Source organism: Armatimonadota bacterium (genome assembly GCA_036504095.1).
GTDB lineage: Bacteria > Armatimonadota > DTGP01 > JAKQQT01 > JAKQQT01 > DASXUL01.
This window is the reverse complement of record DASXVS010000072.1, coordinates 1-57671: the sequence shown is the minus strand read 5'-3', so window position 1 is coordinate 57671 and position 57671 is coordinate 1. Positions and strand designations below refer to the sequence as shown.

The window sequence follows — 57671 nt, the reverse complement described above, 5'->3', positions numbered from 1 at the left end:
GGACATCGAGAGAAACGAGGTGAAATCCGAAAGTGGCGACCTGCGCGACGAGGCGTGCCAATGGCCCCTCGTCGGCGAGAACAGCCGCCCGGTTCGCGCGGAGGCTGCGCTGGATGAGGCGGAGGTCATCCAGGAGTTCATCGGCTGAAGAATACGCCGGCGGACGGGGCACAAATGCGGGGCCTTCGGCGCGGAAATCCTCCAGCCCATCGAGATGGTCCATCGCGGCATCCAGGCGGACTTGCATGTAGGCCAGTTTGAGGGCGTATGGCTCCAACGCGAACCGACGCTCGGACTCGGGCAGGCTCCCCACCGCTTCCCGGTCGGACGCAATGGAATCCAGCAGCTCCGGTGAGACCGGCGTTTGGCGCAGGCTTTGCGTCAGCTCGCCCTGAAGAGCGGCGCATCGCTGCCTCCACGCCCCCAGGCCCACCCGTTTATGGCTCAGAAGGGTTCGCCAGGTCACGTCGGCGGTGACGTTCGGATTGCCGTCTCTATCACCGCCAACCCACGATCGGTACGTCAGAAACGGCGGGATCTCGAAGGCTCCGCCGGGATAGTATCGGGTCAGGGCAGCTTTGACGTCCTCATGCAGCCACGCCACGACGTCCAGAATCGTGTGTTCGAGGTAATAGAGCACATTCCGAACCTCGTCTTCGACAGTCAGGGGAGTGGACCGGAGTTCGTCTGTCTGCCAGAGTTCCGTGAGCGCGCGGCGCAGGTCGCTCTCCGCCTGTCCGTGAGCCGCCAGCGGTCCGGACCATAGCCTGTCCGCTCCCGCTTCCACCGCGAGCGCCTCGGCGACGGCCTGCAGCTTGTCGAGCACCGACCGCCGGCGCGCCTCGGTTGGATGGGCGGTCAGGGTGGGGCAGATATCGGTCCTGAGGAGAGTAGCCTGCATCTCCTGGGCGGATACACCGGCTTCGGCGAGCACACGGACTGCGTCCGCGATTGACTCGGGGCGAGGGGCCACTCCCGCGTGTGCTTCGCGCTCGCGGTTCACCCGGACGATCTCTTTCTGCTGCGCGGTGTTCAGGAGTTGGAAGAAGACCGTGAACGCGCGAAGCACCCGTTGGACGGTGATCGGGTCCCTGAGCTCCGGGATTCGCGAGAGAAGAGTGCCGGGGTCGCCCGTGTCCTCGCATGCATACAAACCCCTCGCGACTCGCATCACCGATGGGTCTTCGTGTTCGGTCAGGACATCTCCCAGTGCGGCATCTAGCCAGCGGATATCGTGCCCAAGCGGGGCGGAGAGGCCGGCGGCGTCCAGTGCGATATTCAGGAACGGCTGGGAGTTCATACTTCCTGTACCCTTCATCAGCCTGCGCAGTTCGATTGTTCCATTATAGGCCCAATGTATGACTCTATCGTGTTGACCGAGTGACCGGGCTGGCCTATCATGGAACGCAATAGAGCGTTCGCGGCAATCGGGGTTTGGCGTCCAGTGGAGGGCTGTGTCATCCGCGAACCCAAGGGTGACCTATGGATCAATCCGATTCCCAAAAAACCGAAGTCTCCGCTGCCTCCGAAGGGCCGTTCTCCCGTTTCTTCGCCGACAGCCCGTCGCCGATGTTCGTCTACGACCAGGAATCGCTCCGGTTTGTGTCGGTGAACGAAGCGACGGTCCGGCTGTATGGCTACACGCGCGATGAGCTCCTGGGCATGACCATCGCTGATATCCGCCCCCCCGAAGACGTTCCCGCCATGCTCAAGGTCGTCTCATCGACCGATCCCAGAACGATCCGGCAGGGCGAGTGGCGCCATCGCCGCAAGGACGGTAGTGTCCTCGATGTCGAGATTACGTCGCACAGTATCGTCCATGCCGGCCGCCCCGCCCGGTTTGTGGTCGTGCAAGATGTAACCGAACGGACTCGCGCCGAAGAAGGCGTCCGCATCCTGTTTGACCAGATTCGAAAAGAGCGGCAAAGGCTCGACAACCTCCTGGAGCGGGTGCCGGCGATCGTGTGGGAATTCTGGAACGAGCCCGACGAATCTCGGCAGCGGATCAACTATGTCAGCGCCTTCGCGGAAGGCTTGCTGGGCTACCCGCCGGCCGTATGGCTGGATCCGGACGGTTTCTGGGTGACCCTGGTTCACCCTGACGACCGCGAGCGAGCGCAGCGTGAAGCCTGGGATTCGTATAACTCGGGGAATGGGGGTGTCAGCCAGTTCCGCTGCATCGCCAGCGATGGCCGCGTTGTGTGGATCGAGGCGACATCCGTCGTCATCTACGATGAAGATGGCTCCAAAGCGGGCGTCCGCGGAGTCAATATCGACATCACTGCGCGCAAGTTGGCGGAGCAGGCGCTTCGAGAGAGCGAAGAGCGTTATAGCCTCGTGGAGCGCGCGACCAATGATATTATCTGGGACTGGGATTTGCTCACGGGGAAGCTGCATCACAGCAACGCCGTTACAACCGTCCTCGGGTATCCTCCCGGCAGCGCGAGTCTCGATGGCCGGTGGTGGTTCGAAGGGACGCATCCGGACGACCGTGAGCAGATTGTAGAGCAGGTCTGGCAGACCGTAAACGGCGGCGGGTCGTACTGGTCCGGCGAATACCGATTTCGGAGGGGGGACGGTACGTGGGCGAGCATCCTCGACCGCAGCTATATCATGCGGGACTCGCAGGGCCGCGCCATCCGGATGATCGGCTCGATGGTGGACATGTCCGAGCGCACGAGGGCCGAACAGGCGTTGCGATTCCTTGTCGAAGCCAGCGAAACGCTCGCGACGTCGCTGGACTACTCGACGACACTGGATAACCTGACCCGCATCGCTGTCCCGTTCCTTGCGGACTGCTGCACTATTCACACGGTGGATGACGCGGACGCCATCCACATCACCTCGTTTGCCCATATCGATCCGGATAAAGAGCGGGCGCTGAAGGAACTGGCGCGAAGTGCCGTGACCCCTCCTCACGTTCCGCACCCCGTCCGGGCGGTGCTCGAATCCGGCGTCCCACTCATTCGCCCGCAGATTACGGATGCGGATGTCGCCGCCGCTGAAGCCAACGACAGTCTTCGAGACGCCTGGCACATCGTCAACCCGCTGTCGGCGATTTCCGTGCCGCTGCGAGCCCGCGGCCGGGTCTTTGGCGTCATCTCCTTCATGGCGTCGGAGTCGGAGCGCATCTTCACGGAATCGGATCGAGAACTGGCCACCGAGCTCGCGAGACGGGCGTCCGTTGCGGTTGACAACGCACGGCTGTACCAGAAAGTTCAGCTCGCGGACACAGCGAAGAATGAGTTTCTCGCGATGCTGGGCCACGAGCTTCGGAACCCCTTGGCGGCCATCTCGAACGCGGGAGAATTGATCCGCTTGCATGGCAACGCGGATCCGTCGCTTCAGCGGACGCTGGAGGTCGTCGAGCGGCAGACGCACCATATGGCCCGACTCGTTGACGACCTCCTTGATGTTTCCCGTATCACTCAGGGCAAGATCGAACTGCGACGCGAAAACATCGATATTCGCCCGATCGTGAGCCAGGCGGTCCAGACCGCCCAGCCTCTGATCAATGCGCGCCGCCACGTGATCGACGTGCGCATGCCGGAACTGCCGTTGTATGTCTGGGCGGACCCGGTGCGGATGGCGCAGGTTTTGTCCAATCTCCTTTCCAATGCGGCCAAGTACACGGAACCCGGAGGGCGAATCGCGGTGACGGTAGACGGGGAAGGGCCGGAGTGCATCGTGCGCGTTCAGGACACAGGCGTGGGTATTTCGGCGGACATGCTGGAGAACGTCTTCGACCTGTTCGCGCAGGGGGACAGGGCGCTGGATCGGGACCAGCGCGGTCTCGGCATCGGACTGACCGTCGCGAAGAACCTCGTACAGTTGCACGGTGGCTCGGTTACGGCGCGGAGCGAAGGTATCGGCAAAGGTGCGGAGTTTGTCATCCGGCTTCCCGTGCAGGGCTCGCCTCCGGCGGATCAACCGCAGCCCGCCAAACCAGGGCGCTCCACGGGGTCAGCCAGGCGCCGCATCCTGCTCGTAGAGGACAACCTTGACGTTGCCCGCACACTCGCGGAGATCCTGGAGCTGTGGGGTTATGAGGTCCAGTTGGCACACGACGGGCAGGCAGCGTTGGCCCTCGCTCGGACATCGGACGCGGACGTCGTGCTGATGGACATCGGGCTGCAGGGAATAGATGGTTACGAGGTCGCGAGGAGCCTCCGCGAGAACCATCTGCTGCCAAAAGCCACACTGGTGGCGCTAACGGGATACGGCCAGGAGGACGACCAGCGAAGATCGCGCGAAGCCGGCTTCCGGCACCACCTCGTCAAACCGGTGGACTTCAATGCCCTGGAGAAACTGCTCGCCGCGATCGGGGTGAGGGATTGAGGGCGGAGGGCTGAGTGCTGAGAGGCGAGGGCTGAGGGAAGGCGTGCTTCCCCCAGCCCTCATAGCGAGGCTTATCTCAGCGGAACGTATCCGACTTTGGAGACGATCTTCTGGCCTTCGGAACTCTGCGCGAACTTCAGAAAATCGGCTACTTCGCCCGATGCGCTGCCGCGCGTCACCATGAACAGGTAGCGGAACAGCGGATAGGAGCCGTCGGATACGGTGCCGGTGCTGGGCAGGATCGCCTTGGCGCCTTCCTTTACGGCAACCGCCTTCACCTTGCCGGACCATTTCTCGTAGTAGGCGAGGCCGATGTATCCGATCGCTCCGGCATCGCGGGAGACGACCTGGGCGATCGCGTTGTTGCTCGGCATAGCCAGCATATCGCTCCGGTACGGCTGGCCGGGGAACAGGGTGTCCTTGAAGAAGCCATAGGTGCCCGAAGAGGAGTCGCGGCCGACAACGACGATTCGCAGATTGGGTCCGCCGACTTCCTTCCAGTTGCTGATGCGGCCGGAGTAAATCCCGCCGATCTGCTTCATGGTCAGCTCGTTGACGCCGGTGCTCTTATTGGTGATGACGCAGATGCCATCCTTGGCGACCCGGGTCGCCTTCGGGATGAATCCTTTGGCCTTCGCCTGGTCATACTCCTTCGGTTGGATCGGCCGCGAGGCGTCCGCGATGTCGGTGTTGCCGTTGACCAGCGCGGTGATTCCGACCCCGGACCCGCCGCCTGTAACCGAAACATCGGCGTTCTTGTGACTGGCCTGGTATTGTTCAGCCAGCGCCTGGGCCAGCGGCAGAATCGTGTCGGATCCCTTCAACGTGACGCCGGCGACCGCGGGTATTGTCAGGGCGGCAAACCCTGCCGCGACCATCATCATCTTGTTGACTTTCATCATCTTTCCCTTCTGTTGCCCGCTCGACTCAGAACTTCAACATGAACTGAGTGGTAAGCAGGTTCTGTTTGGGCCTGGGCGTCCCGTTCTTGGGATCAGGCAGGCGCGGCATTTCGTAAGCCACCGTGAACTTGGTGTTGGGGTTGATCGTGCGCTGAACCAGGAAGCCCAGCGTCGGAATGGCCACGAAGTTGGACAACGGGGTGCCCGCGATCGGTTCGTTCGTATTAGGGTCGTAGCTGTCGTAGCGAACGGCGACGGCCGTTTTCATCCCGATGTTGCGGGTTATCTGCCCGTACCAGTAGCGGAAGTTGGTTGAATCGAAGTTGGAGGACGTGGAGTTGTTCCAGGAGTTATACTGCTTGCCGACGACGTATTCGCCCTTGATGGCGGTTTCGGGAATACCGTAGAAGCGCAGTTCGGCGCCATAGCGCGTCCGGTCGTGGTCGCTGTACACTTTGCCCGCCGTGGTGGATGTTCCATTGGGATCGTTGGACTTACCGGCGTAAGCGGATACGCCAAGTTCCAGCGTGCCTGTTGGCGGAGCGTAAAGGAGGCGCGCGGAAAGGTCCTTGTGGGAGTTCTGGTCAACATAGGTGGTCGGACCGGTATCGCCGATCCCGCCGCCGTTGAAGACGCCGAGCCAGTACTGGAGGGCCCGATTGCCCAGTGAGCCGTTCACCTGAAGGCCGCGGTCGCGTTCGCCGCTGAAAATGATGCCTTCGCCGCGGCTGCGCTCGGGGAATTCGCGATCCGTGTCGCTCTGGCCAATCTCATATCCGAACGGAATGTTGAACTGGCCGGCCGTCAGGGTGAGGGGCTGGTCCAGGCTGGTGGCGCGCTTCAGGGGGAAAGACATGTAGGCGTCGCGCATAGTCACCGCGTTGCCTCGGTCAGCGGCAAGTTGCAGCACATACTGGTTATTGTCGCGTGCGGTGTAGGTTGCTTTCAGGCGGGCGCGGCGCATCACGAAACCATCGTAGTTGCCCTGAACTCCGCCGGGCTGAATACCGCTCTTGCTGTCGGAGCGGGTCTGCCCCCAGAACTGGGTGAACCCGGTGATCGCCAGTTTCTTCAGGCCGGCCACGTCGGTGGCGGTTGCCTGAACGGGGCCTTCAGGATCGTTGATGGCTTCCTCAAGCGCTGTGAGCTTGCCGTCCTGATCGTCGAGCCGCGTCTTGATGCCGGCCAGGTCCGTGCCCAACACCGTCAACTCTGTCTTGTATTCCTCAACGAGTCTGCGGACTTCGGCAAGGTCCTCCGGTGATGCCGACGGGGGGGGCGGGGCGGGCGTTGTCGGTGTTACGGCGGGGGTTGTGGGTTCGGGCTTGTTTTCCAGCCGGTCCACAACGCGCTTGACGATGGCTGCCATTTCGTAGCGGGTGAGTGTCCGCGGGCCCAGGAATTTGCCGTCCGGGTATCCCAGAACAAGCCCCTTGGATGCAAGATCCTGAACCGCCTTGTAGGCCCAGTGATCGGGCGCAACGTCGCTCGTTTGCGCCAGCGCCGGCCGGAACAGAGCTGCCCCTAGCGTCAGCGCCGCAATAGTAGCGTACTTCCTCAAGTTCGTCTCCTTTTGAGGGGTGGGGGAGCCGGTAGAAAATGGTGTGGCCCCTGCCCTTAACCCTATGGGGCCCACCTTTTGGGAGTCTTGCGGACGTCTTAAGGTGTATTCAGATAGCATTAACGCATGGTTAAAGCGCCTGCATGCCGTTGCCATTCGGGCGTTTCCCGCCGCACGATAAGGTGCGAAGGAGAGTTAAGAAGATATGAAGTCACGCACATTGATAGCCCTTGCAGGGCTGACGTTTGGATTGGCGGGCTGCGGCAAGCCCGTGGGCTCGGGGCCATCGAATTCAGCGGCGCCCGCGGCCCTGGTAGCAGGTTCAGGAGCTACCGTAACGGTTACAATTAAGGAATGGAATATCACGGTGGAGCCCGCCGCGGTCCAAGCCGGCACCGTTACCCTGAAGATGCGCAACACCGGGAAACAACCGCACGGGATTTATCTTGAGGGGCCATCCGTAGATCGCAAAACGCCGCGGCTCGAGCCCGGCGCATCGACAGACCTGACACTGTCGGTTCCGTCCGGCGACTTCAGCCTGACGGATTTCGTGAAGGATAACGAATTCACCCACGGTATGAAGGCCAACCTGCACTGCAAGTAAGTGTATTGAATCGGATTCACCCTATGCGCCTCTTCCACTCGATACGCTGGATGGTATTCGCGAGCGTGCTTGCTCTGACATTGGCAGCCGCCGGCGCGGCGCTCATTGCGGATCTCGCTATGGGGTTGTACGGCGCCATTGCCGTCGTGGCCGTTGTAGGGATCGCCGGCGCATGGTGGGTCTCGGCGCGGGTGGGCGCTCCGCTGGAAGCGTTGCTGGAGTGGTCTCGCAGGCCTTCCGCCCGCGGGCCGCGCGTCGCTTCTCGTGACGAATGGAAGGACCTGGCCGAGACCTTCTCCGGGCTCCTTTCGTCCGCGAACGAGAGAGCCGAGCGCGCGGAATCCGAGCGAGCGCATCTGCAGGCCGTCATGGACACGATGGCCGACGGAGTGCTGGTGGTGGATCGCGCTGCCCGGGTTCAAATGGTGAACAGGGCCGCCCGGGGACTCTTCGAGGAATGCGGTCCCGACTCTAGTGGGAGAACCGTCATCGAATGCACGATGAGTGCGCCACTCGACGCCGCTATCCACCGTGCGCTGGATTCCGGCGCAACACACTACACCGACATTGAGCTCCTGTTCCCGAACCCTCGCCAGATTCGTGCCGTCGTGAGTGCCGCCGGTGAAGGGCCGTCACAGGCAGCCGTGGCGGTTCTTCACGACATCACGGATCGCGTTCACCTGGAACGGGTGCGCAAAGACTTCGTCGCCAACGTGAGCCATGAGCTCAGGACCCCGGTTTCCGGGATTCAGACGATGGCGGAGAATCTCCTCGACGGCGCGCTGGACGATCCAACGGTTGCCCGGCATTTCCTGAAACACATCCTCGACTCCACGAGGCGGCTCGTGGCGTTGCTGGGCGATCTGCTGGTGTTGGCACGCGCCGAATCCGGCCAGCCGCTGTCCTTCGAGGCTGTTGACGTCAGCTCGATCGCCTCCGAAGTGGCGAACGAACTGGAGCACCTTCGCGAGGCGAAGGACATCCGGATATTGGTGACGGTCCCGCACATGCTCCGCGCGTTCGCTACCCCAGAAGCCGTGCGGCAAATCATCACCAACCTCGTGGAAAACGCCGTAAAATACTCGCCGTCCGGGGGAGCGGTTGAAGTGTCCGGCAGAGAAAGCGGCGGTTTTGTAGAGGTTCGCGTTACGGATCACGGGATCGGGATCCCGCCCGAGCACCAAACGCGGATATTCGAGCGATTTTACCGGGTGGACCGCGCGCGCTCCAGAGAACTGGGCGGCACGGGCCTGGGCCTCAGCATTGTCAAACATCTCGCGGAAACCGCCGGCGGAGGCGTAGAAGTGGACAGTACTCCGGGTCGCGGATCCGTATTCACCGTGCGCCTCCCCGTGGCGCCCCAATGAGCCGAATTATGTCTGAAACCATTCTCATCATCGAAGACGAGCAAGCGATCGCGGATGGCGTCGCGTGGGCGTTGCGCCAGGAAGGTTTCCTGGTGGAAACCGCCGCAGACGGTGAAGCGGGGCTGGCGGTCGTCCGCTCCCGCCCACCCAGCCTGATCATTTTGGACCTCATGCTGCCCGGCGTGTCCGGCTGGGAGGTCTGCCGGGCGGTCCGAAAGAGTTCGACGCTGCCCATACTCATCCTCACCGCTCGCGCCGAAGAGTTCGATCGCGTGCTCGGTCTCGAACTCGGTGCGGACGACTATGTGTCCAAGCCCTTTTCAACCCGCGAAGTCGTAGCTCGGGTGCGCGCGATTCTGCGCAGAACCGGACAGCCCGCCACCGCGGACGAGATTCTAACCGCGGAGGGGCTATCGATGGATATCGCGCGCCACGAACTCACGGTCAGCGGTGTCCAGACGCTCCTGAGCCCCAAGGAATGGGACCTGTTGGAGATTCTGCTTCGGAACCGCGGCCGCGTGCTAACCCGCGAGATTCTGCTGGACCGCGTGTGGGGCGGGGATACCTTCCTGGATCGCGGTACCCTCGACGTGCACATCCGCTGGCTCCGCCAGAAGGTGGAGCTGGACCCCGGCGCCCCGAAGCGCATTCTGACGGTACGCGGGGTGGGGTATAAGGCCGCAGACTAACGCAAGCGCTCCTTAAGGCAACGTTAATACCGCCTTAAGCGCAAGTGCAAAGTCGCTGAGCAACATGTCAGTAGATCATAAGGAGATCAACCCATGAAACGACAGTACCTGATCGCCGGGCTGGCTTCGACAGCCGTTATGCTGGCTGCCGGTTGCGGTAATAAGACGCCGTCCTCCGGCCCTGCGCCCGCCGCCGGCGGCATCACGGTGGCCGGTTCCAACACGATGGTCAATCTGGGGCAGGCGTGGGCCGAAGAGTTCGGCAAGAAGGCTGGCAGCCCCTCGGTTTCCGTGCAGGGCGGCGGTTCCGGCACCGGTATCACGGCGCTCCTTGGGGGCACAACGGACATCGCCGAATCGTCACGCGCTATGAAGCCGGCCGAGATTGAGGCCGCCAAGGCCAAAGGGTTTACCCCGAAGGAAATCGTGGTGGCCCAGGACGGCTTGAGCGTGATCGTCAACGAGAAGAGCCCCATCGCCAAACTCACCTTTGCCCAACTCGGCGATATCTTCTCCGGAAAAGTCTCCGACTGGAGTGCCGTCGGCGGACCATCCGGCAAGATCACGATAGTGAGCCGCGACAAGAGTTCCGGCAGCTACGATTTCTTCCTGAATCACGTATTGCGCAACGGCGACGAGAAAAACACCGCTATCCAATACGCGCCGTCCGCTCAGCAGCAGCAGTCGTCGCAGGCGATCGTTCAGGAGGTGAAGACGAATCCTGGCGCCATTGGATATGTGGGGCTGGGGTACGCGAAGTCGGCGGGTATCAAGGTGGTATCCGTGGCCAGGACGGCCGCCGGCCCGTATGTCACTCCCTCGATCAAGTCCGTGCTGGACAAGACCTACCCGGTTTCGCGCCCGCTCTTCTTCTACACCAAAGGCGAACCGACCGGTGAGGAGAAGCAGTTCATTGACTTCGTGCTGAGCCCGGAAGGGCAAAGCGTGGTCACCAAGCTGGAGTTCGTCCCCGTGAAATAGCCGGTCTATGTGGGGGGGGCTTCCCCCCCCACGCAACCGCTTCGAATGCTAATGGCTTTTCCACTACATCGCAGGTTGTCCGAACGCGCCGCCGAGGCGGTCATCCGCATGGCCGGCGTCACTGCGATCATCCTGGTCATCCTGATTTTCGTGTTCCTTTTGCGGGATGCCCTCCCGCTGTTGAGGACCACGAGTCTCGGCGCGCTGCTCAGCGGGTCTGAATGGTATCCCACCGACGGAAAGTTCGGCTTTCTGCCGCTTATCATTGGGTCCGCGCTGGTCACGGTCGGCGCCGTTGCTTTCGCGATACCCATCGGAGTGGCGGCTGCGGTGTACGTCGCCATCATCGCGCCGGCGCGGCTCCGCGAATTTCTGAAGCCGTCCATTGAGATGGTCGCGGCGGTGCCGTCGGTTGTTGTGGGATTCATCGGCCTTGTCACGCTTGGCCCGTTCCTGCAAAAGTTTTTCCACCTGGAGAGCGGGTCCGTCGCCCTCACCGGTAGCATCATGCTGGCCTTCATGGCCCTTCCGACGATCGTGAGTATCGCGGAAGACGCGCTTACGTCGGTTCCAAAGGACTACGCGAGCGGGAGCCTGGCTCTGGGCGCCACCCGCTGGCAGACGGTCTGGCGCGTGCTCTTGCCGGCGGCACGCCCTGGAATCGTGGCCGCCACGATGCTGGGCGTGGGGCGGGCCATCGGTGAAACGATGACGGTACTGATGGTCACGGGAAACGCATTTGCGCAGACAAAGATGATAGACGGCAAGATGGTTAACGTTCTCCCGTACACGCTGCTTCAGCCTGTGCGAACCATGACGGCGACCATCGCGGCCGAGATGGGGGAAACCGTCCAGTACAGCCATCACTACAGTGCTCTGTTTATGCTCGGATTGTGCCTTTTCGTCATCACTTTTGCGATCAACCTGGTCGCCGATGTGGCGCTGCACAGGATGCCGAAACATGGTTGATACGCAAGAAACCATCACCTCGCCGCGGTCTATCCGGCGCGGCAAGCCGCGCATCGGGGAGAGCATCGCCGTGGCGCTGACCGCCGTGGCAACCCTGTGTATCGTTGCGCCGGTAACAGCCATTGTCTGGATACTGATAGCGCGCGGCGGCCGGGCGCTGACCTGGGAGTTCCTCACGGCCATGCCGCGCGACCATATGACCGCCGGCGGCATTTTCCCCGCCATTATGGGCACCGTGTACCTGGTGGCCGGCACGGTTATCATCGCCCTTCCGGTCGGGATCCTGAGTGCGATCTACCTGTCCGAATACGCGAAACAGGGTCCGCTGACACGGATAATTCGCCTTGCCATCGTGAACCTGGCCGGTGTGCCATCCATCGTTTACGGGCTTTTTGGATACGGAGTATTTGTTCTGCTCCTCAAGTTCCAGGTGTCGATCCTTTCAGGAGCCTGCACCCTGGCCCTCCTGACATTGCCCCTGATCATCACCGCCACGGAGGAATCGTTGCGAACCGTTCCGGCCAGTTTCCGGGAGGCCAGCGTGGGCCTGGGGGCAACCCGTTTTCAGACCGTGTGGCGCATAGTGCTCCCCGGCGCGCTCCCCGGCATCCTGACCGGAGCCATCCTCGGGGTGGGCCGGGCCGCCGGAGAAACCGCGCCTATCCTGTTTACTGCGGCGGTGTTTTACCAGAAAGGTTTGCCGCACAGCCTGTCGTCGCCGATCATGGCTCTTCCCTATCATCTGTACATCATCGCGACTCAGGTGCCGGATGCCCCGCAGTCTATCCAGTGGGGTACTGCCCTGGTACTTCTGCTGCTCGTTCTGTTCACCAATCTTGGCGCCATCATTATCAGGTCGCGCCTGCGAGCGAAGAGGAACTGGTAACCACCCAATGGCAAGCGCTATGGAAGAGAGACCCCATACACTGATGAACCTCGAATCACCCGTCAGCGAGGCGACCGCCGGCATGCCGCGCCTCGTTGCCAGCCTGAATGAGAAGATCGACAAATCGGACAACCCCGTCCGGATGACCACTCGCGACATGGGCGTCTTTTACGGCTCTACCCAGGCGCTGAAGGCCGTGGATATCGATGTTCGCGCCCGCGAGATACTGGCGCTCATCGGCCCGTCCGGCTGTGGCAAAAGCACATTTTTGCGAACGTTGAACCGGATGAACGACCTCGTGGACGGCTGCCGCGTTACGGGTCGTGTGACGCTTGACGACGAGGAAATCTACGGGGCCGAGATTGACCCCGTGCTTCTTCGGACGCGCGTGGGCATGGTGTTCCAACGGCCTAATCCTTTCCCGATGAGCATTTACGACAACGTAGCTTACGGACCACGGCTTCGCAGCAAGCCCAACCGTTCGGATCTGGACGACATCGTGGAAAACAGCCTCCGGAGCGCGGCGCTCTGGGACGAGGCCAAGGACAAATTGAAGAGCAGCGCGATGTCGCTGTCGGGGGGGCAGCAGCAACGGCTGTGCATCGCTCGCGTACTGGCCGTCGAACCCGAAGTCCTCCTGATGGACGAACCCGCCTCGGCCCTGGACCCCATCAGTACGCTGAAGATCGAAGACCTGATGCGTGAACTCGTACAGACGCTGGCGATCGTCATCGTAACCCACAACATGCAGCAGGCGGCCCGTGTGAGCGATCGGACCGGCTTCTTCCTGATGGGGGAACTGATTGAGGTCGGGCGCAGCGACATCATCTTCACGAATCCTGAAGACAAGCGGACAGAAGACTATATCACCGGCAGATTTGGCTAGAATACGGCTACAGGGGTTGCCACGCGGCTTCGACGGCTGAGCGCCGGCGGGACCGCATGAACGAAGATGGCGCCGCCATGATTGTCGAAGAGGAGCCCATGATGCCGGAAGAAGAGAAGGCGAATCCAAGAGTGCAATTCGAGAAAAAACTCAACGACGTTCAGCAAAACGTCCTTCGGATGGGCAGCGTGGTCGAGGAAATGCTCCACAAGTCCATTGCGGCATATCGCCAGCGTGACCCGGAACTTGTCCGCGAGGTAATGGCCCAGGACGATGCCGTCGATGACTATAATCTGAGCATCGAAACCGACTGCCTTCATCTTCTGGCCCTCCAGAACCCGATGGCGAGGGACCTTCGGGTCATCGCCGCCGCCCTGAAAATCATCACCGATATCGAACGCATCGGTGACTATTGCGTCGATATCGCAAAGACGGCATCCCGCAATTTTGACCTTCCGCCCCTGCCGCCCACTCCGGAGCTTCAGGAAATGGCGCTGATGGTCAGCCAGATGCTCCGCGAGACGTTGCAGGCCTTTGTGAACGGCGATCTGGACATGGTTCAGCGCATGATCGAGCAGGATGACCAGGTCGACCACCTGAATAAGGCCATCCACAACGCCATGGTCGAATCAGCGCGCGCCACGCCGGCAATGGCGGCCCAGGCAATCGCCCTCCTCATGATCGCGCGGTGTCTTGAGCGGATCGCCGACCACATCACCAACGTTGGTGAACGGGTCTACTACGTGGAAACCGGCGACCACAAGGAACTCCACCAGTAACGCTGCGACGGCCGCGGCGCCACGCCGCGGCCACCCGATTGCACTGCCCCCGGCCCCACGAAACCGCGGGAACTCGCGTCTTTGGTTCGATGTTAAACCATTAGAGGTTAAAGTACAATGGGAACTCACTATATCGGGACAGAGGATGAGCGGAGGGCTTTGGACACTTTCGTCAAGCTGCTTCGCTGCGCCGACACGGTCTCCGCGAGGGCGAATGCGCACCTCGCACGTCACTCCCTCACCGTCACGCAGTTCGGCGTTCTGGAGGCTGTCTTCCATCTTGGGCCGATGTGCCAACGCACTCTGAGCGAGAAACTCCTGAAGAGCGGGGGCAACATCACGCTTGTGGTGGACAATCTGGAAAAGCAGGGCATGGTACGGCGCGTTCGCGACGCAAGCGACAGGCGCCTTTCAACGGTGCATCTGACCGATACCGGGCGAGAACTGATCACCCGGCTGTTCCCTGAGCACGTTAAGGTTGTGCGCGAGGCGCTATCCAGCCTGTCCCCCGGAGAACAGGAGGCTTTGGGCTTGCTGTGCCGGCGCCTCGGGCGCGGGGACAGCGGTCCGCGACTCACAGAAAGCAAGAGGACTACTAATGGCGAAACCGGCGAAAACTGACAACCCGATACATGAGATTCTGGTGCAGCGTTGGAGCCCGCGCGCGTTTACAGCGCAGCCGGTCTCCGAGGAGGACCTGCGCAGCATCCTCGAGGCCGCGCGTTGGGCCGCGTCCTCGTTTAACGAGCAACCGTGGCGCTACATCGTCGCGACCCGGGATCGGCCCGAGCAATTTGCTCGCGTGCTTGAGTGCCTTGTCCCGGCGAATCAGGCGTGGGCCCGGAACGCGCAGGTCCTGATGCTGGGCGTCGTGAAAGAGACCTTCACCCATAACGACGCGCCAAACCGCTCGGCGGCACACGACCTCGGGGCGGCATCCGCCAACATGACGTTTGAGGCCACGGCCCGCGGGCTGGCAGTTCACCAGATGGGTGGGATTCTGCCGGACAAGGCGCGTGAGGTATTCGGTATTCCGGAAGGCTTTCACGCCGCCACCGCCATCGCCATCGGTTACGAGGGCGACCCGGCTACCCTGCCGGAGGCTTACCGGGCGTCCGAAACGGACCCAAGGACGCGAAGGCCCCTTGACGAGATCGCCTTCGGCGATACCTGGGGAGCGCCGGTGGCAGCGCTCTCGCCAGCCGGCGGCAGCCACGGTTCAAACGATCAGGAAAGATAACGGCGAAATGGTTATGATCAGGCCCGCGAGTGAGCGGGGTGTCACTGACTGGGGATGGCTGGACAGCCGGCACACGTTCTCGTTCGGGGACTATCACGATCCCGCTCACATCCACTATCGAAGCCTTCGCGTCATCAACGACGACCGGATAGCGCCAGGCGGTGGCTTCCCGACACACCCGCATCGCGACATGGAAATCGTCACCGTTGTGCTGGAAGGCGGGCTTGAGCACCGCGACAGCCTGGGCAACGGATCGATCATCCGGCCGGATGAGGTGCAGAGGATGACGGCGGGCACCGGGATAACGCACAGTGAGTTCAACCCTTCGGAAGCGGACCGTGTTCATTTACTGCAGATATGGCTCATGCCGGAAAGGCACGGGCTCACGCCGTCCTATGAGCAAACGCAATTCCCGGATTCGGCGCGGCAAGGCCGAATGTGCCTGGTCGCCTCTCGCGACGGGCGCGAAGGCTCCGTGACCATCCACCAGGACGCCGATCTCTATGTAACCAGGCTGGAACCGGGCGCCGCCGTCCACCACCACCTGGCGGAAGGCAGGTTCTCGTGGGTTCATATTGCCACGGGAGCAGTCAACCTGAACGGGCTCGCCCTTTCCGCGGGCGACGGCGCCGCGGTACGCGACGAGGGTTTGCTCACTATCACCGGAGAGTCCAAGGCCGAAGTGCTCGTCTTTGACCTCGCGTAGCGGGACTCACGGTCCGTCTGCTGCATGCTGCGGGTTTGCGCCACATGGCCGTCGGGGATGGAGATATCTCCGGCGGTCTTTGTGCCAATTATCCGGCGCGCCGCCTCCGGTCGGTTCCGCACTCATAAATTCGGCCCATTGTGACGTGTCCAATCATTCGTGATTGACTCAATCTATTAACCTAACGTTAACGCGTACGAAAACATACGGCAACCCTCAGTGGGGTAAACTTTATATGTAGAACAAAGGTCACTGGAAAGGAGAAAAAAACCGTGGCTATGGAAATGACAGCCGATCAAATGTTTGCCGGCGGACATTGCGCTCCTCGGGGAACATATCTCAATACAAGCACCGGTGTCGTACACCGTCTGTCCCGTCCGACGACGCTTCCGCAGGGCGGTCCATTCCGTCTCGTAGCGCCAACCGCCAATCTGGGGCTCGCGGAGCCTGTCGCACTCGCGGTGGCAGCGGGGCCGCGCAGCGAATATCGCTGGCCGCATGATGTCGAAGAACCTGTTCGGGAACCCGACCTGAAATGGTTTGAACTGCTGGCGGCTTACAGAGTCGCAAGACTGAACTCGTGGTGGTAACCAGACACCCTGACAATTGCATAGACGAGGGAATCAATCGGCGGACGGCCAGTGGCCGGACCGCCGATTGTGTCGTTCGTGCCCGCGGAAGGGCATCCGTGTTATACTTTGGAATGCGGCTCGGGCGAAACGAGAGGCCTGCCGACGAAGGATCGTAACGAATCGATGAGATATTCACGTTTGGCGGTATACCTGGCCCTGGCTTCCATCTGTTGCGGCGTCGCCCGCGCAGCCTCTGACCCCGCTCCCGCGGCGCCTCAGAACACCGCCCCGATGGACTTGAAGACGGGCAAAGTAGATACCTCGCCTATCACGCTTACGGCGAACGGGTCGGAGTCATTCTTTCCGCAAACGCCGCCGCAAACGGTGGAAGGCGTGCTGGTGTCGATCGACAAGGCTGGGCAGACGGCCGTTGTTCGGACGGTGCGTGACGGCGATGTGAAAATCGGCCTCCCGGAGGGCATCGTCCTCTCGCGGGATGGCCGGACGGATGGCAGTACGCTCGACGACATCAAACCGGGTGACCGCATATACGCAACGGTGGTCACCGAAAACGGAGTTCGGGCCATCCGCCTGGTTTCCGAAGGGCCGCCGAATCCGATGCTAAACTACGTCGGAATTCCGGTTCTGTGCCTCGCAGCGCTCGTGATCTGGCGTATCCGGTGCAAACCGCTCCCGGGCGCCGCGGCGGTTGTACGCGGCGCGAAGGCCGCTTGACGCAGGCCCACAGCAACAGGGCCGCTGGAGGGAACAGCAATGGAAGACAGCGTTAGTCCGGAGATGAATGCCGAAGAAGGCGAACGGCTGGACGTTGAGTTCCAGTACGTCATTGGCCACGTGACCCAGCGCGATGTTGTTGCCGATGGCGAAATGGTTGTCCCGGCCGGCACCGAGGTGACTGCTGCGGACGCCGCGGCCGCGCTGGCCGCCGGCGTCCTGGAAGACTTGGCGTTCGCTGTCGGAATGGGCGACCGATCAAGCACGGAAGCTCACGGCCGGCCCGAATAAGGGGGAGTACCTGCGGCTTCCCGGCGACCCGGGCGGGGTGCTAACGGGCGCGGTTGGCGCTTCGAGCCCAGATGCCATTCCACACGGCCGTCTGCGCCGCAGAGCGCCCCGGCATCAAGGTCAGTTCGATGCTGGACGTTGCCTGTACCACGACCGTGACCGTTCGCTCTTCGGTGTCCCGTCGGATAACGATGGGGATGCAGTCGCCGATCTTCCTCGGTTTCCCGGCGAGGAGCGGGCGTTGCCCGACGACGACGCGCTCGCCGTCAATCTTCAGCAGAAGATCGCCGGGGGCAATCTGCGCTGCCTCCGCCGCCGATCCCTTCTCCACCGTGCCCACCCGCGCTTCCTTTGAGCCGCGCTCGATGTTGACGCCCAGCATCACGTTCGGCGCCTCAACGGTCTCCGCCCCAACACCGGCCAATGGCAGAATGGAGTTCACAGGTAGATCGTCCACCCCGCTGGCGTAGGCCTTGTAGGCGCTCGCGACATCGACGCCCGTGGCCGTCCGGATGGCCTCCAGGAGCGCGTCAGGCGGGTATGCCGTGCCTGCGACGGCGTATTGTCGCGTCAATAGCCGCATGGCATCATCCAGGCTGCGTTTGCCGCCGGTTGCCGCGCGGATCTGGACGTCGAGAAGCCAGCCGGCCAGAAGGCCCTTCGTGTAGTAGTTGGTGCCGCCCGAGCCGTTGGAACTTGGGTCGGACGATTGCCAGACGTGCAGGCTGCTGTCGGCCAGGCTGGTCGTTGTACGGCCGGAGGAGGCATGGTAGTCCAGCCACAGCACGGAGAAGCGCCGGAGGGCTTCTTCCGGCGTCCAGAGGCCGGCCCGCGCGCCGATGACATAGGCGTAATAATCGGTGACTCCTTCCGCCACCCAGAGGGATGGAGTAGGGGATTCCTTCTCATAGTCAAAAGGGCCCAGCCCCGTCGGTCGCAACGCCTTCACGTTCCATGCATGTAGAAACTCGTGCGCCACGATGTGCGCGCCGTGCTGCAGGAAATCGCCGTCACGGGTGTCGCCGGAGAACACGATCACGCAGCTCGACCGGTGCTCCAGCCCTGCGCCGGCATAGGCGCGCTTTGGCGGGAAATGGAAGTGAAACTGGTAGTTGTCGAAGGGCGCCCAACCGCCGAAAAGGTCGATGGCGGCCTCTGCCACGGATTTGCAGACCCGGATGAGCGTTTGCTCGGAGACGCGGCATTTCCCGGTGGTTATGATCTCGAATCCGTGCCCTCGCGCGGTGAATGAGACCGAAGTGTACCTTCCCGCCTGTACCGGACTGTCATTCAAAACGTCGTAATCGGGAGCGGTGAAGACTCCATTTTCATCCCTCGGAAGCGGAGCCGCGGCCTTCCATTTGCCGGGGAGGTTCAGGGAGAGGGTGCACGGGGCGTCTTTGTGACCCTCCACGTACATGCAGGCCACCCCTGGGTGTAGAAATGCGGAGTTGCCATCCACGTGAACCCCCATCTGTCCCATCGTCGTCGCCGTCTCGCCGCTGTCAAAGCCATACTCTCGCACTTTGACGTCATAGGAAACTGTCAGCGGTTCGCCTCTGCCATGAGCGCCGTTCCAGGTGGAATCCGTGGGATGGGAGGTCGTGACGGTGCGACCGTTGGTACTGAAGGCGACATTGGACACACCCTTCCACTGGTCGATACGGCGATAGTAGCCGGGAACCCAGACGGGCATCGCGATGGTCACGGTTGGATCAGGGTCGTTGAGGATTTCGGTGGAAACATGCACGGAGTCACGGTTTGGACGTATGGAGATCGTATAGGAGACCTGGACGCCCGCGCGAACGCCGCCGCATATCAGGGCGAGCAGGGCGCAGACTGCGACCGTCCGGCCGGCGCGGCGCAACCCGACCACGACGAACGGCATCATCTCAGTGCACCTCGATCTCGCTCAACATGGCCCACTCCTGCGTTTGGGTGGCGCGAACTCTGACATACCGGGCGGAGACAGGTTGCGGCGCGGAGATCCGGCACGCCAGATCAACGCACACCTTCCGATCGGCGCTCTCCAATTGCGACGGCGCCACTCCGCCGAGATACTGCCATGTAACACCGTCGTTCGACGTGTCCACAAAGACCCTGTGTGGCGCATGGATCCCGTTTTCGCCCCCTTGCAGTACCCACACCGTCACTTCGCGTACCGGACGCCTCCAGCCGAGATCCACCGTAATGGTACGCGGTTCGCCGTCCCGCCAGCCGGTCAGTTGGCTGGGGTTGAAATGGCGCGCGATAACCCCGTCGGTCAAACGGACGCCGTCGTCGGCGTATCCGCCATCCGGGTCCTCTCCGCCGCCTCCGGCGAACGGTCGCAGGCTATAGCGGGCTGTTGGCGCTACGTTGCGACCATTCGCATAGATCCTCACCTCGGAGAGCATCAGCCACTGGTCCGAGGTCATGACGAGCGTGACGTGCCGGGAACGGAGGGGCTTCGATGGTAGAAACGAGATGTGGCCGTCCATGTCGTCGGCGGCGCGGCGGCGGTCGACCCGAATAGCGCCGCCGGACACAACCGTGAATCCCTTTGGAAGGCCGCCACGCCCTTCCGCCGTGCGCGGCGGGGCACCGGTGTCGGCGAAGAGAGCAACCGCCGACGACGGCCACGACACTGCCCCGACGCCGCCGCCCTGGGTGAATGCCTGTATCTCCGAGACCGGCATCGGGCGGCCCAGATCGAAGGATACGGAGACGCTGTTCCCGTTGGCCATCCAGCCAACGGTTCGCCCAGCCTGAAAGCCGCCCAGTGTGATTCCGTCCGTGAGCATATGGCCGGAATCCGCATATTTCCCCGGCCGGGCCGGGGTGATGGTATAGGGCTGACCGAGCGCGATGTGCGCTCTCCTCTCCGCAACGTCATTTGGGTCGATGGCGAGAGAAGCCACTCTCAGCGGACCCGAGCCGCCGGCGGGGCGGAACTGCGCGCGCACGGCCGTTGCTTCCCCGCCAACGGGAACCCACAACCACTTAGAGCCTCTTTCAACGGGAGGCTGTACGCCGCGAATGGCCCAGCCGCCGGGCGACCACTTCCGCGCGCCGGCTTTTAGAACGGAAACCTCGACGACCCCTCCCCATCCCGGTCCGCCTCCCCGATTCAGGCACATTTCAACGGCGGCTACGGGTCGAGACGCTCCAAATCTTGCTTCAGCGGTTGGGATGCCTGCCGCCGATTTCCATCGCCAGGTAATCGGCGCGTCGGGGTCGGGGACGGGGTCGTTTGTAACGTACCGGGCGAGCATGTCATACGATCTGCGGGCTTCCGGATCGATGGATCGCGATGTCTGCTCAACGAGATCGGTCTCGAGATAGTAAGCCGTCGCGGCCGCCTGATAACCATATCGGGAGGCTGCGCCGTCCGCGAGGTATTGCGCAAACGCGCGTCTGCCGGCGGCACTCCGGGTGAGAGACGATGCTTCCATCTCCACGCCAAGACCGCTCGCCCTGGCTGCCTGCGCTGTTTCCGCGATCCGGTTGCGGCCGATCCGACCGCCGCTCTGCCACGTACCGAACGCGTAGTTGGGCTGGTAGATCGCCACATCCACTCCGGCGGGCTTCCACCGCTCGATCCCGGTTTCGCCATGGTAAGGGATCCACAACAAACGAAATCCGGCGCGATGCACCTGGTCGGCGACGGCCTTTACTAAGGCGACATCGGATTCCGGGATGTCCTCGCGCATCCAGTAGAAGCCCCAAAGTTGAAGATGGCGATACCGCGCGTTCGCGAAGCGGCGGGCGGCTTCGGAGAGATACCATCGCACGGCAGCGTCCCGGCCGGCGGCCGTGGACAGGTCGGTCGCCTTTCCTTCAACGGTACCGAATTCGGAGACCCCTCGATTGATATACGGGATGGACAACATGATTCGCCGCTTCACGGGCGGCGCGCCGAGGGAGTGGGTCGCGTTTTCAACCGCGTCGTCAAGCGCCTTGAGGTCGCGCCCCGCTCCGAACCAGCGGTCCAGTTGGTACTCCCAGTCGACCTTCTCGGTCAGACCGTATTCCGTGCCGCGCTCCCGGCCGGAGTTCTGGATGAGAAAGAGGAACGCGTCGAAGAGCCAGGCGGGCTTCTTGTCGTAGGCGACATAGGGGGCGAAATCGGCTGCCGTGCGGGTGTCCTTGTCATAGATGAGCGCACAGTGGTGAAAGCCCGCCTGCGCCGGCGCAGGGTATTCAGCGCGTGCGGCCAGTATCGCAGAGTAGAAGCCGACGAGCAAACACAGGGTTGGGGTGAGACAGCGCATGGTTCGCTCCTCATGCGGACCCGAGAGTGTGGGAGGATGGCCGAATCGGGCAGGACGGAAAGGGTTCTTCCAACAGATGAAGAACCCCCTCAAGCAATGAACACGACGCAATGAACTGTGGGCTCAAATAGAGCCGACCATTGTTCCGTACTAAGCGAATGCCGCCCCGGCCTTTTCAGGAGATTAGCGCCATCTCTTCGTCGGAGATGTCGAAGTTCGACCATACCGCCTGCACGTCGTCGTTGTCCTCGAGCAGGTCGATCAGCCGCAGCGTAAGCTCGGCATCATGGCCCTTCAACTCGACTGTGGTCTGCGGGAGCATCGCAACTTCGGCGTTGTCGACTTTCAGGCCCGCCTTTTCGAGGGCTTCGCGGACCGGCATGAGGTCGCCGGGTGAGGTCAGCACGTCGTATGTCTCGTCCTCGATCTTCACGTCATCCGCGCCGGCGTCCAGCGCTGCTTCCATCACGGCGTCTTCGGACAGGCCATCTTTGAGGATGGAAATCACGCCGGACGAGGTGAACGACCAGGATACGCTGCCGGTTTCCGCGATGCGACCGCCGTTCTTGGTGAAGATCGAGCGCAGTTCGGGGAACGTGCGGTTCTTGTTGTCTGTGAGGCATTCCACAATGACGCCGACACCACCCGGGCCGTAGCCTTCGTAGGTGCACTCTTCGAAAGACTGGCCCTCCAACTCGCCGGCGCCCTTCAAAACTGCGCGCTTGATGGTATCGGCGGGCATTGAGGATTCCCTGGCCTTCTGGATGGCGAACCGCAGCCGCACGTTCACGTCCGGGTTACTGCCGCCTTTGGCCGCGACGATGAGTTCACGCCCGAGTTTCGTGAATACCTTACCGCGCTCGGCGTCCTGCTTGCCCTTGCGCAGTTTGATATTGTGCCATTTGCTGTGTCCCGACATTTACGAACTCCCTCTGATGAATTGGAAAACAATGCGCCCCAATGATTATAACACGCTGCGGACCCAGTCATAGCGACAGTCTGCCAGAGCCCGTATCCGTTGGCATCGGATGCGTGCGGACTCAGCATGGATGTGCGTCAGCGTGGGCCGGACGCGAAAACGCCTGGCCGCGGTGAAGCTTGGCCAGGCGTTACGTAGCGGGATTACTCGCGCTTACCGCGGCGGATCCAGCCCGAACGCTATCCTGGCGACCAGGACCAGATCCCGGATATCGAGTTTTCCGTCACCGTTCATATCGCCCTTGCCCTGCACAGGCGGGGCGGGGGTGACAATGAGATCCGCAAACGCGGCGACGGTTCCCGTGGTCGCGGTGATACGGGCGATGCCGGAAACAGGGGCGATTGTGATCACCGGGAATGTGGTTGAATTGGACCCGGCCGTTACCACGACCGAATCCGGCACAATCACCAGGTCGGCCCGGTCGGTGGAGAGACGCACCGAAACGCCATCGCTGGTGGTCACGCGGTTCAGGAGCACCGTCGCGATCGATGAAGCGCCGGTGATGACGGAGGCGGGCGAGAGGCTTACCTGTTTGACCGTCGGGGCGGTCGCCGGCACAACCGCAATGCCGCTTGGGGTGTTGGAGAAGATAAGCTCGGCGTTTCCGTCTCCATCCACATCGCCGGAAACGATCCCGATATGATTCGCGCCCGGGGCGGTGGTGATGGCGGCGGCGAACCCGCCCGTGCAGTCATTCAGGAAGACGCTGACATCCAGTGTGCCTGTGTTAGCGGTCGCCAGGTCCGGGCGGCCATCGTTGTTGAAATCACCGGAAGCCATCGCGATCGGGCTTGTACCACCTGCGAAAGAGACGGCGTTGCGGAACGTTCCGTCGCCATTTCCCTTGAGCAGATTGACGCCGCTGCTCAGGCTCATATTGTCGCAGACGGCGATATCCATGACACCGTCGCCGTCGAAATCGCCCGCGCTGATGGCGTAGGGCACATAGCCGGCGCGCGAATTTTGCGCGCCTTGGAACGTTCCGTCACCGTTGCCGAGCAGCACGCTGATGCTCCGCGAATTGGAGTTGGCGGTGGCAATGTCCAAGTGTCCACTGGCCGTGAACCGGGCGAGGGTTATGGAGTCCGGCTTGCTGCCGACGGGGAGGCTGGTGGTCGCGTGAAATACGCCCTTGCCGTCTCCCTGGAGCACGCTGACGGTGGACGTTCCCAGATTGGATACAACAACGTCCAGGATGCCGTGCCCGCGAAGGTCGCCAACTGCCACCGCGGAAGGGGCAGGTGTACCGGTCTCCCCCGGAGGGAGAACGGAGTAATCCGTAGCGGGGCGCAGAGTGCCGTCACCGTTGCCGAGAAGGACGCTGATAGTGCCTGGGGTGCTGTTGCAGACGATGACGTCCGGCTTCAGATCACCATTCACGTCGGCAATGGCCACCGATGTAGGACCGGCGCCAACGGTATAATTCACAGGCGCGTTGAACGAAACGGTTCCGTTGTGCTTGTTGATCGAGACGGAGATCGAATTGCCGGACGTATTTGCCGTCACCACATCGGGAGCGCCATCGCCGCTCAGGTCTCCGATAGCGATGCACTGACTGTGCGCGGGCAATATGGCGAAGAGAAGCGCTGCGATTGGGCCAATCACTGCTAGACCGGTGCTATGGCTGAGGCCGCGGGCCATAAAGGACACCCCCCATTTCACGCTTGCCAAACGCAGAACTGGTAAACGAAGATGCGCTGCGAAGCGGACAGGTTTGGCAGTCTGGAAACGCGCCGGAGCGCGCTTACCGGATGGCCCGATCCGGTGACGACAACCGCCAGGAGGCGACTCAATTATAACGTCTATTGCGACCAGGCGCAAGGCGCATCCGAAAAGACTTTGAACGAACGACACTTCGTGACACCTGGCGGGCTGCCGCCAGCGGTCTGATTACCAGAGTTCGCCTTTGGCGCCACGCTCCATCAATTCGGAAGTTGCCCGGATGGCGGGCGTTCCCCCGAACAGAACGCTGTACGCGCTCTTAATGATCGGCGCCTCTACGCCCGCGCGTTCCGACAGGCGGATCGCAGCTTCGGTGGTCGGCACCCCTTCCGCCACCTGCCCCATTTCGGCGAGGACCGTCTCCAGTGACTTGCCCTCGGCTAATCCGGCGCCCACCCGGTAGTTTCGGCTGAGGCGCCCCGCACACGTTGCGATCATATCACCCACACCGCTGAGCCCCCAGAATGTATCGCGCCTGGCGCCCAGTTTCTCGCCCAGACGTATAATCTCCGCCAGGCCCCGCGTCATCAGGCTCGCCTTCGTGTTGTCGCCGTATCCAAGGCCGTCCGAAATGCCGGCGGCAATGGCGATGATGTTCTTCAGGGCGCCGCCCAACTCCACGCCTATCACGTCCTCGCTTGTATAAGGACGGAGGTAGCGCGTATGCAATATACACTGCAAAAGGGTCGCGAGTTCACGGTTCTCCGAGGCTATCACCGTGGCAGTGGGGACGTTCCTTGCCAGCTCGGTCGCCAGATTGGGTCCGCTGAGCACCGCGAGGCGCGGCCGCGCAGCTTCGCCCAGCAGCTCGATGCAGATCTCGGAGACGCGCATCCCGGTCGAGGGTTCCAGGCCTTTCGCCGCGCTCAAGACTGCCGGGACGTCCACAAAATGGCCGCCGTGCTCATTGAGCAGCGATCGCACGGCGCTGCTGGGAACTGCGATGACGATCGCTTCGGCTTCAGCGGTGGCATATCTCGCGTCGCCGGTCACGATGACCGAATGGGGCAGTTCGAAGGAAGGAAGGTATCGCGCGTTGACACGATCCCGCTGGATGTTGGCCGCCCGCCGGACATCGTGGTCCCAAAGGCGGACAGCGTGGCCCTTCTCGCCCAACAGGCGCGCTAGCGCCGTTCCCCAACTGCCCGCACCCAACACCGCAATGGTCATCTAGGAATCCCCCCAGGGAATGAGGTCCATCAGCAGACATTCGGTCACCAGAGTCGCGTTCCCGTTTCCCGCCAGATAACGCCGCGCGCTCAGAATGGCCGCCGCCGCCGCCAACGCCTGGGTTGTGGTGTAGGAACGTGACGCCGCCTCAAGGGTGTCCAAATGGTCCGCATTCACGACCAGGCTGCGGTCACAACGAGCCTGGATCGCGCTTATGTCCCGAAACCAGGAACCGGCCCACCGCAAACTGTCCGCAACGTCGGCGCCTTCGTCGCTGGTGCCCATCCGCAGATCCTCCGCGAGGCGGAGCGCGTCCGTGCGCGGCGCCAGCGCAACAGCCTTTAGCCACACTAGAGTGCGCTCACGCTTCGCCAGCGCCTCCGCGTCTTTCAGGAGGCGGAGCGCTTCGCCGGGCCGGCCTTCACTCAAGCGGGCGACGTGGCCGGCTTGTTCGGCGTCGGCGCCCTGGTCTATCAGCCAGGCGGCGATAACGTCGCGAGGCGCCGGTTTGAAACGCGTCACCTGGCAGCGGGAGAGGACGGTCGGCAGGATGTTGGCGGTATCACCCACGAGCAGGACGAGCGTTGCGTAAGCGGGCGGCTCCTCGAACGTCTTCAGGAGGCAGTTCACTGCGTCCTGTGTCATCTCGTCCGCGGGATCCAGAGTAACGACTTTTCGGCGGCCCAATACCGGTATGCGTGAAATCTCGGTTCGGACAGCCTGGGCCTGTTCAATGGTGATATGGCCCTTCTTGCTCTTTTCGGAGGGGCCGATCCAGGAAACGTCCGGGTGGTTTCCGGTTTCGATCAGGTGGCACTGGTGGCAGACGCCGCAAGGACGCTCCCCGTCGCTCTCGCAATTCGCCAACTGTGCGAGAAAGCGCGCCATTTCGCGCTTGCCACTCCCGGAGGGGCCGGCGAAAAGGTATGCGTGGTGCATCGAGCCTCGCGCCGCGACATCACGTAGAGCGGTTATTATGTGTTCCTGGCCAAGCATAATCGGGGTTGGGGTATGGGGATGGGGCTGGAACTCAGCCCTTGCCCCGCAGCCATCAATTCACAATTGTTCAAAACGGTCGACGGGCAGCACGAACGCCACCGCGCCACCGACTCTCACGCTCACGGGATTGGCAATAAGGGCGCCCGCCGCGCCTGCGTCCGGCGGCAGGAGGTTCACGAACTGCTCCCTCGTTCTGCTGCAATCGTCCACCACATGAAGGGCGGCGTCCACCTGCTCGTCGTCCACGCCGATCATAAATGTCGTGTTGCCTTCGCGCAGGAATCCGCCGGTGCTTGCGAGTTGTGTGAACCGAAAGCCCTCTTTCACCAGCCGGTCCGATAGTTTGTGCCGGTCACGGTCATGAACGATCGCGAGGATGAGTTTCATTTGCCCTCCGTGGGGACCACAAAGCAATACGTATTGTAGGCGATCTCACTCCATGCCGTCCCCTGGACCGGTCCTCCCGGGTAAATCGCGCGATTCACGGGGGTAAAGGCTACCCGGATCCTGATCGCTTTTCGGCCGCGAGTGAGCGTGCGGCCAATGAGGAATTCGTCGTCCCGAAAGCGCCGGTTGGACGTCTGAAGAACATGCCGGGCCGGATCGGTTTCGCCCGGAGGATTCGAGTACACGCAAGTGTTGGAGCCGGCGGTATACCAGACGCCCGCCTTCGCCCACTTTCCCTTCGCCGGTCCGCTCACATCCGCGACGTATACCTCTGCGCGCTGGTTGGCGAAGGCGTAATCCAGCGTCCTGCGCAGCAGCACTCCCCAGTTGTCCGGTGTCAGCCGCACCGTGAACTCGCTGGTCCCGGCCGTGCTGCGGGCCAGTTTGGTGGTGGCGGGGTACACCTCGACGCCGTCCAGCGTGTCCGGCCCAAGCTCATAGCGCGACGTGACTTGATATGGCTCGGACGCCTGCGGCGACGTGTACAGATGTGCCGCCTCAGCCGCCGGGACGCCGATTCGAAATGCGTCGGTCTTCACGAGGTATGCGCCGGGTGCGCCGTACCAGTAGGTCACGCTCTCGTAATGCTCCGTCGAAGTGTTCGTTCCCCCATGCTCCAACCCGATTCGCGCATTACGGCCGAACGGCATGGCGTCGGCCAGCAAGAAGCGGTATGCGGACTCGATGCGGTCGGCCGGGACCCTCGCTTCTTTCGCCGAGGGAGCGCCGCATGGATGGCCCGCGAAGGGCAGCGTCATTGTGCGGCCGCCCCAGTAATCGCCCCCTCCACCCCATTCTTCTGTCCCGGTGCCCTGCGCCTGGGGCGACTCGCTGTCATCGAAGAAGTAGCGGGGATCGCCCTCGAGGGTGTTCAGGACCGCGTTGTGCGAGAAGATCCAGGACGTGCCGACCAGACTTCCGCACCAATCGTTGCTTCCCTCGATGCCTCTCGTATCGAGAAGCGTGAGGTCCTCGCCGCGGACGGGAGCCGAATGGTCGCGGTAGGTTGCGTGGAAATAGCCGGCTTCCGACCGTTTGCCCGTGAACCGGGCGTACCGGACGTTCCATCGGACATCGGCGACCTCCCTTCCCGCGCCCACAAGGGAAATGCGGGCCGACTGGAAGTATGGCATCGGGAAGTAACAGGCGAGGTGGACCCGTTCCGCGTCGTACCGTATGCTCACGGGAAACGCCTTGACCAGGTATTCGCGGTTATCGCGGTTGTAGAGAACGCCCGCGCCGTGGAAGAGCGCGACCGGCGCGTCCACCGAGGGGGCCGGCCGGTTGTCCCAAATGATCCTGAGCCTTACGCTCGAAAAGGCTGCCGCGTCCGAACGCGGTACGGAGAACTCCAGTCTGCGAATCACGGACGGCGCCCGGGAGAGTTCGGCGAGGCGGACTTCACTGTTGGCGGGAACCGTGGCTGTCCCCGAAATCGATGTCACACCGGTTTTCGGCGCGATGTCCGTGCCGGATCGGCGCAGGAGGTCGAGGACGTCCTGTGCCGGCGGCGTCGCGGCGTCCCAGGAGCGGATCGGCTGCGAAAGGCGGGTACCCGGCACGTAGAGGTGGTAGATGTAATATCCGGTGCCGTAGTGCGTCCGCGAGTACGCCATCTTCAACGATTGTTCAAACGGGATGGGCGCCCAGGACAGGTCCGCGCCTCGTGTATCGGACCAGGTCCACGCCAGCGGGCTCGGAAACAGCTCCGAGGGGACGAATATGGAGCCCTCTACGGGGTGATTGGGATCGGCGGTGCTCGTTTCGGCGATGATGTGGTCCACTCCGTCCACGGTGTAGTGCCACGGGCTGCCGTGCCAGTGGTTGTACCTGGCGAAGCACAGAACTCCGGTCCCCTCGACATCGAGCGTCACATTGCGGTCCTCCGCCTCCTGGTAGAGGAAATGGCTGGCATCGGCTCCCTCGTTCCCGCCCGCGCGATCGTAAGTGGAGCGCATGAAGGCCCGCTCGCCGATACGGTGGTAAGGCCAGCGCTGCCATTGCCGGAATGCGTCCATGCCGATCGGTATTGGGGGTGGCTCCGCGAATGCTGGTGTCATGGTGAGAATCAGGGTGAGGATCGAAATGGTTTTCATTGGGTGTTGAAGCTTCAGGGTCCTGTCACGGCGGTCCAGACGCGCTCCGCCACATCCGCAACTGCGCCGCTCGCATCGACCACGCGAATGCGATCCGGCTCTTCGTTCGCCAGAGCGAGGAAGCCCTCCCGCACTTTGCGGGCGAAACTCAGCCCGCGCTCCTCCATGCGGTTGACATCTCCCTGGCGCTGCAGGCCGATTTCCGGCGGGATATCCAGGACGACCGTTCGCGCGGGCCACAGATCGCCTGTGGCGAACCGGTGGAGTTCCCGGATTGTGGTCAGGTCTACACCGAGGCCGTGGCCCTGGTAGGCCAGGGTGGAATCCGTGTAGCGGTCGCACAGCACGACCTTGCCCTGGGCGAGGGCAGGGCGGATCAACGTGGCGACGTGCTCGGCCCGCGCGGCGAAGAAGAGCAGCATCTCGGTGTTGCGCGCCATATCGCCGCTGTGCAGAAGTAGGCTCCGAATTTGCTCGGAGACCGGCCCGCCGCCTCCAGGCTCACGCGTGACCAGGACGTCGTGCCCCTTGCTGCGAAGCCGCTCCGCCAGAAGACTGATCTGGGTTGTCTTGCCGCTCCCATCCGGCCCCTCGAACGTGATGAATTGGGTAAGAGGCGGTGACTCAGAGAGAGGGCGTGCGGGAGAGGGGACGCCGAGTTGCTCCCCCTCCCTCACTTGCTCACCCGGATGCGGCGGTTGGGCTCGGATCCGATGCTCTCAGATGTGAGTTCGTAGCGCTGAATGAGTTCGTGTTGAAGGCGGCGGACGTAACTGCTCTGAGCGCGAAGCTCCACCGGCTCGCCAAATTCGTGCACCCTCTCGGCCGCGTCTTCGGCCTCCTGCAGAGCGGTTTCCTCGTCGTTCAGCGCCTGATCTTGTGGGAGATTGAACATCTCGCGCAGAACGGTAGACACCTGGGCGTACGTATTGCTGCGAACGACAAAGGTGGGTTTGTTCTGGTTCAACGCTTCCTGGAGTCGGGCTGAGTCTTTGCGCGCGTGAGATTTCAGCGCGATGATGGCGTCCGCCTCCCCCAGGTCCTTGGTGATGTACATCGGCAGGCGCAGCTCGCGGATGGCTTTCTCCAAGCGGTTGCGCGACACGCCGTACGGGAACACCCGGACGGTGGGCGGGACCTCTTTCGGTATCGCCAGCGGTATTTCCGTCTTGCCGTTGATCCGGCGTCCGCCTGGCGCCGGCGCCTCGACGCCGCGAGTTGGGAAACTGGCCCCGTACGCCCCCCGGCCCGTCTCCTCGCGCTGCACGACCTCCACTTCGCCGGATTCCCTGCGGATGCGGATTTCGGGGCGCGGCGCGGAACCGCGCAGCATGCGATCGACGGTGGACATCACGTCGTGGTGGATCGCCAATTTGTCTACTTCCAGAATTTCGATAACCACATCGAAAGTGGGCGGCGCCTTGCGCTCCAGAACCGTTTTCTGTGTCCCGCGCCGCTTGGCTTCTTCGTCGCTCAGCGTCACGGCGCCGATACCGCCCACCAGGTCGCTCAGAGTGGGGTTCATCAGGAGGTTCTCAAGGCTGTTGCCGTGGGCGGTCCCGATCAGTTGAACGCCGCGCTCCGCGATTGTCCTGCTGGCGAACGCCTCCGCCTCGGTTCCGATCTCGTCAATGACAATGACCTCCGGCATGTGGTTTTCCACCGCCTCGATCATCACGGCGTGCTGCTGCGCCGGGGTGGGGACCTGCATGCGGCGCGCACGGCCGATGGCGGGGTGCGGGACGTCTCCGTCGCCGGCGATCTCGTTGGACGTATCCACGATGACGACCCGCTTGTTGAATTCCTCGCTGAGGATTCGGGCCACTTCGCGCAGTTTCGTGGTCTTTCCCACGCCCGGACGGCCGAGCATCAGGACGGATTTACCGGTCTCTACCACGTCGCGGATGATGTCTATCGTGCCATAGACAGCGCGGCCTATGCGGCACGTGAGGCCGATGACCTTGCCGGCGCGGTTGCGGATAGCGGAAATTCGGTGAAGGGTGCGCTCGATGCCCGCGCGGTTATCAGCCCCGAAGGAGCCTACCCTCGCCGTCACGAAATCCAGGTCCTCCTGGTTGATGTGGCGGTCGAGGATCGTGTAAACCTCGGTTGGGAACCGCGCCTCCGGGAAGCGCCCAAGGTCCATCACGATCTCCAGGAGGTCCTGGAGATCGGCGTGCTTCTTCAGGCTGCGGCAGACTTCCGGCGGAAGGACCGCCATCAACTGCTCAATATTATCTGTGATCTTTTGCTGCACGGGTTCGATCAGGTACTTTTGCGCGGTTGCCATCGAGTACGGTACCCCTCCTGTACGGATAACTGAATCGCGGACCTCAGGGTCAGGGACGCTGAGCGTGGCGAAGCGACCCGCCTGGGAGCCGCCGGTCCGTTACTTTCATTATGGCCCGTGCGAGAGGCTGAGGAACATGCTCGTCGGCCACAAAGAGAGACGGGGGCCCGTACGGATCCGCGAATGCTTCCCGCACACCTTACACGCCGTCGGCTGGCAGCTTTTTGTCGCGGAACCACGCATCTGTGACGGTCGTGCCGGTGTTGTAGTAGATCTTGCGGCCGACCATGGAGCTGACGTGGCCATCGAACCACACGATGTTACTCTGGCCCCGCAGTCGCTCGATGATTGTCGCAACCCGTCCGGAGTGAAATCCCGGAGCGTAAGCGTAGCCCCCGTTCGACACGTCGCCGGCGTACGGGTAAGCTTGCGGCGGATAGCAGAATAGCGATCCCCTCCCCGCTGCCGTCGGGACGCCGGACGCGCCGTTGCCCTCCTTGAACTGCCAGACCTCCATGAATTGGATCGTGCTGGATGGATTGGACATTGCGCCTGGACTCCGATGCCGCAAGGTTGGGTACCCCGACGTTGGTGCGGTGCTCGCGTAGAAGAGGTTGTAACCGTACGTTCGCCGCAATGAAGGGTCGACCTTAGGGGCCAGTGGGCAAGTCAGCCTCTCATCGATGCTGAACCCAGACGTTTGGTTTAGAACCCTCATGTATGGATTGACGCGCTGATACCAGGAGCTGATTTCCCAATTGGCAAAGTCCGTAAATGGGACGAGGAGGGCGGGCATGATCATGTAGCCGTTGTCATCCTGGTACATGAGTGCAGCCTGTCCCAACTGCCGCAGGTTCGACTGGCACGTGGCGTTTTGGGCGCGCTGGCGGGCCTTGGCGAAGACGGGGAACAGGATCGCGGCAAGGATGGCGATGATCGCTATGACCACCAGAAGCTCGATGAGTGTGAAACCGCTACGGGGCCTCGCACAAGGCAATCTGAGCATTGATCTACCTCCTTAGGCCGGAATGATCTCCCGGTACCCGACTCCATTGTACCACGCCAAATCCTGCCACTGCCAGCCAGGCTCGGGGCCGGCGGCCGTCCGCGGGAATCCCGAAACCCGGCCCCTAGAGATTGAACGCGCTGTCCGCCAGGTTGGCGTGGAGGTTCACGTTTGAGCGCTGGATATCTTCAACCTTGATCCCGTCCTCAGTTGTTGTTCGCTGAACCGTGAACCAGGTCTTTGGATCGATCTTGTACGTTACGGCGTATGCGTGCGTTCCCTGGCGAAGCTTCGGATCCTCGCCTTTCCATTTGAGCGTGAGGAAGACGTACACATCTCCACCGCTTTTGGCGCGTTCAGTGGTCGCTTCGGCTTTCGGCCAGACGGCTTTGATCGCATCGATTTCGCTGCCCATATCCGCTTCCCAGAAAGGGACCTTGCGCGCGCTGTAGAAGTCGGCTTCCTTCGAATCCATGCCCTTTTTCATCCGGATGCCAAGAATGCGTTCCGCCGCGCGGATCTTACCGCCCTTGTACACCACGTCGGCTCCCTTGTGCGGATCGGTCCGGACTTTCAGCCTGATGAGGTGCGGCTTCTTGAACGAGAAATCGAAGCCCTGGGTCTTCTCGGTCGAACCGGCCTTAGTCCAGGCGTCCTCGCTGCATGTGTAGGAATCGGTTTTCGCCCAGGTCGCCTCCAGATTTGCCAAAGCCTCTTTGGGGGCGATTTTCTGGGCCTGTGCACCGCCGACCAGCGTCACGGCGGCAATCACGGTCAGCCATTTGCGCATGCGATGTTTTCTCCTTGATGAGTGAGGTATGTCCGTATGGTAGCATGTATCGGTGTCAGGTGTCGGGTGTCAGGAGCCCGGATCTCAGGCGCCCGCCACCGGACACCCGAAACCCAACTCCCCCTCTGCTATAGTGTCTTTGGACACACCAACCCCCGGAGGATACGCGCGTATGAAGATCATCAATCAGCACCTGGGCCTGCCCGTGATAAGCCGCGATACGAGCGAGCGCGTGGGCGATGTACTGCGGTTTGTGACCGATCAGGTGACCGGGCGCATCGTTGCAGTGGCCGTCACCACGCAATGGTACCAGGAGCCCAGCGCCGTCGCCTTCGCCGATTGCACCGCATTCGGCCAGAACGTCGTGTTGGTCAAGAGCGGCGACGCCCTGAAGCCTCTGTCACAAATCCCCGAGATAGGTATCCACCTGCAAGCGAGCAGCGATTCGCGCCAGCGGACCGCCATAACCGAGAGCGGACGCCTGCTGGGAAGCGTTACCGACGAGGCGTTCGATGAGCACACCGGTGAGGTCGTGGGATACCGACTGGACATCCTGGCCGATTCCGGAACGGGTCGAACTGTGTATATCGGCCACGAACCGTTCGTGACCGCCAGCGCGACGGTGGCTATCCTGAAGGACGACGTGCTGGCCGGCGCAACCGACGAACTCGTCCCAAGCTCCGCGCCGCTGGCTCCGATACCCGAGCCGTCCGCCCCGTCCTCAGCCCCCAACCCTCAGACCCCGGCCGTTGAGGTTCAGCCCTCGGTTCCCGAGTTTCCGGCCTCGCTGCTGGCCCTCACCGAGGAGGCGCTGGAGCCGGAAGAATCGGACGAGGAACTGGCGGACACCGTGAGCCAGGAAGTGCGCGACAAGATGGAAGGTCACAACCGCGTGATGATGGCGCTCGTTATTGGCAAGACGGCTGGAGCGACGGTCACGGACTCCGAAGGCAGCGTCATTGCCGAAGAGGGGGTCGCGATCACGATGGATATGGCCCAGGCCGCGGCAGACTCCCAGCGCCTCTACGAACTGTGGACCAACGCGCGGGACTGATATCCCACTGCTTGTGCCGGGAAGCGCCCCGAAGGTGGAGCCGGTTATGAAGGCGCCTTATCCAGCCCGCTTTGAGGGAATATGGGGCTGGGTACCCGGTCCCTCCGCATAATCTCCTCGATGCGGGCCACGATGTCCGGATGAGCGCTCGCGACGTCCGTGGTTTCCGCTATATCGGTGTCGAGGTCGTACAGGGCCACCCCCATATTGCCTTTATCCATCTCGCGGCGGACTCCCTTCCATCGCTGCATCAGAACGGCCTGCTGGCCGCCATAACCCGGGAACTCCCAGAAGAGATACCCGTGTTCGGGCTGGTCGCCGATACCCGTGAGCGTGGGGGCGAAGGAGAGGCCGTCCAACCCCGCGGGACGCGCCCCGCCTGCCACGTCCAGCAACGTCGGGAAAACGTCCCAGAAAGCGGCGATGTGATCGCTGGTGCGCCCCGCGGGAATCGCGCCGGGCCGGTATGCGATCAGGGGAACCCGGATGCCTCCCTCGTAGACGGAGCCCTTGAGGCCGCGCAGCGGACCGGCGCTATGGAAGAACTCTGCATCGGCCCCGCCGACCTTGAATGTGGGCCCGTTGTCGCTCGTGAAAAGGATCAGGGTGTTCTGCTCCAGTCCAAGCTCCCGCAGACGGTCCACCAGGCGGCCGACATCGCGGTCGAGCCTCGATATCATCGCCGCGTAGGCGGCCCGCGGCGTGGCTTGAGGCTGGTAGCCACCCTTTCCGTCATAGGGGTGTTCGTCCCACAAACCGCGGTAAGGCGTAATCGAGTCTTCCGGCACCTGCAGCGCGAGGTGCGGGATGGTGGGCGTCCAGCACAGGAAGAAAGGTTTGGTGCGTTTCCTCCCCACCCAGGAAAGGACGTCTTCCGTCATCAGGTCATGGGCGTATTGCCGGCCGGTGACGTTTCCAGGTGTATTGCCCTCCAAGATCACTTTTTTACCGTCCCGCCAAAGATGCGTGGGGTAGTAGTTATGGGCCTCGCGCTGGCACAGGTATCCGTAGAAGTGATCGAACCCCTGGCGTTCGGGGGCGCCTTCGGAGCCGGGCGCTCCCAGGCCCCACTTGCCGACCATCGCCGTGGTGTAGCCCGCGGCCCGGAGCGCGCGTGATATGGTCATGGTCCGCGCCGGCAGAGCCATCTGTCCCTCCGGCGGTACTTCCACGTTGTCTCGAATGACGGCGCGGCTTGGCTGGCAACCGGTGATGAGGCAGCACCGCGACGGAGCACAGACAGGCGCGCCGGCGTAAAACCGGGTGAACCGCAGCCCTCGCGCCGCCATACGGTCGAGGTTCGGCGTTTTGATGCGTGTCTGGCCGTAACACCCGAGTTCGCCATAACCGAGGTCGTCAGCCACGATAAGCACGATGTTGGGGCGCTGCTCCGCCGCACGGGCCGAGTTCATCGTCAATGCAACCGCCACCGCCGTGACCGCATTCCTGTTCATCTCTCTCCCCCCGCCTGTCCGTCTGCCGACTGTTCTTTCTTCGGCCTTCCGGTGTTGAAAGAACAGGCGGGCCGTCCGGCGCACCCCATATGGCGCTTGCATTGCGCCGGCCGAGAGCGCAGCATGGATGAGATGCCTCTGGACATGCTGATAACCGGGCCGGGAAGTCCGCGCGAGTCGCGTCTCCCCTTCAATGTGATGGCGAAGCCGGCCGGCGCGTCGTGCAACCTCGACTGCAGGTACTGCTTCTACGTTCCCAAGGTGGCGCTCTATCCCGGAAGCCGGGCGCGGATGACCGACGACACCCTTACCCTCTATGTGCGCCAGATGATGGAGACGCACCCGGGGCCGGAGGTTCCGTTCGTATGGCAAGGCGGCGAACCGACCTTGCTAGGGCTGCCTTTCTATCAGCGGGCCATCGAGATTCAGCGGGAGCTGGCGCCGCCGGGAAAGAACGCCTCCAATTCACTCCAGACGAATGGCACCCTTCTCGATGACGATTGGTGCGCGTTCCTGAAGCAGAACCGCTTCCTCGTCGGCGTCAGCCTGGACGGGCCGCGTGAATTGCATGACGCCTATCGTGTAGACCGCCTCGGCCACGGCACGTTTGAGTCAGTGATGCGGGGCATACGCCTGCTGCAGAAACACAGCGTGGATTTCAACATCCTGTGCACGGTCCACGCTGCGAATGGCGATTTTCCCTTAGATGTGTACCGTTTCTTCCGGGATGGCGTCGGAGCCGACTGGGTGCAGTTCATCCCGATCGTGGAACGGGACGCAGATGGATCCGTCACCGAGCGATCGGTCGGCCCGGGGCAATTCGGCCGATTTCTGACCGGGGTCTTTGACGAGTGGGTGCGCCGGGATGTGGGGTGTGTCTTCATCCAGGAGTTCGAGGTGGCCCTCGGCGCCTGGGCCGGCCGGCCGCCAGGAATCTGCGTCCATGCGCCAACGTGCGGCGCCAACGTCGCGATGGAGCACAACGGTGACGTTTATGCCTGCGACCACTTCGTGGACCGCGAGCACCTCCTTGGCAATATCCGCGAAACGCGCCTTGATGACCTGGTCGGATTGCCGGTCCAGCAGCGCTTCGGCGTGGCGAAGCAGGCGACTCTGCCCAATGCCTGCAAACGCTGCGGCGTTCTATTCGCCTGTCAGGGGGGATGCCCGAAGGACCGCTTCTCGGTCTCTCCGTGCGGAGATACGGGACTGAATTATCTTTGCACCGGGTACAAGGCGTTCTTCGAGCACGTAGACCACCCCATGGAGCTGATGGCGGATATGCTCCTGAAGGGGACTCCGGCGGAGCGGGTGATGATGCTCCTGGCGGCGGAACCGGGGCCGTACTCAGCGGTTGGCCGCAACGACCCGTGCCCGTGCGGAAGCGGGCGCAAGTTCAAGAGATGCCACGGAGTGTAGAAATGGGATGGTCGGAGGGCGATGGTCTCGTCTCGATCAGATCGTCACTACGTCGGGCAATGATAGAGCGGATGGGTCGGCACAGGCTTCTCCGGTGAGGGGTTGCCAGCGGAACTCCGCGCTTTCCGCGACCGCCCGGAACCACGCTCCGCTGGGATCCACGGCGGGAAACCACCATGCGCTGGGCCGGGGCTGGCTGTGTTCCAGTGCCTGGTAGGTCATCCACGCGTCGTGCACCTGGCGTGCTTTCTCCAGTTCCGCCTCGCCTTCCAGAACCCGGATCCTGGCTGCCCTTTCGCCGACGCCGGGATCGTCCTGCAGTTCGCGACGTCGCACCGCAATCTCGGAACGTAGTGTCTCTGCATCGGCGATTTTCCGGCGGGTGTCGTTGATCCGTGCTTCGTACTCGGCACGGCGGCCCATCGCGGCGGCGAACTCATCCTCATCCCGCGGCGACGCGTCACGCAAAGGCATGACGCAGGCCCTCCAATGCTGACCCTTTTCCTGCTCCATCGCGCTCACATCCGCGCGTACGCGCCGCAGATCGTCCAGCACCCTGGCCCCTTCCGCGTTCACGCGCTGGATAAGGATGCCGTGCTGCGCACGCTGCGCTCGGAGCTCGCGGTATTCGGTTGCCCGATCCGTCCAGACGCCGTCCGCCGCGCCGGCGAGGTGGTCCATCCAGTCAACCGGCTTTTCGAAGCGCCGAATGGCCTTCAGGGATGCCTCCGCGTTTCGCACTGCACCCCGGAACCGGCGCTCGAACTCAGTGGCCGAGATACGATCCTCGCCGAAAATGCGCGCCATATGCGGAGGCAGAGCGAGATGGCCGCCCGCCTTCGAAACGTTGTCCCAGGGTTTCACGCCCAGGCGTAGAATGGGGTACAGCCGCAGCCCAAGCCCCTCGGCGTGCAGGAGCGCATTCCAGCGGCACGATCGCGTAACGTATGGTGAACCGGTCTCATTGAACAGGAAGATGTACTCCCCGGCGAGCATCGTGATGAGCACAACAGCCTTGCCAAGCAGGGCGACGCCGGGCCCGAGGCTATCTTCCAGCACGATGGCTAATTGTCGGCGGGAGGTGATGGGCCGTGCGAGCGATATGTCGATCGGCTCGTCGGTATCCACGTGCAACAGGTCAGCGCTCAGATGCAGCGTGCCGCGCCCATGGCCTGGGATGGCGATGTCGAAAGGCAGCGCGTCGGGACCGAAGCGGTCAAGTGTGGCGATCCCTCCGCCCCGGACGGCCCCGTTGTAATGCCGCTTGGCGATCGGTGCGGTGCGTGGGTCGAGAAACAGGTCCAGAGGCCGGAAACGCGCCCGGTTGGCGGTCCATCGGTTGAACTGAAGCAGCTCGGACGAGCGCGCGTACTCAAGGCCGGCCGGCTCATAGCCAAGCAGTGTCTGGTATATGCCCGGCAAGAGGTCCAGATAGAGGTCGGTCAGGGAAGCGTCCGGGTTGGCGCCAACGAATTCGACAACCCGCGCGCGCAGGCGTGTCGCGAACGGACCCAGCGGACGTTCGGCCACCCGTGAAGTCTCGGCCAGCGCCCAGTCAACCTGCCGGATCAGCGCGTCTCCCGCGTCACGAAGGGGCACGTCTCCGGCGAGGAGCCTGCGCCCTTTCGTCTGCGCCAGGCCGCGCCAGCCCCACGCTTGCGTCAGGTCATCGATGAAGCGTGTGCAATCCCCGGGGTCATAACCCGCATTCGCTGCCTGAATCACGCGGCAGAAGCGGACACCCTCTTCGGCGAGGGTGTGCACCGGGAGCGGGGTTTCAGCGCCCAGAAGAGAGTGCATTTCGCCCACAGCGGCCCACAGGTCGCGGGTGGATCCCTCATTGTGGGGCAGGACGTCGAACGGCTTAAAGCCGGGCGGGGGCTTGGGTAATCGGGAGAAATAATCCGTGTCCATGATGCCAAGCACGAGCCTCGTGCCCGGCGCTTCGGCGTCAAGCAATGCCTTGACCAGCGCCTTAAGTGGATCGTCCCACAGGGCGGTTTGGGCGAGCGTCAGGATGGGCGTGCCCTGATAATGCGCACGGAGGTCCCTGAGAATGGTACAGGCGGATTCAGTCATGGCTGCAACAGTTGATAGAACACTTTCGCGTTGGGAATCGGTTCCCCGTGATTCGCTTGGCTGCCCGGGGCTTCATGCACTCATTATGCAGGCAATTTCAGTATCGAGCGGAGGATTTCCGGCTCACGCTTTTCCATGGCGCTCGAAGTGAACCGGGTCACCAGCCAGTAGACCACCGTGCTGTAGGCGATCGAGGCGGGAAGGGTTGCCGCGAACCATACCGGCGAGATCCACTGCGCCGGAGCCAGGAACGCCGGCACCAATGGAGAGGCGACGAGCACGAAGACGACGAATCCCGCCACAGCGCCGGCGCAACCTATCAAGGCGGATCCTTGGGCGGAAGTGTACGGGTTGCGTCCCTTCTCCGGAAGCGGCATCGGGTTGAACACGCTGAACACATTGCCTTCCGCGAGGCCGATGAGCATCAGGCACTCGGTAACCACAATGGCGGGTAGCGCGAGGCTCCAGTGGCGGGCCAAACCGGCGATGAGTAGAGTGATGGAGGCGCAGAGCGGACTGAAGATCAGCAGCATCGCGATGTTCTTGCCAACCAGGATGGACATCCGCCGAACCGGCATGGTAAACAGCAGGCTCAGCCCGATGCGGTCCTTCGCGAGGACATTGGACGCCATGGACAGGATGAGAAGCACCATGGCGCCCATCGGCGCGACGAAGAGCCACGGTCCAACGTGTCGGAGATCGCCTAACGATACGTTGTTGCGGGTCGATGACAGCATGATGATCGGCATCAGTATCAGCCCTCCCGTCTGGCGGAGCATCTCGACCTTTGCCTGCGGATCGCGCGCAAATATCCGTAATTCGTTGTGGACCATCGCTGCCGTGGACGCCGACAGCCACCTCGGTGACTGCCAGGGTCTGCGCGCGCGGCGTGCCCGCTCCGGCCTCCCCTGGGCAACGCGGTCCAGCACCAGATCACCCGCCGACACCCGTTGTACCAGGGTGCCGGCCAGCGCCACCGTCGCCACGCAGATGGCGGCGAGAAGCGCCGCCCGCCACGCGAACTCGGTGAAGGCGGAGCGGCTGAGGGCTGCGACGGCATCCGCCGCCAGCCCGGACGGCAAATACTGCGTGAAGCGGCTGGGACGTGCCACCAGAAGCGACGGCGCCATGCGGTCCACCTGCCTGATTGTCAGCTGGTAAACCGCCCAGAAGATGGTGCCCGCGAGCGCCGCAAACACTTTCCAGAAATCGGCCACGCGCCGCGATTTGAGCAGCCCCCATAGCAGCGTCGCCAGCGCCTGGCTGAGCGCCACCGTGTGGAGAAGGAACAACAGAACGACGCCGGAAATCAGCGCCCTCGCGCCTGCATTTGTCCCCAGGGCGATGGGGATGGCGCACAGTGGTACCATCAACATGAGTACCGGCGGATCGATCGCGGATCCGAGGATGTTGGCGGTGAAGATGCGGCGCCCGCTCACCGGAAACTGCATCAGTTTCGAAACGTCGTAGCCTTCATTCAGCGATACGCCGAGAAGTGGGCCGAAGATCCACATGGCGTAAACGGCGGTCAATCCGGCGTTCAGCAGTTGGCGGTTGTTTTCCAGCGGCAGCGTCCAGAATGCCACCAGCGCGGCGAAGAACAATCCCAGGCTGAACGCCAGTGAAAATGGGAGGGTTATCAGCAAAGACACCAGAGTGCTCTTGCGCTTGCGGTAAAGAGCGAGCGTGAGGTGTATCTTCAGCCAGATGAGTGTGCGGATCTGGTCCATGGCAGGGTTGAGCTCATTGTAGCGCGGAGGGTGGCTTCAAGGTGTCGGGCGTCGGGGAGCGGGGGCACACACGTGTCACGAGTCGCCTGAAAACCAGTCACCTGACGCTGAACACGTGAACCCGCCTTGACCCTTCGAACGCGCCATCCCTAAACTGACGCATGCGTGACGGGAGGGGGCGGCCAGGCGAGGTCGTCCGCGTCTTGTCGCATTGAGGGCATCCCTTTGGTGCTGACAGTAACGCCGAACGCAGGGTTGGATCGAACCTATCTGGTGGACCAGTTCGCGGTTGATCGAGTTCACCGTCCATATGAGACCCGCGTGATGGCGGGCGGTAAGGGCGTGAACGTATCCCGCGTCCTGCAGACGCTGGGCACGGAATCGGTCGCAACCGGTTTTCTGGGGGGGCACACCGGACTGGAAGTGCGGGAGCGCCTGATCGCCGAGGGGATTCGCGACGCGTTCGTCACCGTGGAAGGCGAGAGTCGATTGTGCCTGAAGATTCTCGACACGAAGGCGCGCACGCAAACCGAGGTCAATGAAGCGGGACCGGTTGTCACTACCGAGGAGCAGGGAGCTTTCCGGGAACGGTTCGGTCTGCTGATGAACGATGTGAGCACTGTCGCTCTTTGCGGCAGCCTGCCGCCCGGAGTTCCGCCGGAGTTTATTAGCGACCTCGTGAAACTTGCCAAAGACCGCGGTGTGCGAACCGTGGTGGATACAAGCGGCGAGGCGTTGCGGCTGGCTCTGGAAGAAGCGCCGGATATCATCAAGCCCAACGCATTCGAGGTCTCGGAGCTGCTGGGTCGCGAGATTGAAACGATCGGCGAGGCTGCCGACGCGGGCCGTGAAATCCTGCGGCTTGGGGTGCATCTGGTAGCGATAACGATGGGGCGCTGCGGCGCGGTGATCGTAGACCAGAGCGGCGCATGGTTCGCAACGCCGCCCGAGGTGGAGTTCCGGAGTGCGGTTGGCAGCGGCGATGCGTTTGTGGCCGCGATGATTCACGTGCTGCAGGACGGCCGCCTGCCGGCCGATGCTTTGAGATATGCAACGGCGGCCGGCGCCGCGAACGCCGCGAGCTACGGATCAGGCGTCGTGGAACGCCATACCGTCGAGAACCTGGTGCCAAGGGTTACCGTCACACCATTGTGAGCGAGTCTGGCTGTGTCGCCGTACAACCGTCGCCAGTGAAGCCGGCTGAACGGTTGCGGGGAGCGAATCATGTTTGGCGGCGGGGAAATCATCGTAATAATGGCGGTTGCGTTTCTGCTGTTCGGCCCCCAAAAGATGCCGGAGATCGGGCGCAGCATCGGCAAAGCGATGCGTGAAATTCAAAAAGTGCGCGAGGAGTTTATGAGCGGCATAGATTCCGCCATGCGGGACGACGACCCGTCACGAAAACCATAGGCGCGCGGCTGTTTCCGGACTCTGGGCCGGATCTGGAGGAAAAGTGATGTCTGGATTGACGACGTTTGCATTCGGTAATTCACCGGCGGACTGGGCTATCATCGCAGTCGTGGCGTTGGTGCTTTTCGGCGCGAAGAAGCTGCCTGAGATGGCAAAAGGCCTCGGTGAAGGGATGAAAGAGTTCAAGAAGGCAGTTCGGGAAGTCAATGAAGATGAACCGACGCCCGCTCCGAAAGCCGAAGCCACGACCGAAGAGAAGAAGCCCACCGCCTAGTGACGCTGCGTGCGCGAACTGGGGATCTGGCCAGGCGCCGGTCTCCGCGCCTGTCCACGTCATTTTTCTGAGCCCCCTATGATAAAGACCCAACTCACATCCCTCCTGCAGTCCGCACTGGAAACGGCCGTTTCAAATGGCAGCCTGACGCTGGAAACCATTCCGGCCATCGAGATCATTGAGACTCCCAACAAGGAGTTCGGGGATTATGCCTGCAACGCCGCGCTCGCGCTGGCCCGCACCGCGCATAAATCTCCGCGGCAGGTGGCTGAAGCCATGAAGGCGAACATACCCGCCAACGACGTGCTCGACCGCGTGGAGATCGCCGGTCCGGGCTTCCTCAATCTCTATCTCAAACCCGATTGGCTGCTTGGGGCCGTACGCCGCGTGATGAAGGAAGGCGAACGGTTCGGGTTCAGCAGCCGTTTCGCCGGCAAGCGAGTGCTGCTGGAGTTCGTGAGCGCGAACCCGACCGGCCCGATCCTCGTGGTGCAGGGGCGCGCCGCGGCGCTGGGCGATGCCCTGGCAAACCTGCTCGCAACGCAGGGATATGAAGTTCAGCGCGAATACTACATCAACGACCACGGCAACCAGGTCAACAATTTCGGCCGAAGCGTCGATGCCCGATACCGCCAGTTGCTCGGCGAATCTGTGTCGGTGCCTGAAGACGGCTACCAGGGCGAGTATCTGATCGATCTCGCCCGCGAGATTCTGGCGGAGCAGGGTGACGGCCTGAAAGATATGACCGAGGAAGAACGGGCGGCGACGCTTGGCCGACTGGGCGTCCAGAAGGTCCTGGCGGCCCAGAAACGTTCGATGGAGGATTTTGGGGTCAAATTCGACCGCTGGTTCCCGGAAAGCACGCTCCATCCAGACGCCGTTCAATCGACCCTGGACGCGCTGAAGGCGGGCGGACATACGTATGAGAAGGACGGCGCGGTCTGGCTGCGGTCCACCGATTTTGAGGACGATAAAGATCGCCCCCTGGTGCGCGCGAACGGCACAACGACATATATCGCGGCCGACGCCGCCTATCACCGCAACAAGCTCGAGCGCGGGTTCGACCTGCTGATCGACATCTGGGGGCCGGACCACCATGGCTACATCGCCCGCACCAGAGCGGCGGTGGCCGCGCAGGGGTACGACCCCGAGCGCCTGAAGGTCATCATCCACCAGATCGTACGGTTGTATTCCGGCGGTGAAATGGTGGTCAGCAGCAAGCGCGCCGGGCGCGTCCTGCCCCTCGAAGAGCTTGTTGAAGAAGTGGGCGCGGACGCCGCAAGGTTCTTCTTTCTGATGCGCGATTTCCAGTCTCCACTGGACTTTGACCTCGATCTTGCGAAGAAGCAGAGCAACGAGAACCCGGTGTACTACGTTCAGTACGCCCACGCGCGGATCTGCAGCATCGAACGCAAGGCCAGGGAGCAGGGCGTGTCCGTGCCGGATCCCGCCACGGCGGACCTCAGCGTGCTCACCCACGAAACCGAGGTCGCGCTGATGCGGCAACTCGCGGATTACCCGGAGAACCTTGAGCGCTTCGCCGATGACTTCGCCCCGCATGGTCTGACGCGTACAGCGATGGAAATGGCGCAGTGTTTCCATCAGTTCTACACGCAGTGCATGGTTCTGGGTGATGACCCGGTGCTGACCGCCGCGCGGCTGACACTTACTTCCGCCACGCGTGTCGTCTTGCGAAACATCCTGAGCCTCCTCGGCATATCCGCGCCGGAGGCGATGTGAAGCCGGGGATCGGGCGTTGGGGGTTGGGGGATAGGGCAGGAACCGCATGAAACGATCCGCCCTCATACTGCTCGCTTTGCTCTGCTTCGCCGTACCCGCGTCGGCGCGGCGCCACCGGCGGGTCGTGCGGCATCGAACGTCGCATCGACGAATTGTCCGGCGCGGCGCTTCCCGCCGGCCGGGCCTCAAACCCATTCCAACACCGGCAATCCAGCCCGTGCGCAACATCGCGCTCTTCGTGGCGTACGGCTATGACGGCGCCGACTGGGCGACGGTGCGGGCAGCGAGGCCGGACGGCTATACCGCGTGGGATCGTATGCCGGTGACGGGCGTAGCTCTCCCGACCGGGACCGGGCCGTGGCTGTCGGATGCCATTGGTACGATGTTGGCGACGGGGATCGAGGGATCGGCGGAGTCCTTGCCGCCGACGCTTGCCGGGCGCGCGAAGCAGGCCGGGAAGAGCGTAGCGTTGGTTGGGGCGGGCGATGTTACGGCGGCGCTGCCCGCCTTCCTCGCCGTTGCCGCTCGCAGTGAATCCGGCACGCAGACGCTTGGCCGCCTCGCAGCGAACCGTTTCGACGCCTTGTTTGCCCGATCAGCTCCGTCGGACCTGAATCCATCAATCGACACGCTGGGATACCGGGTTCTCGTCGATCCGCAGGCGATTCTGATGGCGGAGACCATGCCTGTGCTGGCCACCGCTTCGGCCGGGGCCGTTCCGTTCGACACGCTTGCCTTCCGAGCGATCCACCTCGCCGCAAAGAACGCCAGGGGATTCGTGTTGTTGGTCGGCGCAACGAAGCCGGACATCGGGCCGGTGGAATTCAGCGCCGCGGCGACCGTAGCCCTCAACTATGCCCGGAAGGACAAGCGCACCCTTGTCCTCATCGCGCTGTGCGAGCCCCAGGGCGATTGCCTGCTGTATGCGGATGGAATGTCCGCCCGCAAGTTCGGGGGAACGCTTATGTTGACCGATGTGCCGAAGATTCTTGCCGGCGTGGCCGCCATCAAGGGGATGCCTCGCAATTTCAGCGCGCTGTATTTCCCTCGCCTGGCGCCGCAATCCCCAGCCCCGCATGGACGAGGAATCGTTCCGCTGCCGTGGTGACGCCCTGCTCTCAGCTTTTGAAAGCCAACTGACCCAATGATATCCTGGCCTCCGAGACCCGATGACACCCCCATCAACTGGGGGGATGAGCCCGTTGAGCCGCCGCCCCCGCCGTCCGCAGGGCGTTCCATCAGGCTGGCGTTTTCGTCCGCCTACGATTACGCGGGTTCTGCGATAGCCTCGAGCATTATCGCGTTCGTGGTGTACTACACCGCGGTCGCCATCCTCATCGGCGCGTTTCTTCGACTGGGTACCACTCATCGTCAATCGGGCGTGTTCATCCTCGGCCTCGTCGTTCTGCTTGGGCCGATCGTGCTGGGACCGTTCACAGCCGGTCTGTACACGCTGGCGCACGCGATGTTCAATCGCGACGACCCACACGTGTTCGACATGTGGCGAGGCGCTGTCAAACACATTCGCTCCTCCTGGGCCCTGGCATACGCTCAGACCCTGGTCACCACGGTCCTCGTCGGAGACCTCTATTTCCTTCTCACACGGCCGGGCGTCGCGCTCAAGGTCATCGGCGTGATCGTCGGTTACCTTCTGCTCTTCTGGCTGATGATGCTCGTGTACCAGTGGCCGCTGCTGGTGGAGCAGGGGAAGCCACTCAAAACCACGGTTCTGCGGTCTGCGTTGCTGGCGGCGCACAACCCGTTCTACACGCTCGCCTTCTGCGTGGTGGTTCTGCTGATGCTGGCCTTGCCGCTCTACCTGTTCGTCAGTTACCCGGCCGGCGCCGCATCGCTGATACCGGTTTCGCTGATGTGGAGCATCATCATCGCGTCGCTTCATACCTCCGCCACGCTGGAAATCCTGCGCAAATACCCGGATCCGTCCGAGTAAAATCACTGCGCCGCGGATGCCGGTACACGGGCTTGCCCCCGGGGTGGCCGCGCGCTATTGTCCGGTGGTAAAATGGCGCTAACGTCAGCGGTTTAAGCGAGATGATCGCAAATGGTGCAGGATTTGCGCAATTGCGTCGATACTTTGGGATGGCGCGCCCGCAAGAGGTTGCATGCTTGCTCGGTCGTATGGTATGATATGCTATACCCCTGGGCTCCGAAGACTCCGTCAGCGGGGCGGCCGGTACTGGCGTTGGAATGAACAAGTCTCCCCTGGCTGTTTATGAGACACTGATGAACGACATGCCTTTCGGCATGGCGGTTGTTGACTGTCGCGGCGTGATACTCCACCGAAATTCCCGCCTGTCCGAGGCATTTTCCCTCGACGCCAACGGCGAATCCCCGAACATCCGGAGTTTGCTGCCCGCGCTTCCAAGTGGCGAGTGGGATGCTTTGTCCCTCGGCAGGACGCTTCAATGGGAAGGCCGCATCGACCTGTCCGGAGGGGTGTGCGACGTGCGGATTGCATCGCGACCCCTCCCCGAGACGGAAGCGCATCTCGTCACAGTGATCGACATCACCCACGAGCGTGAACGGGAAAGCCTTCTGGCCGCCGCCCTGGAAGCGCGCCGCGAGGTTTCGCAGCTTCAGGATTACTACCGCACGATTCTGGATAACGCTCCCGATGGGGTCTTCGTCACGGACGCGGACGGTATGGTCCGCTTCTGGAATCGCCGGATGGAGGAGTATTTCGGCGTTCCGGGCGACAACATCGTCGGCAAATGCCTTTTTGACGAAATCCATTGCTGGCAGGCGCACACCGCTGCCTTTCAGCGGGTGCTGGATGCCGGAGACCCCGTGCAGATTGAGCGCGTCAGCCGCAGCAACCACCTCGGCGCCTCTGTCGTGGAGTCGATCAGTTTCCTGCCTTTGAGCTGCAATGGAACGCTGGACGGTGTGTTGGGGCGCGTGAGCAACGCCACTCAGCAGGCGGATCTCGAGCGGCAGCTCATCAAGAGCGAGCGCATGGCCGCCGTGGGTGAACTGGCGGCGGGGGTGGCGCACAACTTCAACAACATCCTGGCCGGAATCGGCGGTGACGCCCAGTTGCTGCGCATGATCGCAGAAGAGGATCACCTGGGCGAGTCCGTGATCAACAGCGCGGACATGATCTATCGCGAGACCATGCGCGGCGGTCGCATCGCACACGATTTGCTCTCGTTCGCCCGCGGGCAGGAACCGTGCCTCAGCGAAGTCGACGTCAGCACCATCGTGGCCGAAGCGGTCCGCTTGTCCAGAACGTATCCCCAGGCCTCGGATGTTGAGTTTCGTCCGCAGGTGCCTTCCGGCCTCCCACGGGTGAGCGCGGACCCCAACCAGCTTCATCAAATATTCTTCAATATCATCCTCAACGCTATCCAGGCGATGCCGCATGGCGGATCGTTGACGGTCGATTCGCGAATCGTATCCCGCGAGGACGGGCGTCCCCGCATGGAGATCCGCTTTGAGGACACGGGCATCGGCATTCCGGAGGAGTTGCTGGGCAAGATCTTCGATCCCTTCTTCACCAACCGTCGAAGCGGCTCCATGGGAACGGGACTTGGCCTTAGCGTCAGCCAGTCGATGGTTCGGGGCATGGACGGCGACATCTTCGTGGAGAGCGAAGTCGGGCGCGGCACAACGATGGTCGTGGTTCTGCCGATCGTTGAGCGCCGCCGCAGACCGAGAATCGGCGAAAAGCCCAAGAAACGCATCCTCATCGCGGACGATGAACCGACTATCCGGCGGACGCTCAGCGCGTTCTTGAGCCGGAGCGGATACCACGTCATCTCGGCGCGCGACGGGGTGGAAACCATGGGCATACTCGACGATTCCGAAGCGGAGTTTGGCCTCCTGATCGTCGACCTCCTGATGCCCCGCGTGGGCGGCGCAGAGGTTGTTCGACGGATGAAGACAGCCCGCCCGAACCTGCCGGTGATCGTGCTCACCGGCGTTGCCGGTGCGGATGACCTGCAACAGGTGGAGGCGCTTGGCGTGCCGACCGTGTTGCGCAAACCGGTGAACTTCGATGAACTCCTCAAGACAGTGGAGACCCTCGCCGGACCCGCGGAAATCCCCGTCCTCGCCGTCTCGAACTGACCTTCCCGGACGTTTGTAACGCCCTTCCGCTTGAGCACCTCCACCCGCCCATGGCGGGCATCACCCGCAGGTTGCGTCTTTCTGTGTACTTCCAAGGCAGGGCAGTCGTGGAAGCATCCTAATACGGGATGAATCACCGCGGCGTGTCGCGTGCGACCATTTCCGTAGTCGGGACTGTTCATGCCTGCGATGGTGCTTCGAAAACTGCCCAGAATTGCACAGATCGCCCTGCTGGCCAATGCAGGCGCGGCAATCGTCGCGACCGCCCTGGCTCCGCGATACTGGGTGCCGATTCCCCTGTGGCAGGTGGTGGCGGCGATCGTCATCTGCTGCGCGCTGGACCTGGTCACATTCCGGGTCGGTGTCGAAAACGCTTTCGCCACTCTCGGTTCTGTAGGCACCATGGCGGTCTTTGTGCTGATGGGCCCCGCCTGGGCGCTGGTGGTGTGCATGGCGCAGGGGCTGACGATCCTCTTCATTCAGGATTTCTACATCAGGCTCTTGCGCCGCCCGAGGCGGCCGGTGCGGCCGATAGCCGTGATCCACGGCGTCACGAATGCCATGACGGCCGGTTTCTGCGCTTCCTGGCTCTATCTCCGGGTTGCGGGACACCTGGGATTCGAGGTGTCGGGCCGGTGCGTGATGGGAGCATTGATCGCGTTGGTCGCCAGCTTTGTGATCAACACCAGTTCCGTTGTGGCGATTACCCACCGCCAGGGCGGCCCGGCGCCGTGGACGACGTGGCGCGAGAACTTCCGTGACACTTTTCCCCACGAGCTGTTCTGTGGCGCTTCGTCACTCCTGTTCGTCTCCGCGGAGCAACAGAAGACAGGATTCTGGCTGGCCGCGATGGTTCTTGTGCCGACAATCCTCCTGCAGCGATCGTACTCCTACTTCCACAATCGGATGCGTATCGATCTTGAGCAGACCAACGCGTTGCTGGAAATGAACGATTCCCTGATCTCCAGCATCGCGACGGCTATTGAAGCGAAGGACCATTGCAGCTGGAAGCACGTTTTCGGTGTTCGCATTTACGCCGAGGCGATGGCGCAGCGGCTTCACCTGTCGCAGAATGATAGAGAAGCCGTGCGTTGCGCCGCGATGGTTCACGATATCGGCAAGATCGGCGTTCCGGAGCATCTGCTTCGCAAGTCCGGGCCCCTCACCCCATCCGAGTTTGAGGAGGTGAAGAAGCACGTGGAGGTCGGGGCGTCGATCCTTCGGCCGGTGCCGTTCCCGTGGCCCGTCGTGGAACTGGTGTACTCGCATCACGAGCGCTGGGACGGGAAGGGCTATCCAAAGGGACTGGCGGGCTCCACGATTCCCATCGGCGCGCGGATCCTCGCCGTGGCGGACGCAATGGACTCGCTCATGGGCGAACGGCCCTATCGCCCCGCGCTTACCGAAACCAGTGCGCGGGACGTTGTGCGCGGCGGAGCGGGCACCCAGTTCGACCCGGTGGTGGTGGCGGCCCTGATGGACGTGATCGAGGAGTGCCGTCCCCAGCGCGCGGCGCTGGATGAGGATGCCGGCGGATCCGGTCTGAAGCCGGACCGTATCGACAACGAAACCATGACGCAGATCTCGCGCGCCAACACGGACTTTGCGACGCTTACGGACCGCTTGCAGCGAACCGAGGAGCTTGCGTATCTGGACCCGCTGACGTCGCTGCTCAACGCGCGGGCGATGTACGCCATCCTGGAGGACCGCGCCCTGCGGGCCGCGCTCTCCCACGAAGCGTTCACGATCATCCTCATGGACCTGGACAACTTCAAGATGGTCAACGACTCCATGGGCCACCTGGAAGGGGACTGCGTGCTGCAAAGGGTCGCACAGACGATGCAGGCCTGCCTCCGGCCCGACGACGTGCTCTGTCGCTACGCTGGGGACGAGTTCGTTCTGGTGATCGAGCAAGTGTCATCGGAAATCCTCGGCGCCTTGCGAAACCGCCTCGTCGCCTCCGTTGAGGTGGTGGGGAACGAACTGGGATTGCCGCTGGGGGCGAGCGTCGGCTGCGCCACCCTGCCGGAAGACGGCCTCAATGCGCGCGATCTGCTGGACATGGCAGACCGCCGCATGTACCGCGACAAGGCGGCCCGCAAAGCGACGGGGTGAGCGGATACGATGAGCGTCCCCTCGGATGCGCTTCCTCCGCGTCGTGGGCCGTCCGTTGATACCGTACAACCTCTTCGATTCAGGGATTCTGCTCCAACCCTGCAGCCTTTCGCGCCAGACGGACGGCATCCCGCATGTTCACACCGTTTCCCGCCTCAACGTCAAGTCGCGCCGAGAGGTCAGGCGTACCCGCGGATAGCCCGCCCCACAACCTGAGTGCGCCGGCGACGTCTCCCATTGTGAAGCTGCTTCCGCCGAATTCATAGGCCCCGATGTCCACGTGCGCGCCCTGGATGCGCGGTTTGCCGACCGCATCCGTGTCACCGGACTGCACATAGGCATCGTTGCCCGCGTCGATAAGGGGTGACGTGGCGGCCAAGTGGAAATCCCCCTTGCGGCTCACCAACTGGGGGTCCACCGAGATATTGCCCTGGAAGCCGGTGGCATCCTTGAGTATCACTGGGTAATTGCCACCACTGTTTCCATATACGCAGTTATTGAAGAGGGTCACCGGATCGGCAGTCTGGCTGTACTCCCCAGGCACCATGCCGTACTTGTTGAAGGCCACCAAATTGTTCGCCACCACACAGTCCCCGAGCATACTGGGGTAGACCAGCCCCTTTAGCGCTGAACCCACAACCGTGTTGTTCACGATGATCGCGCCCGAGCCACTTACATGCAGTTCGGCGCCGACTGCTACGTTGCTGGCAACGTACGCGTTCGATCCGCCGACCTCAATTGCGTAATTTCCGGTCGAGACGTAGTTACCGATCACGATTGGCGAGGCCGGGCCGGCGTAGGGGTCACCATAGCCGCACCAGATAGAACCGCCGGTCACGGTGTTGCCCTGCACGATGGGATTGCCGCCGCCAATGAAGATCGACGGGCTTCCTCCAAACCCGACGAATGTGTTGTAGAGAATGCGCGCATCGGATGCCGGGTAATTGTTACTATCTGTACCGATTCCCGGCGCAGTGCCCTGAAACGTATTATGGCTTACGGTCGGCGAACCACCTGACAGATTGATGTGAAACGCCGAATTGAAGATGAAGCCGTCGATCACGGAAACGGGACTGACGGCAGCAGTGATATTTATCCCGGTGAAACCCGTGCCAGACATCAGGCTTGGGTGCAGTTCAGGATCTCGCTGCGTGCGTTCGGACTCTGTGCCGGCGAAGCCGCCGTAAACGGACGTATCCTGGGAGAGCTCGAAGGCGCTGGTGTAGGTGCCTGCTGCCACCCATATTTCGTCACCCGCGTTAGCCGCCGCCACGGCGTCGGGAACGGCAAGGTAGGCTGTCAGCCAGGACAGCCCATCGTGAGCCGGTCCTTCAGCCCCCTGCGAAACATGCAGAACCGCCGCCGCTGTGGGAGGACAAAGGACCGGTTCGAGAGCAAAGGAAAAGATCCCGACCAACATCAGAGCCTTGACATTCATGGCTGTCTCCTTCGAAGCATCTGTTCACCTTGACCCCCGAGACCAAGCGGCCATCTCATCCGCGTCGCGTCCCCTGAGCGTCTTCTTAGCGACATGGCTGTCACAATAAAGCACGTTGTACTGGCCGGGGCTGGAGTAAACGCTATCGTCTGGCTGGTAAGGTCCATGCCATGGGCGGCCCTCGCAGAGCAACCAGGCCAGCGAAGGGCGTTTGACGGCAGACGCCGGCAATCCCGCAAGTTCCCCTATATAGAACCGGCTTATCCCTGCGCCTGCATAGCCGTAACTGGTACCGCCGACTCCCTGGCGCACATCGGAAAAGGGAAGGGTGCGATGCCCGTATCCGCCTTGGCCGCGCCAGAAGGTTTCACCGATGTCCGACGGACACCTCCAGATCGCATCGTTACTAACGTATGGATTCAGGACTTCGCGAATACACGGACTTGCACCCTCGCGGTGAATGATGTCTGGGAAATATGCCCAAGGGTACCTGTCGTCGAAATCAGCCATGTAGGTCCTCGTCGCAACACCCTGTTGCCGCATATTGGAGATGCATTGTGTTCGGCGGGCGCTCTCCTGTGCGCGGGCAAAGACCGGGAATAGGAGGGCCGCCAGTAGTGCTATTACCGCGACGACCACAAGTAACTCGATGAGCGTGAACGCACGGTATCTGTTCATCACGGTACCTAAATCGGTGCCGTCGGCCAGGAGGTAGTGCCGCTCGGTGGCGGAGCGCCGCGCGGTGATCTCACGCACGGCGGGGACGTAGACTGGCCCCGCTACTGCGGGGGGGGGGGCAAAAAGGGTGGCCGCGATGGCGGCCAGGGGGTACCACACAACATGTCGCTTCATGCGAAACTCCTCTGCCTTCGAATACGAAGTGGTAGAAACCAGACAGAAAGTTGCGCCGGTTCGCCTTTGAGCCGGTGGGGTGGGTTGTCGTGGCGGCAGGAGTGCCGCCCAAGTTCAGAGCCCTTACCGAATCACAGAGGCCGCTTTCACGTTGCGCCGTTGCAGCGCCGGCTTCAGTGATATGGAAATTACACCCCCGTGATGGGAAGGCCGTCAATCGAAATGTTGATAAACAGTGAGGCTTTCATAAGCACCAGTCACCTGTTCGATACCGGCCTAGCGGTTTTCCTCCAAAATACCTGCTTGCAAGCTCGCCCGTTTGCTGGTAGAATAGGGCATAATCATCTACATACCGTTTGGCATACAACTTGCACAAACTGAACTCAGACCTCCTCGATCGCCCATATCGAGCCGTATGAGCCGTAGGGAGCCGTCCGAATTATGCAATCGCAAACACAGGGCCTGCGTACACAGTTAAAGGCTGATCCCCGCATGATCCTGGCCAATTCCATCCTGCACATGTCGTGCATGGAGTTGCAGGCCAGCATCGAGCAGGAAATACTGGAGAATCCTCTCCTGGAGCGCGCGGAAGAAGAATACTGCGAGCGGTGCGGCGAGATCGTCGGCCGTTGCCGGTGCGCGACCTCCATCAAAGATATCCGTGCCCTTGAAGATGCCCCTTCGCCGAATTACGAACCGATCGCGGAATCTTACCAGGGGGAATGGCTCGATCCCCTGACCCTTGTCGAAGAGCGGACCAACCTGGCCGATCACGTGTTGTGGCAGGCCCGCGTCGCCGCGGATCCGGCGCTGCACCCCATCATCGAGTACCTCGTGTGCAGCCTCAAGCCGAGCGGCTATCTGGGCGTGCCCATCGAAGAGGCCGCCGTGTCGTTGGGCGTCCCGCTGGCCCGCATCGAGGAAGCGCTCAAGGTGATACAGGGGCTCGATCCGGCCGGGGTTGGTGCGCGCGACCTTCAGGAATGCCTCCTGTTGCAGGTCACTGCCGCCGAAGCGGACGGCAGTGTCCCGGCGTGTGTCCGGCCCATCCTGACCGACTGCTGGAAAGCGCTCTCAGCCAACAAGGTGGATGTCATCGCGCGCCAGCTGAAACTCTCACGCGCCGTGACCGATGAGGGCGTCCACTGGATACGAACGACCCTCAGTCCCTATCCGGGCGAACGGTTCCGGACGCCGTGGGAGCACGATCTGCATCGGAGCACCGCGTCGGTGAGGCCCGATGTGATCATCCAACTCGTGGACGATGGCGGATTCACCGTAAGCGTGGTGGACCACGAGCGAACGCAGCTTCACCTGAATCCGACGTATACGCGGCTGTGGCGCCAGATGCAGAAGTCTCCCCGGTCGTTCCCGGAGGCCGAGCGCAAGATGCTCAGCGAGTACTGGATACGCGCGCAGATGTTTCTCCGCAGCCTCGGCCAGCGCCGGGAATTGCTTCTTCGCGTAACAGAGTGCCTTCTTGAGGAACAAGAGGAGTTCTTTCGCAGTCAGAATTCTCACACGCTTCAGCCACTGACGCAGACGAAGTTGGCAAGTATATTGCGCGTACATGAATCGACCATCAGCCGGACAGTGGCGGACAAGTTCATGCAGCTGCCGGATGGCGATGTGATGCCGTTCAGCTATTTCTTCGGCCGCGCCACCAATGTGAAACAGGAAGTCGCGGCGCTGATCGCGGAGGAAAACCCGCGGGTTCCGCTGAGCGACCAGAAGATATCGGATATCCTGAATGAACGCGGCTTTTGCGTCGCACGCCGTACGGTGATGAAATATCGGGAGGAATTGAACATCCTCTCCACTCGCCAGCGAGCACGGTGCTAGGACGGGGATACGGAGTCCGGGGTTGCACCCCGGCGCCGGACTCCGCTGCCGGCTCTCAGAACCAAGGACACTCGCAGTGATAGACGTAATCGATGCAACTGCCCTGTCGCCCAACGAAGGCACGGGGAGGCTGTATGAGCTGGCCGCTCTCGGCGAGTTGTCCGCCGTCCTCGCGCACGAATTGCGCAATCCCCTCAGCAGCATCAAAGGCGCCGCACAGATATTACTCCAGGAATGGGGGAACCAGAAGCCCCAGAGCGAGTTTCTTGGAATAATACTGGACGAGGTGGAGACGCTGACAGCCCTCACGACCGAGTTCCTCGATTTCGCCCGGCCCCTATATCCCGAACTGGCCTGGGCCTCTTGGAACGAAACGGTGGAACGGGCGATTTCATCAGTTCAGCCATTGGCCGAAACGGCCGATATTGATATAGACTTCGTGGCGACACCGGGCCTGCCGACCGTGCTTGTGGACAGGTTCCAGGTAGAACGCGCCATCCGTAATCTGTTGCTCAATGCGATCGACGCTACGCTCCGCTACGGACGGGTGAGCGTCCATACAGATACCACGCCCAACGGTGTGGCTGTTGAGGTGACGGACTACGGGCGCGGCGTTCCGCCCGAACAACTAGCGCGTATTTTCGTGCCGTTCTTCACTACAAAACTGACGGGGACGGGGCTCGGACTGCCTGTGGTGCGCAAGATCGCCCAGAATCACGGTGGCGATGTCGAGGTGTCACGCAATGACGGCCCCGGAATGACATTCACGATACACCTGCCCGCGTCGGGCGACGGACCGCCGGAGTAGCCTTCAGGCCGCTCCAAAGTAAGCCTCCGCCCCGACTTTCCCTGGCCGGTGCGGAGTCTTTTTTATGGATCAGCCACTGGGTCGCCTGATCGTGGTAGATGATGAACCGAACATCTGCCGCGTCTTGAGCAGCCTCTTCGAGCGCGCGGGCTACGTCGTCACAACATACGGGAACGCCATGCAGGCGCTGGACGCGATGAGTGACGACCTGGTGGACGCCGTGATAACGGACCTCATGATGCCGGAGATGAGCGGCATCGAATTCCTTCGCGCCCTCCGTGAACGCGGCCTGGACCAGCCCGTGCTGATGATCACCGCCCACGGCAATGTGGATACCGCCGTGGAGGCCATGAAGGCAGGCGCGTTCGACTACGTGAGCAAGCCGTTCGACGCCGAGGAGATGCGCCTGAAGATCGAGCGCGCGATCCGGCAGTACAGCCTGCAGCGCGAGAACGATTACCTGCGGACCGAATTGCGCACGCGGTACAAATTCGACAATATCATCGGCTCCAGCGCGGCGATGCAGGAAGTATACGGGCTCATCACCAAGGCGGCGCGGAGTAAGGCGAACGTGTTGATCCGCGGCGAGAGCGGCACGGGCAAGGAACTGGTTGCCCGCGCCCTGCACTACAACAGCCCGCGCGCCAACAAGAAATTCATCCCGGTTTCGTGCGCGGCCCTCCCAGCCGAGATCCTCGAAAGCGAGCTCTTCGGCCACGAGAAGGGATCGTTCACCGGCGCGCTCTGGCAGAAACCCGGCCGCTTCGAACTGGCGGACAACGGCACCCTGTTTCTGGATGAGATCGGTGATATCCCGCCAAACGTCCAGATCAAACTGCTCCGGGTCCTGCAAGAGAAGGAGTTCGAGCGTGTGGGCGGCATCAAGCCGCTGAAGGTGGACGTGCGGCTGCTGGCCGCCACCAACCACAACCTGGAAGAAGCCGTCACCACGGGCGCCTTTCGGGAGGATCTTTACTACCGTCTGCGCGTTATCCAGATCACCATTCCGCCGCTCCGGGAGCGTCCGGAGGACGTGCCGTTCCTGGTGGAGCATTTCATCAAGAAGTTCGGCCAGCAGGACAACCGCAAAATTCGCACGGTGGAACCGGCCGCTATGGATCTCCTTCAGCGCTACGACTGGCCCGGAAACGTCCGCGAATTGGAAAACGCGATGGAGTACGCCGTTGTGATGTCGGACGAAGGCGACACCGTGATCACGCCCGAGTTGCTGCCGCAGAACGTCCAGCTGAATCAGGGCGTGCGCCGCATCCATCCCGCGCCGGCCTACCAACCGGCGGCTTTGCCCCCCGCGGCGGCTCCGCCCGCGCCCCCACCCGTCGCTGCGGTGGAGGCGGACGGCGCTGAGGACGATTCCGCCGGCGGCGACTTCACGGGCGCGGTGGCCGAAACCGAGAAGAAGATGCTGCGCGATGCGCTGGACAAGACCAACTGGAACCTCACCCGCGCCGCCGAACTGCTGGGCATCTCATTCCGCAGCATGCGGTACAAGGTGAAGAAGTTCGGCCTCTCCCGGGACTGACGCTGGTCGTCAACACAAAGAAAAAGGGGCCGGGCATCCACAAGGACGCCCGGCCCGGGGGCAAACATCACATGTTCGGCCTGCCTTGGTCACCACGCGCCTGGAGGAGCATTTCCGATATCTTCCTGGCTTCCATCACAAGCCGTCCCGCCCGCATCAGGTCCGTCATCTGCTGCCGCTGATCGTCGGACAACTCTGAGAAGTAGAGGTCACGTCCTTGCAGTTCCGTGGCTGTGCGCTTTGCCTCGTTCGCGACCGCATCGGCGAAGTGGCCGAGTTCCAGAGCGCCTCGCCCATCGAGGGGGTGTCCGTCGTCCGGTGTGTCCTTTCCCAGCCAATCCATCGCGGCGTTTACGCGATCCATCGGCGCCGCCTTGTCCGGAAGGGCATCCTGTAGCACCGTGACACCCTGAACCTTGAACGCATCCTTGGAGTATTGGCGGGCGGCGGACTCCAGCAGGTTGCGCGTTTGCCCGTCGTTCAGGTCGAACGACATAGGCGCTTTGCTTGTGTTGGCGAACAGGAGGTCGGACTTCGTCTCACGGTGAAGGCGTTGCATCGTCGTGTAG

At 62.4% G+C, this 57671-nt stretch carries 48 protein-coding genes (1 of these 48 running past the window's edge); 27 read left to right on the top strand and 21 right to left on the bottom strand.

Annotation, left to right across the window (positions count from 1 at the left end; all coding sequences use genetic code 11):
• Positions 1–1300 carry the start of a phosphoenolpyruvate carboxylase gene (gene ppc / locus VGM51_17405; protein HEY3414819.1) on the bottom strand. Its footprint begins 1559 nt before the window's first position, so only the first 1300 of its 2859 coding nucleotides appear in the window; its start codon is at positions 1298–1300; its stop codon lies off the left edge, out of view.
• A gap of 182 nt (positions 1301–1482) precedes the next feature.
• On the opposite strand from ppc, the gene VGM51_17400 reads away from it, so the two are divergent.
• On the top strand, positions 1483–4338 hold the full coding sequence (locus VGM51_17400) for a PAS domain-containing protein (GenBank protein ID HEY3414818.1): 2856 nt from the start codon (positions 1483–1485) through the stop codon (positions 4336–4338).
• A gap of 71 nt (positions 4339–4409) precedes the next feature.
• Here the strand turns inward: VGM51_17400 and VGM51_17395 are convergent, their stop codons facing one another.
• On the bottom strand, positions 4410–5240 hold the full coding sequence (locus VGM51_17395) for a PstS family phosphate ABC transporter substrate-binding protein (protein ID HEY3414817.1): 831 nt from the start codon (positions 5238–5240) through the stop codon (positions 4410–4412).
• Positions 5241–5265: 25 nt separating this feature from the next.
• Positions 5266–6801, bottom strand: coding sequence for a porin (locus VGM51_17390; GenBank protein HEY3414816.1), 1536 nt, complete (start codon positions 6799–6801; stop codon positions 5266–5268).
• A gap of 205 nt (positions 6802–7006) precedes the next feature.
• On the opposite strand from VGM51_17390, the gene VGM51_17385 reads away from it, so the two are divergent.
• From VGM51_17385 to VGM51_17325, 13 genes are all read left to right on the top strand, one after another.
• Positions 7007–7405 carry a hypothetical protein gene (locus tag VGM51_17385; GenBank protein HEY3414815.1) on the top strand — a complete coding sequence of 133 codons (399 nt, stop codon included), beginning with the start codon at positions 7007–7009 and terminating at the stop codon, positions 7403–7405.
• A gap of 23 nt (positions 7406–7428) precedes the next feature.
• Complete coding sequence (locus tag VGM51_17380; protein ID HEY3414814.1) at positions 7429–8772, top strand: ATP-binding protein; 1344 nt, start codon at positions 7429–7431, stop codon at positions 8770–8772.
• Positions 8773–8780: 8 nt separating this feature from the next.
• Positions 8781–9461, top strand: a complete 681-nt coding sequence (locus tag VGM51_17375; GenBank protein HEY3414813.1) for a response regulator transcription factor — start codon at positions 8781–8783, stop codon at positions 9459–9461.
• 93 nt (positions 9462–9554) lie between these two features.
• Positions 9555–10442 (top strand): phosphate ABC transporter substrate-binding protein, encoded by an 888-nt coding sequence (locus tag VGM51_17370; GenBank protein HEY3414812.1) that lies wholly within the window; start codon positions 9555–9557, stop codon positions 10440–10442.
• A 51-nt stretch (positions 10443–10493) separates the two neighbouring features.
• Entirely contained in the window at positions 10494–11411 is a 918-nt protein-coding gene (gene pstC, locus VGM51_17365) for a phosphate ABC transporter permease subunit PstC (GenBank protein ID HEY3414811.1), read from the top strand.
• Complete coding sequence (gene pstA / locus VGM51_17360) at positions 11404–12297, top strand: phosphate ABC transporter permease PstA (protein HEY3414810.1); 894 nt, start codon at positions 11404–11406, stop codon at positions 12295–12297. The genes pstC and pstA overlap by 8 nt, the downstream gene beginning before the upstream one ends.
• 82 nt (positions 12298–12379) lie before the next feature.
• Positions 12380–13183 carry a phosphate ABC transporter ATP-binding protein PstB gene (pstB, locus tag VGM51_17355; protein HEY3414809.1) on the top strand — a complete coding sequence of 268 codons (804 nt, stop codon included), beginning with the start codon at positions 12380–12382 and terminating at the stop codon, positions 13181–13183.
• A gap of 56 nt (positions 13184–13239) precedes the next feature.
• The gene (phoU, locus tag VGM51_17350) at positions 13240–13962 is read left to right on the top strand and encodes a phosphate signaling complex protein PhoU (protein ID HEY3414808.1); all 723 of its coding nucleotides are present in this window, start codon (positions 13240–13242) and stop codon (positions 13960–13962) included.
• 117 nt (positions 13963–14079) lie between these two features.
• The gene (locus VGM51_17345) at positions 14080–14583 is read left to right on the top strand and encodes a MarR family transcriptional regulator (GenBank protein HEY3414807.1); all 504 of its coding nucleotides are present in this window, start codon (positions 14080–14082) and stop codon (positions 14581–14583) included.
• Entirely contained in the window at positions 14561–15202 is a 642-nt protein-coding gene (locus tag VGM51_17340) for a nitroreductase family protein (protein ID HEY3414806.1), read from the top strand. Before VGM51_17345 ends, VGM51_17340 begins: the two co-directional genes overlap by 23 nt.
• A gap of 7 nt (positions 15203–15209) precedes the next feature.
• Complete coding sequence (locus tag VGM51_17335) at positions 15210–15908, top strand: pirin family protein (GenBank protein ID HEY3414805.1); 699 nt, start codon at positions 15210–15212, stop codon at positions 15906–15908.
• Between the two features lie 755 nt (positions 15909–16663).
• Positions 16664–17215, top strand: coding sequence for a hypothetical protein (locus VGM51_17330; protein HEY3414804.1), 552 nt, complete (start codon positions 16664–16666; stop codon positions 17213–17215).
• 39 nt (positions 17216–17254) lie between these two features.
• A complete protein-coding gene (locus tag VGM51_17325) occupies positions 17255–17506 on the top strand; it encodes a hypothetical protein (GenBank protein ID HEY3414803.1) in 252 nt (83 codons plus the stop codon).
• A gap of 40 nt (positions 17507–17546) precedes the next feature.
• On the opposite strand, the gene VGM51_17320 is transcribed toward VGM51_17325, so the two are convergent.
• From VGM51_17320 to VGM51_17265, 12 genes are all read right to left on the bottom strand, one after another.
• The gene (locus tag VGM51_17320; protein ID HEY3414802.1) at positions 17547–19397 is read right to left on the bottom strand and encodes a PDZ domain-containing protein; all 1851 of its coding nucleotides are present in this window, start codon (positions 19395–19397) and stop codon (positions 17547–17549) included.
• A gap of 1 nt (position 19398) precedes the next feature.
• Positions 19399–21759, bottom strand: coding sequence for a DUF4855 domain-containing protein (locus VGM51_17315; GenBank protein ID HEY3414801.1), 2361 nt, complete (start codon positions 21757–21759; stop codon positions 19399–19401).
• A 175-nt stretch (positions 21760–21934) separates the two neighbouring features.
• Positions 21935–22678, bottom strand: a complete 744-nt coding sequence (locus tag VGM51_17310; GenBank protein ID HEY3414800.1) for a YebC/PmpR family DNA-binding transcriptional regulator — start codon at positions 22676–22678, stop codon at positions 21935–21937.
• 213 nt (positions 22679–22891) lie between these two features.
• A complete protein-coding gene (locus tag VGM51_17305; GenBank protein HEY3414799.1) occupies positions 22892–24400 on the bottom strand; it encodes a VCBS repeat-containing protein in 1509 nt (502 codons plus the stop codon).
• A gap of 228 nt (positions 24401–24628) precedes the next feature.
• The gene (locus tag VGM51_17300) at positions 24629–25630 is read right to left on the bottom strand and encodes an NAD(P)H-dependent glycerol-3-phosphate dehydrogenase (GenBank protein ID HEY3414798.1); all 1002 of its coding nucleotides are present in this window, start codon (positions 25628–25630) and stop codon (positions 24629–24631) included.
• Positions 25631–26626 (bottom strand): DNA polymerase III subunit delta', encoded by a 996-nt coding sequence (holB, locus tag VGM51_17295; GenBank protein HEY3414797.1) that lies wholly within the window; start codon positions 26624–26626, stop codon positions 25631–25633. It lies immediately after the preceding gene.
• 60 nt (positions 26627–26686) lie between these two features.
• Complete coding sequence (locus VGM51_17290) at positions 26687–27016, bottom strand: cyclic-di-AMP receptor (protein ID HEY3414796.1); 330 nt, start codon at positions 27014–27016, stop codon at positions 26687–26689.
• Complete coding sequence (locus VGM51_17285) at positions 27013–29172, bottom strand: DUF2961 domain-containing protein (GenBank protein HEY3414795.1); 2160 nt, start codon at positions 29170–29172, stop codon at positions 27013–27015. Before VGM51_17285 ends, VGM51_17290 begins: the two co-directional genes overlap by 4 nt.
• A gap of 14 nt (positions 29173–29186) precedes the next feature.
• The gene (gene tmk, locus VGM51_17280) at positions 29187–29849 is read right to left on the bottom strand and encodes a dTMP kinase (protein ID HEY3414794.1); all 663 of its coding nucleotides are present in this window, start codon (positions 29847–29849) and stop codon (positions 29187–29189) included.
• Positions 29846–31462, bottom strand: coding sequence for a R3H domain-containing nucleic acid-binding protein (locus VGM51_17275; protein ID HEY3414793.1), 1617 nt, complete (start codon positions 31460–31462; stop codon positions 29846–29848). The genes tmk and VGM51_17275 overlap by 4 nt, the downstream gene beginning before the upstream one ends.
• Positions 31463–31661: 199 nt before the next feature.
• On the bottom strand, positions 31662–32468 hold the full coding sequence (locus tag VGM51_17270) for a prepilin-type N-terminal cleavage/methylation domain-containing protein (protein ID HEY3414792.1): 807 nt from the start codon (positions 32466–32468) through the stop codon (positions 31662–31664).
• Between the two features lie 124 nt (positions 32469–32592).
• Positions 32593–33258: a hypothetical protein gene (locus tag VGM51_17265; protein ID HEY3414791.1), complete on the bottom strand. Its 666-nt coding sequence runs from the start codon at positions 33256–33258 to the stop codon at positions 32593–32595.
• A 172-nt stretch (positions 33259–33430) separates the two neighbouring features.
• Here VGM51_17265 and VGM51_17260 point away from each other — a divergent pair, with 172 nt between their 5' ends.
• Positions 33431–34312, top strand: coding sequence for a hypothetical protein (locus VGM51_17260; GenBank protein HEY3414790.1), 882 nt, complete (start codon positions 33431–33433; stop codon positions 34310–34312).
• A gap of 44 nt (positions 34313–34356) precedes the next feature.
• On the opposite strand, the gene VGM51_17255 is transcribed toward VGM51_17260, so the two are convergent.
• The gene (locus VGM51_17255; protein HEY3414789.1) at positions 34357–35766 is read right to left on the bottom strand and encodes an arylsulfatase; all 1410 of its coding nucleotides are present in this window, start codon (positions 35764–35766) and stop codon (positions 34357–34359) included.
• Positions 35767–35889: 123 nt separating this feature from the next.
• On the opposite strand from VGM51_17255, the gene VGM51_17250 reads away from it, so the two are divergent.
• Positions 35890–37185: an anaerobic sulfatase maturase gene (locus tag VGM51_17250; protein HEY3414788.1), complete on the top strand. Its 1296-nt coding sequence runs from the start codon at positions 35890–35892 to the stop codon at positions 37183–37185.
• 36 nt (positions 37186–37221) lie between these two features.
• Here the strand turns inward: VGM51_17250 and VGM51_17245 are convergent, their stop codons facing one another.
• Positions 37222–39264, bottom strand: coding sequence for a hypothetical protein (locus VGM51_17245; protein ID HEY3414787.1), 2043 nt, complete (start codon positions 39262–39264; stop codon positions 37222–37224).
• An 83-nt stretch (positions 39265–39347) separates the two neighbouring features.
• The gene (locus tag VGM51_17240) at positions 39348–40994 is read right to left on the bottom strand and encodes a hypothetical protein (GenBank protein HEY3414786.1); all 1647 of its coding nucleotides are present in this window, start codon (positions 40992–40994) and stop codon (positions 39348–39350) included.
• A 228-nt stretch (positions 40995–41222) separates the two neighbouring features.
• Between VGM51_17240 and pfkB the strand changes: the two genes are divergently transcribed.
• The 8 genes from pfkB to VGM51_17200 all read left to right on the top strand — a co-directional run bounded on the left by pfkB (position 41223) and on the right by VGM51_17200 (position 50622).
• Positions 41223–42149, top strand: a complete 927-nt coding sequence (pfkB, locus tag VGM51_17235; protein ID HEY3414785.1) for a 1-phosphofructokinase — start codon at positions 41223–41225, stop codon at positions 42147–42149.
• 69 nt (positions 42150–42218) lie between these two features.
• Complete coding sequence (gene tatA / locus VGM51_17230; protein ID HEY3414784.1) at positions 42219–42404, top strand: twin-arginine translocase TatA/TatE family subunit; 186 nt, start codon at positions 42219–42221, stop codon at positions 42402–42404.
• A gap of 46 nt (positions 42405–42450) precedes the next feature.
• Positions 42451–42678 carry a twin-arginine translocase TatA/TatE family subunit gene (locus tag VGM51_17225; protein ID HEY3414783.1) on the top strand — a complete coding sequence of 76 codons (228 nt, stop codon included), beginning with the start codon at positions 42451–42453 and terminating at the stop codon, positions 42676–42678.
• Between the two features lie 78 nt (positions 42679–42756).
• Positions 42757–44418, top strand: coding sequence for an arginine--tRNA ligase (gene argS, locus VGM51_17220; protein HEY3414782.1), 1662 nt, complete (start codon positions 42757–42759; stop codon positions 44416–44418).
• Between the two features lie 46 nt (positions 44419–44464).
• Complete coding sequence (locus VGM51_17215; GenBank protein HEY3414781.1) at positions 44465–45526, top strand: hypothetical protein; 1062 nt, start codon at positions 44465–44467, stop codon at positions 45524–45526.
• A 36-nt stretch (positions 45527–45562) separates the two neighbouring features.
• The gene (locus VGM51_17210; protein HEY3414780.1) at positions 45563–46369 is read left to right on the top strand and encodes a hypothetical protein; all 807 of its coding nucleotides are present in this window, start codon (positions 45563–45565) and stop codon (positions 46367–46369) included.
• 293 nt (positions 46370–46662) lie between these two features.
• On the top strand, positions 46663–48507 hold the full coding sequence (locus VGM51_17205; GenBank protein HEY3414779.1) for an ATP-binding protein: 1845 nt from the start codon (positions 46663–46665) through the stop codon (positions 48505–48507).
• Between the two features lie 180 nt (positions 48508–48687).
• Positions 48688–50622 (top strand): HD domain-containing phosphohydrolase, encoded by a 1935-nt coding sequence (locus tag VGM51_17200; protein HEY3414778.1) that lies wholly within the window; start codon positions 48688–48690, stop codon positions 50620–50622.
• Between the two features lie 79 nt (positions 50623–50701).
• Here VGM51_17200 and VGM51_17195 read toward each other — a convergent pair whose 3' ends face one another.
• On the bottom strand, positions 50702–52060 hold the full coding sequence (locus VGM51_17195; GenBank protein ID HEY3414777.1) for a choice-of-anchor Q domain-containing protein: 1359 nt from the start codon (positions 52058–52060) through the stop codon (positions 50702–50704).
• 24 nt (positions 52061–52084) lie between these two features.
• Complete coding sequence (locus VGM51_17190) at positions 52085–52912, bottom strand: prepilin-type N-terminal cleavage/methylation domain-containing protein (protein HEY3414776.1); 828 nt, start codon at positions 52910–52912, stop codon at positions 52085–52087.
• Between the two features lie 441 nt (positions 52913–53353).
• On the opposite strand from VGM51_17190, the gene rpoN reads away from it, so the two are divergent.
• The 3 genes from rpoN to VGM51_17175 all read left to right on the top strand — a co-directional run bounded on the left by rpoN (position 53354) and on the right by VGM51_17175 (position 57102).
• Complete coding sequence (gene rpoN / locus VGM51_17185) at positions 53354–54754, top strand: RNA polymerase factor sigma-54 (protein HEY3414775.1); 1401 nt, start codon at positions 53354–53356, stop codon at positions 54752–54754.
• A gap of 76 nt (positions 54755–54830) precedes the next feature.
• The gene (locus VGM51_17180) at positions 54831–55562 is read left to right on the top strand and encodes an ATP-binding protein (protein HEY3414774.1); all 732 of its coding nucleotides are present in this window, start codon (positions 54831–54833) and stop codon (positions 55560–55562) included.
• A 64-nt stretch (positions 55563–55626) separates the two neighbouring features.
• Positions 55627–57102 carry a sigma-54 dependent transcriptional regulator gene (locus VGM51_17175; GenBank protein HEY3414773.1) on the top strand — a complete coding sequence of 492 codons (1476 nt, stop codon included), beginning with the start codon at positions 55627–55629 and terminating at the stop codon, positions 57100–57102.
• 67 nt (positions 57103–57169) lie between these two features.
• Here VGM51_17175 and VGM51_17170 read toward each other — a convergent pair.
• The coding region (locus VGM51_17170; protein ID HEY3414772.1) for a hypothetical protein at positions 57170–57671 on the bottom strand (502 nt) is incomplete at its 5' end.

Excerpts from the sequence above, each read along its gene's own strand:
- VGM51_17285 (HEY3414795.1), bottom strand. The coding sequence starts at position 29,172 with ATGAAAACCATTTCGATCCTCACCCTGATTCTCACCATGACACCAGCA.
- VGM51_17265 (HEY3414791.1), bottom strand. The coding sequence starts at position 33,258 with ATGCGCAAATGGCTGACCGTGATTGCCGCCGTGACGCTGGTCGGCGGT.
- VGM51_17215 (HEY3414781.1), top strand. The coding sequence starts at position 44,465 with ATGAAACGATCCGCCCTCATACTGCTCGCTTTGCTCTGCTTCGCCGTA.
- VGM51_17200 (HEY3414778.1), top strand. The coding sequence starts at position 48,688 with ATGCCTGCGATGGTGCTTCGAAAACTGCCCAGAATTGCACAGATCGCC.
- VGM51_17310 (HEY3414800.1), bottom strand. The coding sequence starts at position 22,678 with ATGTCGGGACACAGCAAATGGCACAATATCAAACTGCGCAAGGGCAAG.
- VGM51_17380 (HEY3414814.1), top strand. The coding sequence starts at position 7,429 with ATGCGCCTCTTCCACTCGATACGCTGGATGGTATTCGCGAGCGTGCTT.
- VGM51_17400 (HEY3414818.1), top strand. The coding sequence starts at position 1,483 with ATGGATCAATCCGATTCCCAAAAAACCGAAGTCTCCGCTGCCTCCGAA.
- VGM51_17210 (HEY3414780.1), top strand. The coding sequence starts at position 45,563 with ATGATATCCTGGCCTCCGAGACCCGATGACACCCCCATCAACTGGGGG.
- VGM51_17225 (HEY3414783.1), top strand. The coding sequence starts at position 42,451 with ATGTCTGGATTGACGACGTTTGCATTCGGTAATTCACCGGCGGACTGG.
- VGM51_17335 (HEY3414805.1), top strand. The coding sequence starts at position 15,210 with ATGGTTATGATCAGGCCCGCGAGTGAGCGGGGTGTCACTGACTGGGGA.
- argS (HEY3414782.1), top strand. The coding sequence starts at position 42,757 with ATGATAAAGACCCAACTCACATCCCTCCTGCAGTCCGCACTGGAAACG.
- VGM51_17260 (HEY3414790.1), top strand. The coding sequence starts at position 33,431 with ATGAAGATCATCAATCAGCACCTGGGCCTGCCCGTGATAAGCCGCGAT.
- pstB (HEY3414809.1), top strand. The coding sequence starts at position 12,380 with ATGCCGCGCCTCGTTGCCAGCCTGAATGAGAAGATCGACAAATCGGAC.
- VGM51_17290 (HEY3414796.1), bottom strand. The coding sequence starts at position 27,016 with ATGAAACTCATCCTCGCGATCGTTCATGACCGTGACCGGCACAAACTA.
- holB (HEY3414797.1), bottom strand. The coding sequence starts at position 26,626 with ATGCTTGGCCAGGAACACATAATAACCGCTCTACGTGATGTCGCGGCG.
- VGM51_17240 (HEY3414786.1), bottom strand. The coding sequence starts at position 40,994 with ATGGACCAGATCCGCACACTCATCTGGCTGAAGATACACCTCACGCTC.
- VGM51_17320 (HEY3414802.1), bottom strand. The coding sequence starts at position 19,397 with ATGATGCCGTTCGTCGTGGTCGGGTTGCGCCGCGCCGGCCGGACGGTC.
- VGM51_17245 (HEY3414787.1), bottom strand. The coding sequence starts at position 39,264 with ATGACTGAATCCGCCTGTACCATTCTCAGGGACCTCCGTGCGCATTAT.
- VGM51_17195 (HEY3414777.1), bottom strand. The coding sequence starts at position 52,060 with ATGAATGTCAAGGCTCTGATGTTGGTCGGGATCTTTTCCTTTGCTCTC.
- rpoN (HEY3414775.1), top strand. The coding sequence starts at position 53,354 with ATGCAATCGCAAACACAGGGCCTGCGTACACAGTTAAAGGCTGATCCC.
- VGM51_17250 (HEY3414788.1), top strand. The coding sequence starts at position 35,890 with ATGGATGAGATGCCTCTGGACATGCTGATAACCGGGCCGGGAAGTCCG.
- VGM51_17325 (HEY3414803.1), top strand. The coding sequence starts at position 17,255 with ATGGAAGACAGCGTTAGTCCGGAGATGAATGCCGAAGAAGGCGAACGG.
- VGM51_17345 (HEY3414807.1), top strand. The coding sequence starts at position 14,080 with ATGGGAACTCACTATATCGGGACAGAGGATGAGCGGAGGGCTTTGGAC.
- VGM51_17205 (HEY3414779.1), top strand. The coding sequence starts at position 46,663 with ATGAACGACATGCCTTTCGGCATGGCGGTTGTTGACTGTCGCGGCGTG.
- tatA (HEY3414784.1), top strand. The coding sequence starts at position 42,219 with ATGTTTGGCGGCGGGGAAATCATCGTAATAATGGCGGTTGCGTTTCTG.
- VGM51_17190 (HEY3414776.1), bottom strand. The coding sequence starts at position 52,912 with ATGAAGCGACATGTTGTGTGGTACCCCCTGGCCGCCATCGCGGCCACC.
- VGM51_17395 (HEY3414817.1), bottom strand. The coding sequence starts at position 5,240 with ATGATGAAAGTCAACAAGATGATGATGGTCGCGGCAGGGTTTGCCGCC.
- VGM51_17300 (HEY3414798.1), bottom strand. The coding sequence starts at position 25,630 with ATGACCATTGCGGTGTTGGGTGCGGGCAGTTGGGGAACGGCGCTAGCG.
- VGM51_17270 (HEY3414792.1), bottom strand. The coding sequence starts at position 32,468 with ATGCTCAGATTGCCTTGTGCGAGGCCCCGTAGCGGTTTCACACTCATC.
- pstC (HEY3414811.1), top strand. The coding sequence starts at position 10,494 with ATGGCTTTTCCACTACATCGCAGGTTGTCCGAACGCGCCGCCGAGGCG.
- phoU (HEY3414808.1), top strand. The coding sequence starts at position 13,240 with ATGAACGAAGATGGCGCCGCCATGATTGTCGAAGAGGAGCCCATGATG.
- VGM51_17375 (HEY3414813.1), top strand. The coding sequence starts at position 8,781 with ATGTCTGAAACCATTCTCATCATCGAAGACGAGCAAGCGATCGCGGAT.
- VGM51_17385 (HEY3414815.1), top strand. The coding sequence starts at position 7,007 with ATGAAGTCACGCACATTGATAGCCCTTGCAGGGCTGACGTTTGGATTG.
- VGM51_17330 (HEY3414804.1), top strand. The coding sequence starts at position 16,664 with ATGAGATATTCACGTTTGGCGGTATACCTGGCCCTGGCTTCCATCTGT.
- VGM51_17340 (HEY3414806.1), top strand. The coding sequence starts at position 14,561 with ATGGCGAAACCGGCGAAAACTGACAACCCGATACATGAGATTCTGGTG.
- VGM51_17175 (HEY3414773.1), top strand. The coding sequence starts at position 55,627 with ATGGATCAGCCACTGGGTCGCCTGATCGTGGTAGATGATGAACCGAAC.
- VGM51_17275 (HEY3414793.1), bottom strand. The coding sequence starts at position 31,462 with ATGGCAACCGCGCAAAAGTACCTGATCGAACCCGTGCAGCAAAAGATC.
- VGM51_17315 (HEY3414801.1), bottom strand. The coding sequence starts at position 21,759 with ATGCGCTGTCTCACCCCAACCCTGTGTTTGCTCGTCGGCTTCTACTCT.
- VGM51_17255 (HEY3414789.1), bottom strand. The coding sequence starts at position 35,766 with ATGAACAGGAATGCGGTCACGGCGGTGGCGGTTGCATTGACGATGAAC.
- VGM51_17370 (HEY3414812.1), top strand. The coding sequence starts at position 9,555 with ATGAAACGACAGTACCTGATCGCCGGGCTGGCTTCGACAGCCGTTATG.
- pstA (HEY3414810.1), top strand. The coding sequence starts at position 11,404 with ATGGTTGATACGCAAGAAACCATCACCTCGCCGCGGTCTATCCGGCGC.